This is a genomic window from Butyrivibrio sp. INlla16 (assembly GCF_900104155.1).
Lineage (GTDB): Bacteria > Bacillota > Clostridia > Lachnospirales > Lachnospiraceae > Butyrivibrio.
Window position 1 is genome coordinate 1 of the sequence record NZ_FMYB01000010.1, and the last position, 57,671, is coordinate 57,671.

Annotated in this window: 46 protein-coding genes and 1 pseudogene (1 of these 47 running past the window's edge); 5 read left to right on the forward strand and 42 right to left on the reverse strand. The window is 42.6% G+C overall.

Annotated features, from left to right (window positions below):
* From BLR42_RS06590 to BLR42_RS06650, 13 genes and pseudogenes are all read right to left on the reverse strand, one after another.
* Positions 1 to 210, reverse strand: a pseudogene (locus BLR42_RS06590) (hypothetical protein); the annotation flags it as partial.
* A 127-nt stretch (positions 211 to 337) separates the two neighbouring features.
* The gene (carB, locus tag BLR42_RS06595; RefSeq protein ID WP_091867658.1) at positions 338 to 3,592 is read right to left on the reverse strand and encodes a carbamoyl-phosphate synthase large subunit; all 3,255 of its coding nucleotides are present in this window, start codon (positions 3,590 to 3,592) and stop codon (positions 338 to 340) included.
* Positions 3,593 to 3,668: 76 nt separating this feature from the next.
* Positions 3,669 to 4,862: a trans-sulfuration enzyme family protein gene (locus BLR42_RS06600; RefSeq protein ID WP_091867660.1), complete on the reverse strand. Its 1,194-nt coding sequence runs from the start codon at positions 4,860 to 4,862 to the stop codon at positions 3,669 to 3,671.
* A gap of 20 nt (positions 4,863 to 4,882) precedes the next feature.
* On the reverse strand, positions 4,883 to 5,035 hold the full coding sequence (locus BLR42_RS06605; RefSeq protein WP_022761470.1) for a YezD family protein: 153 nt from the start codon (positions 5,033 to 5,035) through the stop codon (positions 4,883 to 4,885).
* 85 nt (positions 5,036 to 5,120) lie between these two features.
* Complete coding sequence (locus BLR42_RS06610; RefSeq protein ID WP_091867662.1) at positions 5,121 to 6,311, reverse strand: MalY/PatB family protein; 1,191 nt, start codon at positions 6,309 to 6,311, stop codon at positions 5,121 to 5,123.
* A gap of 263 nt (positions 6,312 to 6,574) precedes the next feature.
* Positions 6,575 to 7,510, reverse strand: a complete 936-nt coding sequence (gene cysK / locus BLR42_RS06615; protein WP_022761468.1) for a cysteine synthase A — start codon at positions 7,508 to 7,510, stop codon at positions 6,575 to 6,577.
* Between the two features lie 147 nt (positions 7,511 to 7,657).
* Complete coding sequence (locus BLR42_RS06620) at positions 7,658 to 8,989, reverse strand: amidohydrolase (RefSeq protein WP_091867664.1); 1,332 nt, start codon at positions 8,987 to 8,989, stop codon at positions 7,658 to 7,660.
* A gap of 38 nt (positions 8,990 to 9,027) precedes the next feature.
* Positions 9,028 to 9,882, reverse strand: coding sequence for a MetQ/NlpA family ABC transporter substrate-binding protein (locus BLR42_RS06625; RefSeq protein ID WP_022761466.1), 855 nt, complete (start codon positions 9,880 to 9,882; stop codon positions 9,028 to 9,030).
* Positions 9,883 to 9,943: 61 nt separating this feature from the next.
* Positions 9,944 to 10,615: a methionine ABC transporter permease gene (locus BLR42_RS06630; protein ID WP_091867666.1), complete on the reverse strand. Its 672-nt coding sequence runs from the start codon at positions 10,613 to 10,615 to the stop codon at positions 9,944 to 9,946.
* A complete protein-coding gene (locus tag BLR42_RS06635; protein ID WP_091867668.1) occupies positions 10,616 to 11,665 on the reverse strand; it encodes a methionine ABC transporter ATP-binding protein in 1,050 nt (349 codons plus the stop codon).
* 240 nt (positions 11,666 to 11,905) lie between these two features.
* Positions 11,906 to 12,514: a TIGR04100 family radical SAM protein gene (locus BLR42_RS06640; RefSeq protein ID WP_091867670.1), complete on the reverse strand. Its 609-nt coding sequence runs from the start codon at positions 12,512 to 12,514 to the stop codon at positions 11,906 to 11,908.
* A gap of 41 nt (positions 12,515 to 12,555) precedes the next feature.
* A complete protein-coding gene (locus BLR42_RS06645) occupies positions 12,556 to 13,077 on the reverse strand; it encodes a TIGR04002 family protein (RefSeq protein WP_022761461.1) in 522 nt (173 codons plus the stop codon).
* On the reverse strand, positions 13,074 to 13,913 hold the full coding sequence (locus BLR42_RS06650) for a PfkB family carbohydrate kinase (RefSeq protein WP_091867672.1): 840 nt from the start codon (positions 13,911 to 13,913) through the stop codon (positions 13,074 to 13,076). Before BLR42_RS06650 ends, BLR42_RS06645 begins: the two co-directional genes overlap by 4 nt.
* A gap of 208 nt (positions 13,914 to 14,121) precedes the next feature.
* On the opposite strand from BLR42_RS06650, the gene BLR42_RS06655 reads away from it, so the two are divergent.
* Complete coding sequence (locus tag BLR42_RS06655; RefSeq protein ID WP_091867674.1) at positions 14,122 to 14,520, forward strand: RrF2 family transcriptional regulator; 399 nt, start codon at positions 14,122 to 14,124, stop codon at positions 14,518 to 14,520.
* On the opposite strand, the gene BLR42_RS06660 is transcribed toward BLR42_RS06655, so the two are convergent.
* From BLR42_RS06660 to BLR42_RS06705, 10 genes are all read right to left on the reverse strand, one after another.
* The gene (locus BLR42_RS06660; RefSeq protein ID WP_242879237.1) at positions 14,487 to 14,750 is read right to left on the reverse strand and encodes an ATP-binding protein; all 264 of its coding nucleotides are present in this window, start codon (positions 14,748 to 14,750) and stop codon (positions 14,487 to 14,489) included. The two genes, BLR42_RS06655 and BLR42_RS06660, sit on opposite strands and share 34 nt — an antisense overlap.
* 184 nt (positions 14,751 to 14,934) lie before the next feature.
* The gene (locus BLR42_RS06665; RefSeq protein ID WP_139165116.1) at positions 14,935 to 16,074 is read right to left on the reverse strand and encodes a diguanylate cyclase domain-containing protein; all 1,140 of its coding nucleotides are present in this window, start codon (positions 16,072 to 16,074) and stop codon (positions 14,935 to 14,937) included.
* A gap of 231 nt (positions 16,075 to 16,305) precedes the next feature.
* Positions 16,306 to 17,475, reverse strand: coding sequence for a GGDEF domain-containing protein (locus BLR42_RS06670; protein ID WP_091867678.1), 1,170 nt, complete (start codon positions 17,473 to 17,475; stop codon positions 16,306 to 16,308).
* A 217-nt stretch (positions 17,476 to 17,692) separates the two neighbouring features.
* A complete protein-coding gene (locus BLR42_RS06675; RefSeq protein WP_091867680.1) occupies positions 17,693 to 18,049 on the reverse strand; it encodes a CotH kinase family protein in 357 nt (118 codons plus the stop codon).
* Positions 18,050 to 18,081: 32 nt separating this feature from the next.
* Positions 18,082 to 19,086 (reverse strand): asparaginase, encoded by a 1,005-nt coding sequence (locus tag BLR42_RS06680; RefSeq protein ID WP_091867683.1) that lies wholly within the window; start codon positions 19,084 to 19,086, stop codon positions 18,082 to 18,084.
* A 62-nt stretch (positions 19,087 to 19,148) separates the two neighbouring features.
* On the reverse strand, positions 19,149 to 19,892 hold the full coding sequence (locus BLR42_RS06685) for an amino acid ABC transporter ATP-binding protein (RefSeq protein WP_091867685.1): 744 nt from the start codon (positions 19,890 to 19,892) through the stop codon (positions 19,149 to 19,151).
* 1 nt (position 19,893) lies between these two features.
* A complete protein-coding gene (locus BLR42_RS06690) occupies positions 19,894 to 20,568 on the reverse strand; it encodes an amino acid ABC transporter permease (RefSeq protein WP_091867687.1) in 675 nt (224 codons plus the stop codon).
* Positions 20,549 to 21,208: an amino acid ABC transporter permease gene (locus tag BLR42_RS06695; protein WP_091867689.1), complete on the reverse strand. Its 660-nt coding sequence runs from the start codon at positions 21,206 to 21,208 to the stop codon at positions 20,549 to 20,551. Before BLR42_RS06695 ends, BLR42_RS06690 begins: the two co-directional genes overlap by 20 nt.
* A gap of 1 nt (position 21,209) precedes the next feature.
* Entirely contained in the window at positions 21,210 to 22,121 is a 912-nt protein-coding gene (locus BLR42_RS06700) for a transporter substrate-binding domain-containing protein (protein WP_091867692.1), read from the reverse strand.
* A gap of 73 nt (positions 22,122 to 22,194) precedes the next feature.
* Positions 22,195 to 23,478: an O-acetylhomoserine aminocarboxypropyltransferase/cysteine synthase family protein gene (locus tag BLR42_RS06705; RefSeq protein ID WP_091867694.1), complete on the reverse strand. Its 1,284-nt coding sequence runs from the start codon at positions 23,476 to 23,478 to the stop codon at positions 22,195 to 22,197.
* Between the two features lie 250 nt (positions 23,479 to 23,728).
* Here BLR42_RS06705 and BLR42_RS06710 point away from each other — a divergent pair, with 250 nt between their 5' ends.
* A complete protein-coding gene (locus BLR42_RS06710) occupies positions 23,729 to 24,124 on the forward strand; it encodes an RrF2 family transcriptional regulator (protein ID WP_091867696.1) in 396 nt (131 codons plus the stop codon).
* A 25-nt stretch (positions 24,125 to 24,149) separates the two neighbouring features.
* Here BLR42_RS06710 and BLR42_RS06715 read toward each other — a convergent pair whose 3' ends face one another.
* From BLR42_RS06715 to BLR42_RS06760, 10 genes are all read right to left on the reverse strand, one after another.
* A complete protein-coding gene (locus BLR42_RS06715; RefSeq protein WP_091867699.1) occupies positions 24,150 to 26,261 on the reverse strand; it encodes a fibronectin type III domain-containing protein in 2,112 nt (703 codons plus the stop codon).
* Positions 26,262 to 26,385: 124 nt separating this feature from the next.
* On the reverse strand, positions 26,386 to 28,920 hold the full coding sequence (locus BLR42_RS06720) for a transglutaminase domain-containing protein (protein WP_091867702.1): 2,535 nt from the start codon (positions 28,918 to 28,920) through the stop codon (positions 26,386 to 26,388).
* A 134-nt stretch (positions 28,921 to 29,054) separates the two neighbouring features.
* Positions 29,055 to 30,131: a tyrosine-type recombinase/integrase gene (locus tag BLR42_RS06725; protein WP_022761443.1), complete on the reverse strand. Its 1,077-nt coding sequence runs from the start codon at positions 30,129 to 30,131 to the stop codon at positions 29,055 to 29,057.
* Between the two features lie 21 nt (positions 30,132 to 30,152).
* Entirely contained in the window at positions 30,153 to 31,640 is a 1,488-nt protein-coding gene (locus tag BLR42_RS06730) for a glutamate synthase subunit beta (protein WP_091867704.1), read from the reverse strand.
* 1 nt (position 31,641) lies between these two features.
* Entirely contained in the window at positions 31,642 to 36,189 is a 4,548-nt protein-coding gene (gene gltB, locus BLR42_RS06735; protein WP_091867706.1) for a glutamate synthase large subunit, read from the reverse strand.
* Positions 36,190 to 36,406: 217 nt separating this feature from the next.
* Positions 36,407 to 38,515 carry a glutamine synthetase III family protein gene (locus tag BLR42_RS06740; RefSeq protein ID WP_091867709.1) on the reverse strand — a complete coding sequence of 703 codons (2,109 nt, stop codon included), beginning with the start codon at positions 38,513 to 38,515 and terminating at the stop codon, positions 36,407 to 36,409.
* 19 nt (positions 38,516 to 38,534) lie between these two features.
* The gene (gene asnB / locus BLR42_RS06745; RefSeq protein ID WP_091867711.1) at positions 38,535 to 40,118 is read right to left on the reverse strand and encodes an asparagine synthase B; all 1,584 of its coding nucleotides are present in this window, start codon (positions 40,116 to 40,118) and stop codon (positions 38,535 to 38,537) included.
* Between the two features lie 28 nt (positions 40,119 to 40,146).
* A complete protein-coding gene (locus BLR42_RS06750) occupies positions 40,147 to 41,916 on the reverse strand; it encodes an ammonium transporter (protein ID WP_091867713.1) in 1,770 nt (589 codons plus the stop codon).
* A 335-nt stretch (positions 41,917 to 42,251) separates the two neighbouring features.
* Entirely contained in the window at positions 42,252 to 43,787 is a 1,536-nt protein-coding gene (locus tag BLR42_RS06755) for a flotillin family protein (protein ID WP_091867715.1), read from the reverse strand.
* Between the two features lie 144 nt (positions 43,788 to 43,931).
* Positions 43,932 to 44,660 carry a class B sortase gene (locus BLR42_RS06760; RefSeq protein WP_170832658.1) on the reverse strand — a complete coding sequence of 243 codons (729 nt, stop codon included), beginning with the start codon at positions 44,658 to 44,660 and terminating at the stop codon, positions 43,932 to 43,934.
* 219 nt (positions 44,661 to 44,879) lie between these two features.
* Between BLR42_RS06760 and BLR42_RS06765 the strand changes: the two genes are divergently transcribed.
* The gene (locus tag BLR42_RS06765; RefSeq protein WP_022761435.1) at positions 44,880 to 45,554 is read left to right on the forward strand and encodes a rhomboid family intramembrane serine protease; all 675 of its coding nucleotides are present in this window, start codon (positions 44,880 to 44,882) and stop codon (positions 45,552 to 45,554) included.
* Here the strand turns inward: BLR42_RS06765 and BLR42_RS06770 are convergent.
* The 6 genes from BLR42_RS06770 to BLR42_RS06795 all read right to left on the reverse strand — a co-directional run bounded on the left by BLR42_RS06770 (position 45,551) and on the right by BLR42_RS06795 (position 52,749).
* Positions 45,551 to 46,624, reverse strand: coding sequence for a hypothetical protein (locus BLR42_RS06770; protein WP_139165117.1), 1,074 nt, complete (start codon positions 46,622 to 46,624; stop codon positions 45,551 to 45,553). The two genes, BLR42_RS06765 and BLR42_RS06770, sit on opposite strands and share 4 nt — an antisense overlap.
* Before the next feature lie 12 nt (positions 46,625 to 46,636).
* Positions 46,637 to 48,094, reverse strand: coding sequence for an MBOAT family O-acyltransferase (locus BLR42_RS06775; RefSeq protein WP_091867721.1), 1,458 nt, complete (start codon positions 48,092 to 48,094; stop codon positions 46,637 to 46,639).
* Positions 48,095 to 48,099: 5 nt separating this feature from the next.
* Positions 48,100 to 48,966 carry a hypothetical protein gene (locus tag BLR42_RS06780; protein WP_091867723.1) on the reverse strand — a complete coding sequence of 289 codons (867 nt, stop codon included), beginning with the start codon at positions 48,964 to 48,966 and terminating at the stop codon, positions 48,100 to 48,102.
* Positions 48,957 to 50,030: a hypothetical protein gene (locus BLR42_RS06785; RefSeq protein ID WP_091867725.1), complete on the reverse strand. Its 1,074-nt coding sequence runs from the start codon at positions 50,028 to 50,030 to the stop codon at positions 48,957 to 48,959. The genes BLR42_RS06780 and BLR42_RS06785 overlap by 10 nt, the downstream gene beginning before the upstream one ends.
* Positions 50,031 to 50,205: 175 nt before the next feature.
* A complete protein-coding gene (locus BLR42_RS06790; protein WP_022761430.1) occupies positions 50,206 to 51,597 on the reverse strand; it encodes a PhoH family protein in 1,392 nt (463 codons plus the stop codon).
* A 132-nt stretch (positions 51,598 to 51,729) separates the two neighbouring features.
* Positions 51,730 to 52,749, reverse strand: a complete 1,020-nt coding sequence (locus BLR42_RS06795) for a TRAP transporter substrate-binding protein (protein ID WP_170832659.1) — start codon at positions 52,747 to 52,749, stop codon at positions 51,730 to 51,732.
* Positions 52,750 to 52,883: 134 nt separating this feature from the next.
* Here BLR42_RS06795 and BLR42_RS06800 point away from each other — a divergent pair, with 134 nt between their 5' ends.
* Entirely contained in the window at positions 52,884 to 54,152 is a 1,269-nt protein-coding gene (locus BLR42_RS06800; protein ID WP_091867730.1) for a methyl-accepting chemotaxis domain-containing protein, read from the forward strand.
* 209 nt (positions 54,153 to 54,361) lie between these two features.
* Here BLR42_RS06800 and BLR42_RS06805 read toward each other — a convergent pair whose 3' ends face one another.
* On the reverse strand, positions 54,362 to 55,090 hold the full coding sequence (locus BLR42_RS06805) for an SEL1-like repeat protein (protein ID WP_139165118.1): 729 nt from the start codon (positions 55,088 to 55,090) through the stop codon (positions 54,362 to 54,364).
* 115 nt (positions 55,091 to 55,205) lie between these two features.
* Between BLR42_RS06805 and BLR42_RS06810 the strand changes: the two genes are divergently transcribed.
* Positions 55,206 to 56,246, forward strand: a complete 1,041-nt coding sequence (locus tag BLR42_RS06810) for a CPBP family intramembrane glutamic endopeptidase (protein WP_170832660.1) — start codon at positions 55,206 to 55,208, stop codon at positions 56,244 to 56,246.
* Positions 56,247 to 56,276: 30 nt separating this feature from the next.
* Here the strand turns inward: BLR42_RS06810 and BLR42_RS06815 are convergent, their stop codons facing one another.
* A complete protein-coding gene (locus BLR42_RS06815) occupies positions 56,277 to 56,528 on the reverse strand; it encodes a hypothetical protein (protein WP_022761425.1) in 252 nt (83 codons plus the stop codon).
* A gap of 14 nt (positions 56,529 to 56,542) precedes the next feature.
* Positions 56,543 to 57,671, reverse strand: the 3' portion of a protein-coding gene (locus BLR42_RS06820) for a methyl-accepting chemotaxis protein (RefSeq protein ID WP_091867736.1). 356 nt of this gene lie beyond the right edge of the window; the window shows 1,129 of its 1,485 coding nt (coding positions 357–1,485); its start codon lies beyond the right edge, outside the window; its stop codon occupies positions 56,543 to 56,545.

The window sequence follows — 57,671 nt, forward strand, 5'->3', positions numbered from 1 at the left end:
TGCCGTACATTCAATAGGGTTGCCATTTTCGTCAGCCCATACGGATCCATCTTCATTGTAGAAGATGAACTTGGCACCCTTTTCAAAGCCAACAGTGATGTGCAATGTCATCTTACTTGGTTTATTTTCGTCAGGAAGGAATTCAACAGTAGTTACTTTCCAAGGGTATTCAAGCTGAAGTGCAGCTGTAAATAAAGAAGCATTATCCATAATGAGTACTCCATTCTGTTTGATATATCTAAGCGTACTCAAAATGGTTGTAACTATCAACAAAGTTTTAGTGGTTACCCACTATATTTGGCGAAAGGCCATAAAATCTTTTACCCTGCATTTTTAATCATTTATTACTGTCCGTATTATGGTACTCCTGAAGGGACTTAATGTTTCCGCATCCGCCCTTCTTAACTTCCTTTATTCCCTGTACTGCGGCTTTGGCTGCAGCAACTGTGGTGATGTAGGGAAGACGTGCCTTTATGGCTGCACGGCGAAGATATGCGTCATCATATTTTGCACCCTTTCCGATAGGTGTGTTAATTACAAGCTGAACCTCGCCATTTTTAATTATGTCCTCTACGTTGGGTCTGCCGCCCTCGTAGTTTTTCATAATTCTTGTGGCATCTATGCCTGCTTCTACGATGGTCTCATAGGTCTTGCCTGTTGCATAAATCCTGAAGCCATCATCAGCAAAGCCTTTGGCGATTTCTGCTGCTTCGGGCTTGTCCTCCTCATTCAGTGATATGAGAACCGCACCCTCGAGAGGAAGAATCGCACCAGCTGCCTCTTCTGCCTTAAAGAAGGCTTCTCCGGGAGTTTTTGCAAGTCCAAGTACCTCACCTGTTGAACGCATTTCAGGTCCAAGTACCGGATCAACCTCCGGGAACATATTGAAGGGGAATACAGCCTCTTTTACGCCATAATATTCAGGCTCTGTATTCTTCTTTGCATCTATGAGCCCCTGCACCGGCGAAGGTCTTCCTGTGAGCTCGGCCGTAATAATATCAGTTGCCACAGGAACCATTTTTATTCCGCAAACCTTGGATACAAGCGGCACTGTGCGGGATGCGCGGGGATTGGCTTCAAGTACATAAACAGTGTCATCCTCAATAGCATACTGCATATTCATAAGACCAACGACGTTCATTTCTACAGCAATCTTTCTGGTGTACTCCTCGATTGTCTTAAGATGCTTTTCAGAAATATGCTTTGAAGGAACGATGCAGGCAGAGTCTCCTGAGTGAATACCTGCAAGCTCGATGTGCTCCATAACTGCAGGAACAAATGCTCTCTCACCATCACTTATCGCATCCGCTTCACACTCCAGTGCATTATGAAGGAATCTGTCTATAAGAATCGGTCTGTCAGGTGTGACACCGACAGCTGCTCTCATGTAACCTTCCATGCTCTCTTCGTCGCGAACAATCTCCATTCCTCTTCCGCCAAGTACGAAAGAAGGACGAACCATTACAGGATATCCTATTCTTGCAGCTATAGCTTTTGCTTCCTCTACATTTGATGCCATTCCTGACTCCGCCATAGGTATCTCGAGCTTCTCCATCATCATGCGGAACTGATCTCTGTCCTCGGCAAGGTCTATTACCTCAGGAGTTGTTCCAAGGATATTTACGCCCTCTTCCTTGAGCTTAGCTGCGAGGTTAAGAGGTGTCTGGCCTCCGAACTGTGCTATAACTCCCACCGGTTTTTCCTTTTTATAAATCTGAAGAACATCCTCAAGTGTAAGAGGCTCGAAGTAAAGTGTATCCGAAGTATCGTAGTCTGTTGATACCGTCTCGGGATTGCAGTTTACAATGATTGTCTCAAAGCCGAGCTTCTTAAGAGCAAGTGCTGCATGTACACAGCAGTAGTCAAACTCGATACCCTGTCCGATTCTGTTGGGGCCACCACCGAGGATCATAATCTTCTTATTGGTGGATGACATATCCTTGGGATTCTCCAGCTGCGCATCAGTCTTATAAGTTGAGTAGTAATAAGCAGCGCCTTCGGTTCCGTATACATGTACGCCATCCCAGCTCTCAAGGAGTCCGAACTCCTCCCTCTTATTTCTGATATCATCTTCAGAAATATCAAGAAGTCCTGCAAGGTAGCGGTCTGCAAATCCGTCTTCTTTAGCTTTGACAAGGACTTCCTTAGTAGGAACTTTTCCTGCAAATTCGGATACGATAGCGCTCTCTTCATCTACAAGTTCTTTTATCTCTGTAAGGAAGTAGTGCTTAACCTTTGTGATATCAAATATCTCATCTACAGTCACACCCTTTTTGAAGGCTTCATATATAAGGAAATATCTCTCAGAAGAAGCATCCTTAAGCAGATGCAATAGCTCTTCCTTATCCATCTCCTCATATTTCTTCACATTACCAAGCCCGTATCTTCCCTTCTCAAGGGATCTTATCGCCTTCTGGAAAGCTTCCTTGAAGTTCTTACCGATGGACATTACTTCGCCCACAGCTCTCATCTGTGTTCCGAGCTTATCCTCCACGCCGTGGAATTTCTCAAACGCCCAGCGCGCGAACTTAACAACAACGTAGTCACCGTTCGGCACATACTTATCGAGAGTTCCGAACTTGGAATCAGGAAGCTCAGAGAGTGTAAGACCCGTTGCAAGCTTTGCTGATACAAGGGCAATCGGGAAACCGGTCGCCTTACTTGCAAGTGCAGAAGATCTTGAAGTTCTGGGGTTGATCTCAATTACAACAATTCTTCCGGTCTTCGGATCGTGAGCGAACTGTACGTTCGTACCACCGATAACTCCGATGTGCTCTACAATCTTATAGGCCTGGCGCTGCAACTCCTCCTGAAGCTTTTCATCTATAGTGAGCATAGGCGCAGTACAGAAGGAATCTCCCGTGTGGACACCGACAGGATCAACGTTTTCAATAAAGCATACGGTGATCATGTTGTTGTCCTTATCTCTTACAACCTCAAGCTCAAGCTCTTCCCATCCAAGGATTGACTCCTCAACAAGAACCTGATGGATGATGGATGCAGCAAGACCTCTGGCACAGACTGTCTGAAGTTCTTCCTTATTGTAAACAAGGCCGCCGCCTGCTCCGCCCATGGTGTAAGCAGGTCTTAAAACAACAGGATATCCAAGCTCATCAGCTTCAGCGAGCGCCTCTTCGATGCTGTAGCAGGCCTTGGATCTTGCCATCTCAATGCCAAGCATATCCATGGTCTTCTTGAACTCTGTTCTGTCCTCGCCTCGCTCAATGGCATCTACCTGAACACCTATAACCTTGACGTTATATTTTTCCAGGACACCTGCCTTATAAAGTTCTGAACACAAATTAAGACCAGATTGTCCTCCCAAATTGGGCAAAAGAGCATCCGGTCTTTCTTTTTCAATTACAGCGGCAACGCGCTCTACATTAAGGGGTTCAATATAAGTCCTGTCAGCCATCTCCGGATCTGTCATAATAGTAGCCGGATTGGAATTAACCAGGACGATTTCGTAGCCAAGACTCCTAAGCGCCTTGCAGGCCTGAGTTCCCGAATAGTCAAATTCGCAAGCCTGTCCGATGACAATAGGGCCTGAGCCGATTATTAGTACCTTGTGGATATCTGTTCTCTGTGCCATGTTACTCTCCCATTCCTAAAATTTTCCTCTAAAAATTTTATTATCCATGGAAGAATAAAACAAGTAGTAAATTTAATTATTTTTGGTTCTCTTTTTCTGCGATCGCAAACACGCGGTTAAACTCACAGACTAGATCTGCAATACCTTCAATTCCTACTGAAAGCCTTAATACCCTGTCATTGATTCCATTCTTTTCAAGAAGGGCACTTGGTACATCTGCATGTGTCTGAGTAATCGGATAGGTAATTAGTGTCTCTGTTCCGCCAAGGCTCTCAGCAAAATAAATAAGCTGAACATTATTAAGAATGGCGTGTGCAAATTCAGCAGAATCCACTTCAAATGTCACCATTGCCCCAAAGCCCTTTGCCTGCTTTTTCATGATCTCATAACCCGGATGCTCGGGGAGTCCGGGATAAATTACCTTTGTCACATGCTTGTTAGTTTTAAGATATTTTGCGAGTGCCAGCGCATTTTGTTGTGCCCTGTCGAGTCTTACCGCAAGAGTTCTGATTCCGCGAAGAATGAGCCAGCTATCAAAGGGTGAAAGTCCCGCACCTGTTGTCTTGTAGATGAATCTTAACCTCTCATCAAGCTCTTCATCCTTTACAATCACAAAGCCGCCTATAGTGTCGTGATGTCCTCCAAGGAACTTCGTTCCGGAATGAAGAACAATATCAGCTCCGAGGTTAAGAGGATTCTGAAAATAAGGTGACAAAAAAGTGTTATCCACTATAAGTAATAGTCCCTTTTCTTTAGTTGTTTTAGAGAGCTCTTCTATATCAGTTACATTCATCATAGGATTTGTGGGTGTCTCAAGATAAACGGCCTTCGTGTTTTCCTTTATATAAGGTGTTATATCCTCACTGCTAAGGCTAACCGCTGTATACTCAAGACCGTTCTTTTTGCTTATCTCATTAAAAAGTCTGATGCTCCCACCATAAAGATCTTCATCTATAATGAAGTGATCCCCGGGGCTAAAAAGCTCCATTACAGTAGCAATTGCTGCCATTCCGCTGGCAAATGCAATGGCATCCTTTCCGTTTTCAAGGTAAGCAACTATAGATTCCAATTGCTTTCTTGTCGGATTCTGCATTCTGGTATAATCATAGCCCGTTGTATCCCCAAGTCCCGGGTGTGCAAAAGTAGCTGTCTGATATATTGGATAGCTGATAGCTCCCCACTTATCCAGAAGATTTCTGTCCAGTTGCTGACACTTAGTCTCTATGCTGCAATTTATATCTGTACACTTGTTGCAACCACTGCAATCCATACTAATCACTCCCTTCAAGATCAGAATCTTTCTTTTGAACTGGTTTCTATCTGTGTGATCTTGCCATCATGTACAGTTATAGTTACAGTTCCGTACTTCAGGTTTTCAACCTGATTTCTTATCCTTTTCCATACGTCTTCCAACAAATCTTTTTCCACATCCGCCTTTGCCATAATTTTCTCCTCACCTGTCTATCCAAGACATTTTTATTTAAGAAGATATTACCTTGCCATAATATCCTGCACAATTTCATAAAGCTTATAGACTGCTATCATGATTTCTTACCCCTTCATATAGCTGAGTCATTGCCTGCTCAAGTATCTTTCTGGGACAGGCAATATTTATTCTTTCAAATAGAGCTGTCTCTCTTCCGAAAATGATTCCGGGATCAAGCCACAGATGTGCTTCATCAACTATCAGTTTTTCAAGTTCCTTATGATTATCAGTAAATTCGCTGAAATCGAGCCATATGAGATACGTCCCCTCAGGTTCTATAAGATGTATTTGAGGAAGCTTTTCTTTCAAAAAGTCCTTGACATAAGAAACATTCCCCTCGAGATATTCAATTAACTCATCAAGCCATTTTTCGCCCTTGGTATATGCCGACATTGTTGCTGTTAATCCGACAGCATTGCACTGACTATAACCTGCAGCCTCATTCTCAGCTACAAATACCCTTCTTATTTCTTCATTCGGAATGATTATGTTGGCTATCTGAAGACCTGCAATGTTGAAGGTCTTACTTGGAGAGGTGCCCACAATAAGCTTTCCGGTATACTCCTCTCCGAGTGAAATATAAGGCGTATGCTTATTTCCCTTGTAAATAAAATCAGAATGAATTTCATCTGCAAAAACATATACATCATGTTTTTTACATATATCAGCAATTCTCGTAAGTTCGTCTTTTGTCCATACTCTGCCCACCGGATTATGCGGACTGCAAAGAAGAAACAGCTTAACATTCTCTGAAATTATCTTCTTTTCAAAATCATCAAAATCAATTTCGTAGTGACCATTCTTATAAACAAGCTGGTTGTTTACCAATTTTCTGCCGTTTTGTTTAACCGTCTCAGCAAAGGGATAATAGACAGGCTGCTGTATCAGGATGGCATCGCCTTTATCCGTAAGTGCTCTTATCGCTGTCGCTATGGCATATACAACACCGGGTGTTAGAACATTCCAGTTGTCCTTTATTTCAAAACCATGTCTCTTAAGATACCAGTTTCTTAGCGCAGTTTTGTAATCATCTTTGGGATCGGTATATCCAAAGATCCCGTGCTTTACTCTTTTTTCTATGTCCTCTATCACTTCATCAGGAAGCTTAAAATCCATGTCTGCAACCCATAGTGGAAGCAGATCGTCTCTCTTTTTTCTTTCGGGACCGAAATCGTATTTGAGAGAGGAAGTGTTTTTGCGGTCTACTATTTTGTCAAAGTTGTATATTGTCATATTTACCCTCATCCGGCACTTCGTGCCACCTTCCCCCTAAAAGGGGGAAGGCTTTTGAATAATAAACTTTTATGTTTAATATACATATATTGAATATAGAAAGTGCTCCGGAAGCGGATGAGCTTCGGAGCAATTCTTTTTTCCGAAAGGAGATTTAGAACCGGAATTCATAATTTGCGTACTGTGAACAAATGATTTTCACATGTACTATTCTTATCTACATATTGGCTGGATATGTATAAATTGTCTCTACTCTGTTTTTATCAATCTGCAAAAAGCGGTGTTGAAAGGTATCTGTCACCTGAATCAGGAAGAAGAACTACTATATTCTTACCCTTGTTCTCAGGTCTTGCTGCAAGAATTGTTGCTGCCTTAAGTGCTGCACCTGATGAGATACCAACAAGTATTCCCTCTGAAACCGCAAACCTTTTGCCCTCTGCAAAAGCATCTTCATTCTCGATAGCAAGAACTTCATCGTAAACCTTTGTGTTAAGGGTTTCCGGAACGAAGCCTGCACCGATTCCCTGAATCTTGTGAGGTCCTGCTTCGCCCTTAGTAAGAACAGGGCTTGTAGCGGGCTCAACTGCAACAACCTTAACATCAGGATTCTGTTCCTTAAGATATTCACCAACACCTGTGATGGTTCCGCCTGTACCTACACCTGCAACAAAGATATCAACCTTACCGTCTGTCTGCTTCCAGATCTCAGGACCTGTAGTAGCCTTATGGATAGCAGGGTTAGCGGGATTTACGAACTGCCCGAGGATAATTGCTCCATCGATTTCCTTCTCGAGCTCTTCTGCCTTTGCAATTGCTCCCTTCATTCCCTTGGCACCCTCTGTAAGAACGATCTCAGCTCCGTATGCCTTAAGAAGATTTCTTCTCTCAACACTCATGGTATCAGGAAGTGTAAGTATTGCTCTGTAGCCCTTTGCTGCTGCAACTGCTGCAAGACCGATTCCTGTATTTCCGGATGTGGGCTCGATGATTGTTGCTCCGGGTTTAAGCTTTCCGCTCTTTTCAGCATCCTCTATCATGCTAAGTGCTACTCTGTCCTTTACGGATCCTGCAGGATTGAGATACTCAAGTTTTGCAAGAAGTGTTGCATCTGTAACTCCTGCCTTTTTGCTGTAGCCGTTAAGCTGTAAGATTGGTGTTCCCCCAATAAGATCAAGTGCGCTCTGATTAATGTATGCCATGATATTTCTCCTCCGTTTTTAATTTATTTTTCATTTCGTTTTTATGTGTCGTTTGTTGATATAAGGATAATAACACGGCACTCATCTTTGTAAAATGAAGTAATAATTATCGGTAGAAATAAACTTTACTTATTGCTTCGATAACTATCAGTTATACTCCTTAATCTCAGTTTTTATAAAGGAATCCAAAAGCTCTACGTATTTCTCTTTGGTTAGCTTAGGCTCATATTCATCAACTATCTTCTTCGCGGTTTTGGCATTGTCTCTAAGAAACCTATATGCCCCCAGAGCAAACACTTTTGCTGTCTCGATATACGCCAGTTCTTCGTCCACTACTTCAAAGTCAGCGCCATGGAATTTTCCTTCTATACCACCTGTATTAAATGTATAAACCGGTTGGATATGCTGAAGATCTCCAACGTCCGTGGAGCCACCGCTGAACTCTCCTTTATCATCTGCCACTTCCACGTTATACTTATCGCCGGCTGCTATTTTTGCTGCCTCAACAAGATCTTCCTCCGGAACCACCGGCAGCGTCGGCAGGTATCCCGGCATCGTCTCAATCTCAACAGTTGCTCCAAGCGCCGATCCGCCTGCGAAAAACGCTCTGTCAGTTTTGTTTGATGCATCAATTATGGCTTCGTTGTTCCCTGCTCTTACAAGGGTCTCTATAACAACCTCATCGGGGATTACATTTACGAGATCTCCACCCTTTGTCATAATCGGATGTATCCTTACATGATCTGTATCCTTGAAGGTCTCTCTGTGATAGCCAAGTGCTGCAAGTCCTAGTGAAGCAGCATTAAGAGCATTCACTCCAAGCTCTGGAGCAGCGGCAGCATGAGAAGCTTTTCCATGAACCTTTATTACCTTACTTACAAAGCCATTATTGGTTCTGCTGCTAAAGCTGATCTTATCTCCGTTTGAGCTGTGATGAGCTATCGAAAGATCGACATCATCAAATGCACCAATCCTAATAAGTTCACATTTTCCTCCGCCATATTTGATCTTTCCTTCATCCTTCAATTTGTTCTTGAATTCTACCTCGCCGTATTCCTCCGCAGGTACCGCAAAGAATACAACCTGTCCGTCGAGCGACTGTGCTATCTCTTTGTCGGAAAGAGCAATTGCCGCTCCCAGGATTCCTGTAAGCTGAGCATGATGTCCGCAGCAATGTGCTCCCTGACTCTTCTTGTTAAAATGAGGATGATTTGTAATTCTAAGAGCATCAAGTTCTCCGATAAGAGCAAGGCTTACATTGTCCTTTTTGTCCTGATTAAGATATGCCTTCACACCTGTTACTGCATGCCCCTCAGTAACCTCCAGTCCAAGTTTTTTTGTAAAATCCGCAAACTTTTCTGCTGTCCTGAACTCCTTGTATCCAAGCTCCGCATGATCATAAATATCTCTTGCAAATTCTATAATTTCATCTCTGTGCGAATCTATTATGTCTATAATTTTTTTCTCTATAGCATCCATATTATCCGGTCTCCATTCTGTCTGAAATTTTCGCCATCTTAGTTGTAGGAAGGGATTGACCAAAGCTCATTGTACTTAGGTCCGTTGTTCTCACCAATCCATGTAAGGAACTCTTCTGACTGATATGCATCCACAATATCTTTTGCCCACTGTGCATCTGCATTATCAGCATTTACTACAACCTGGAGCCAGAAATCCTCTGAAAGATTCTCATTGAAAAGTGCTGTGGAAGGATCAATTCCTGCGTTGTAAACAATACTTCCTGTAATAACACCAAAGTCAAAATCCGAAAGGCTTGTTGCGATGTAGGTTGTCTGAAGTTCATAGAACTCAAGATTGTACTTGTTCTCCTCAACATCCTCTGCGGAAGCTGTTGCAAAATCAGTTCCTTCTTTAAGTGTTATCCAACCGAGATCCTGAAGCATTACGAATGCTCTTGCCTGGTTTCCCGCATCCTGTGGAATTGCGATTACCTGCCCCTCTCCGATCTCATCAACCGATGCGTGCTTTTCTGAGAAAACAGATGCCGGTACGGTTGGAATCTTTGACAATGCTACGAGATTTCCTCCTGACTGTTCATTGTATGCTTTTAAAAATGCCGAGTGCTGTTCTACTGATACGTCTACGTCACCTGCGGTGATAGCTGCGTCTGCCTGATTAAGATCAAGCTCTGATACTTTGAAGGTGTATCCCTTCTTCTCCAGAATAGGAATTATCGCTTCTTCAAAAAGTTCTGTATAAGGGCCTACACCCTTTGCGTAGGTAATTTCTTTTTTATCCGACTGCGCTGCGCTTGCTTTCGCATTTGTTCCGCATCCTGTAAGTGAACCTGCAAGTAATCCTGCTAAAACCGCTGTTGCTGTAATCTTCTTTACCACTGTTAATTTTTTCATGTTTTTCTCCTCCGTTTTTCATTTATATTGCAAGCACACTTTTTATGCTTAGCTTCAACTGTTAGTTTGTTCTTGCCTTGACTGAAAGGTTGCTTCCAAGGCTCTGTATAAACTGGGTTACGATTATCAAAAATACTACGAGGGTGTACATCAGCTCAAAATTGAATCTGTTGTATCCATAATTAAGTACGAGACTTCCTATTCCGCCTCCTCCGATATATCCTGCCATAGCACTGGATCCTATCAGCCCGACGATTCCTGTTGTGATACTGAGGATTAGGGAACCTCTTGCCTCAGGGAGTATGAAGTAAAAAATTAGCTGAAATGGTGTAGCTCCCATCGATTTTGCTGCTTCGTAAATTCCTTTTCCCGTATCAAGAAGTGAATTCTCTATAAGTCTTGCCAGGAATGGAACTATATAAATTGTAAGCGGTACTATTGCTGCAGTTGGTCCGATTCTTGTTCCGATTATCGCTTTTGTGAGCGGCATCACTGCGATCAGGAGTACCACGAAAGGTGTGCTTCGAATTACATTGATGATCACGTTTATGACTGTGTATATCACCTTGTTTTCATACAGCCCGCCCTTCTTTGTAAATACAAGTGCTATTCCGATGATGAAGGCTAAAATAGCTCCGATTATGAGTGATATGCTTACCATATAGAGAGTTTCTTCAATTGAAGTGAATATTTTCTCCATCGGTATTCCGAGAAAATTTTCTATTTGTGCCATTTATACCACCTCCTTCAGTTCTTCTTTGTATTCTTCAAGTTCTTTGTAACCTACACCATGTAGGGTGAAATATTGCTCGGCTTTTTTGATTTCGATGTCCGAACCGATAATCTGAACTATATGTATTCCTAATATCTGTTCCTGTATCTCACTAATATTTGCAAATAGAATATTGGTTTCGATATCAAACTTTTTATTTACCTGTGCGAGTACTGACTCTGTACTGTCTGAGCTTTGGAACTTAAGTCTCAGGAGCTTATAATTTCTTGTATCCTCATAAATACTTTGAAGAAGCTTTTCCGGAACCTCATCCTGGATCACTGTCTTTACAAAGTTCTTTGTAATATCTGCCTTGGGTTCACTGAAAATATCTATTACATTCCCCTGTTCAACAATTCTTCCCGCTTCCATAACCGCCACATGATTGCATATGCTGGAAATAACATTCATTTCATGAGTAACAATTACAATTGTGACACCCAGTTCTCTGTTTATCTTCTTTAGAAGAGCCAGGATCGAATCTGTTGTCTTGGGATCAAGTGCACTTGTGGCTTCATCGCTTAGAAGAATGCTTGGCCTTGTTGCAAGTGCTCTTGCAATTCCTATTCTCTGCTTTTGTCCTCCGGAAAGTTTTCCGGGATATTCATCCCTCTTATCTTCCAGTTCTACGAACTTAAGCATCTGATCAACTCTCTCTTCGATTTCCTTTTTCGGTGTGTGATTGAGTTTTAATGGAAGTGCGATGTTTTCCCAAACTGTTTTGGTCTCAAGAATATTGAACTGTTGAAAAATCATCCCTATAGTTTTTCTTTTTGCTCTAAGCTCCTTAGGACTTAAACTATAGATGTCATTGCCGTCTACTGTTATTTTTCCGGATGTCGGTTTTTCAAGAGCATTTATTGTTCTTAGAAGTGTACTTTTTCCTGCTCCCGAAAATCCGATGAGTCCGAATATATCGCCGGTCTCTATTTCAAGATTTATATCCTGAAGAGCATTTACTTTATTTTTCTTTTGAGTAAATACTTTTCCAACGTTTTCAAATTTGATCATAATCTCCTCCTTCCCGATACTGCTTATCTTCTGTTGTTTTTCTGTTCGTTTGTTGTTAAGGAGATTATGCAGCCAAACCATCGAAGCGTAAAGCATACTAATCTTATAGGTGAATATAAGTTTTTCTTTTACCCATACGCACAAAACAAAAAAGAGACTTCTCCGCCCAGTATTCTTCAGGCTTTTGCCCTAAGAATAACTGATGAAGAAATCTCTTTATCACTTATCTGACTATATATTTTACTGTGAATTTTTGCTGAAATGTCTAATTCGTAGCTGAACTCCGGTCTTCTCAGACAGTTCCTTACATTTCTCTATATCTTCCTCAGGAAGAACATCGACAATAGACCATTTGACATCCTTTATTTCGTCCCTGCATTTTGTTGCAAAATCTATCATCTTTTCAAAGCCGTCATTAAACTGCGGTCTTGTAACTTCCTGATACTTTGCACTGTCCGGTGCATTAAGACTTATAGATACGCTGTCGATAACCTCGGAAAGCTCAGGAATTATATTCCTTCCGTTTTCTTCGTTTCCAAGTCCGTTGGTATTAAGACGTGTTTTCAGTCCCTTCTCTTCCCTGGCTGTCTTGGCTGCCGCAAGAAGGATATCCAGCGCGCAGGTGGGTTCTCCGTATCCGCAAAATACCAGCTCATCAAAACCAGTAAAATCAAAGTTTCGTATAGCATCAAGTACTTCCTCTTTCGTTGGATTTTGCTGATGCCACAGAGTATCGGAACTTCCTATTCCATCTTTCTGAAAACGTATGCAAAAGGTGCATCTGCAATTACATTTATTTGTAATGTTTGCATACACGCTGTTTTTGTATGTATATAAAATGTCTGCCACTTTGTCTCTCCTCCCAAAGCATAAATCTTCTTTCTCTTTTTTTAAAATTCAAAAATTGTCTTCTTAACACCAACTCCGTCAAATGCAGCAGCTGCAATATAAAAGAACAAAGCACTTCCGCATGACTGAACAAAGCTGCCCGCAAATGCAGGAATAAGCGCCACCTTTGCTCCAAAAATAAGCATCTCTGCTATATAATAGCCTGTTGCAGAAATAAAAAATGAAATAATCGGCGCTACAATATTCCGTTTATTAAGTAATGATGAACTGCGACTTGTAAAAGGAATAACGATGAGCATCTTAATGATTACTGTAGCTATAGTCCACATGGGCGCTGTAAGAAGATCTGCGAGACCTCCTCCAAGTGCACCTACGGCCATTGCATAGGGCGCCGGTAACATAGCTGCCGCAAGATAAATAACCGTATCGCCAAAATGAACATAACCGCCGTTTACACCAACCGGTATATGAAAAATGTATGCCGTAAAAATTGTGGTAAGCGCGGCCATAACACCGGTAAAGGCCATGAGCCTCGTCTTTGAGTTTACATTTTCTCTTTTCATAATGTGACTCCTCCTAAACCACCTGCCAATATTTTTTCAAAGTCAGCCCCATAATTTCCGTCCTCTTCGGTGGTAGCCAATATTGCTTTTCCTATAAATTCTGTAGTATCCGAAACTGCACTCGCTATGTCTTTTCCTTTAAGAACATTTCCAAGAAGCGATGCTGCAAAAAGATCGCCCGTACCGGAATAGCTTCGTCCATTATACTTGCACTCTATAACCTCAGTTCCACCTTCATGAACAACTAAGTTACAAAGCTTATCATTGTCCGTAAAAATCCCGGTAACCACTACGCTCTGCCTGTCACCGGTTCTAACTTTATTTGCAATATTTTCAATTTTCTTAAGATGATTGCCCTTAGCAGTGTCTCTGACAACCTGATCTGCCTTGGCTCCTGCAAGAATGCAGAGCTCCGTAAGATTAGGAGTGATGATGTCTGCTATCTCAGCCATCTTTTTAATCCTGGAAAGCAATCCGTCCGAATAGTTTGAATAGCACTCTCCTCCGTCTCCCATTACCGGATCCACAAGAAGTACTGTGTCCTTTTTATTGAATGTATTCACAAATTCCAGAACATAATCCGCTTCTCTCTCGTAGGGTATATATCCTGTCAGTATGCCGTCAAACTCTGCCTCAATCTTTTTCCACTCGGTAGTACAATGTCTGACCATATCCTTAGTATCATGCATGTAAAATGACGGGAAACCGGTTTGAGCAGTAAACAGCGCTGTGGGCACAGGATTAACTTCTATTCCCATCGCAGACAGTACTGATATATCTGCAATAAGCGAGCATTTGCCAAAGCCGGATAAATCATTAATAGCTGCAACCTTCATGTTTTCTACAAGTCTCCGTTTTTTGAATTATTTATGTGCCAATATACACCATTTCTGATTATATAAATATAGTCAATTTAAATACTTTTTATATGACCAGATTCTCTGTATACGTATCTCAGAAGTATTCTGTGCTAAATGAACATTGTTTATTATTGATCTACCCTTTAAAATAATAGGTAATACGACCATATCGGAGGTTTTCATTATGTTTTCAACAAAGGGAAGATATGCTCTTAGAATTATGATAGATCTTGCACAGCAGAAATCGGATTATCCTATTCCGCTTAAAGATATTGCTGAAAGAATCGGAGTATCAAAAAAATATCTTGAAATAATTGCAAAAGAACTGGTCAGCTCAAAGCTCCTTTCCGGAGCCAGCGGCAAGCATGGCGGGTACAAACTGACCAAATCGACTGAAGAATATACTATCGGGGAAATACTTGAAACCATGGAAGGCCCCATAACACCTGTAGCCTGTCTCCTTCCCGATGCAGAAAATTGCCCGCGTAAAAGTGATTGCAAAACTCTTCCCATGTGGGAGGAATATGCGAAAATCAGTCATGCCTTTTTCTATAGTAAAAAACTGACTGACCTTATAAGATAAGGGGCAGCCGCTTGCGCGACAGCCCTATCCTTTCCGTTCTCATTTAAAAATGATTTTCTGTTTTCAAGTCTGTAGCTCTTACCATTCATAGGTATCTTGTCACACTGGTAAGAAAATCTGTCCAGAATGGCTGTGGCAAGTGCTGCATCTCCGAGAAACTCAGTCCATTCCTCAAATCCTTTGTTGGTAGTAATGATTATCGAAGTACGCTCCTGAAGTTCCGATATCAAACAGCCTCACTTCTCACCTTCGGTTTTTGAGCAACATAAAAGAGCCCCGAAGCCAGGTTTTATAAATCCACACGAAGCTGCAAAGCCTATAAATACTACATTTTTCCTTCGGCGTGCTAAGGTTGAATAGCTCCGGCCAAACATCTCAATCAAAAATCCAATGGCTATTAATAGCTGATTTTCTCTACCCTTTTCGAGTTTTCAGATATTTTTTATTCTCATACATCCTTTTGTCTGCAGCTTCAAACACTTCAGCCACACAGGTCTCTTTATCATATTTAGCCATGCCGCATGCAATAATAATTTCGCCGTTAATAAGCGCTTCTTCATTATGCTGTGCTATCATCTTAACCAGTTCCTCACTGTGTGCGTAGTCCTCATCCTGAGAGATAACCACAAATTCATCTCCTCCGACTCTGTAAACAGGACTTCGCTTAAAGGTTCGGCAGATTATCTCACAGGCATCACATATGCACTTGTCTCCGGCCTCATGACCTTCAGTATCATTGATCTTCTTCAGATCATTTACATCAAGTACCACAATGACGAACTCATGACAGACTTTTCCATTTGCAGTTCTTACGACGGCCTGGTAAAACACCTTGATCCGGCTTTCATCTATTGCCCTGTCGCAGGCACCACTGATACTGATACTAGGATCCTCGTATAGATACATCCCTATGCGAAGCGGCATATTTTTTTCCGAGTCAAATCTGGAATTATTTTCGATAAGCTTCTTTACAGCTTCATGTGCTTTTTCTTCATCGGTATATATGCAGAAATGGTCAGCACTAAATCTGCTGCAGTTTTCATGGGAAAAGAGATCAACTATTTCCTCGGAAAATGCTTTAAGAACCCTGTCACCCTCTTCCAGACCATATCTCTGGTTATATACTTTCATACCATCAAAATCTGTAAACAGAATAACTGGAAGCCTGCCGCTATTTCGGATTTTAGAACAGCCAGCATCTGCCAGCTCAAAGAAATATGTCATGGAAGGAAGCCCGGTCAGATAATCATGCCCGGTCTTAATACTGATACTACGTTCAGCCAACTGATTCTTAAGGACATTTAATATGCCGTCTTTTTCATTCTTACCATCAGCAACAAAAGCCCCTTGGTCTGTATACCAGACAAAGGCAAGCCTTGTCCCATCTTCTTTATAGACATGCTTTCCATAAGCATGAATTATTCTATATTCACCATCTCTTTTTGACCTATAAACAACATCATAAACTCCGCCCTCCGTTGCAAAGCGGTATGCGGCGTCGCCTATTGAAGCCAAGTCATCCGGATGTGCATCACGATACATGTTGTTATCCATCAGATCATACACATCTTTTTATCCAGGTCCGTAAATCCAAACAACACCGAAAAGCCCTTGGAAAGGACTATTGTAATTACCCTTTTATCATGTTATGGTTAATTCTTAGCCGAACTGCATCTATTTTAGAAATTATTAACAAATCAACATCTCACCAAAAAAGCCATGAAGCATATGATGCTGCCCCATGGCTACTGCCTTAAGTATATGTGTAGCTCCTTCTACTCATCGTTAACACCTGCCAAAAGAACCATCCCCGTGGCAGGTTTTCTTTTCTATATACATAGCTTCATCTGCTTTTTCCATGAGTTCTTTGAGAGATTCGTTTTTTTCAGCATAGGCCATGCCAACACTCACCGTAAGTTCGAAGGGGAGCTTCTCTCTTGCTACTATCTCAGCAAGATTGCTGACAATTCGCTGCTTAAGATCTACACTTTCATCCTCACCACTACGAGTCGAAAGAATGACAAACTCATCTCCACCATATCTTGCAAGTATGGTTCCCTTTGGGATACCCTTACAGGATAACCTTATAGATTCTGCTATAAGCTTTAGTGCTCTGTCTCCCTGCAGGTGTCCATATGTATCATTGATTTGCTTAAAATGATTTGCATCAATCAGGTAAAGACAAATCCTCTCGTTGTCCGAATGGGTCCTCATCAAGTTTTCAAAACCGTAGCCAAGCTGCTTTCTATTATTAAGTCCTGTAAGCGGATCTAAAGATATCAGCTGATCCGTCCAGAGAAGGTAAAGCACAAGTGTCGTTATTGACATCGCAAAACAAGCTACAGGAAGTCTGGGATAAATAAACTGTAAAATGCCGGCTATTCCCGGGGCTATAGGGAATAGTGCCAGCTTAATAAGGAACTCTTTTTTGTCCTGCCCACTGTCATTAGCAATGTTTAATATTATTCTCACAAAAGCCACCACTATATAGCAATACGACAACACATACGTAAGAACAAACAGCGGTCCTCTGTGATATACTCCATCACTGTCAACATAGAACAAAAATCTGCCCACAAGGTTTGCCGCAAGGAGTAAAACCATCAGCCAGATTATCGAAGAAGACCTTATGACATTATTCCTTTTACTGGCAAAATTGGTCTCCCTAAGATGCTCAAAATACAAAAACCAGAAAAAACACATCAATGCTGTAGCAAGGAAATATATCTCCTTGCACGCCATCAGAACGATATTATTTCCCGGCATAACGCCCTCATTGACCAGCACAAATATGGTGTCTGAAGCAAAAAACACCATTTCCGCAATTATGGACATAGCAAAATTTCTCTGTGCAACCATCTTGGAAAGACCTCTGGTCTTATGAAGAACTATCTCAATCAGCACGAGAGAAAACAGATTTATTTCAAAATAGAGAATCGCATATTCGTGAGCCATTCCTCATCACCTTTTTATGCTCAATTATCTTAAAAATGCGTAAAACAAATAAGAGGAAGCTCGTGGCTCCCTCAATCATTATAACATCATTCAAAAGATTTTGTTAGTGTAATATCGTCAACCATAGCTTTAATCTCTTTTATTGTCCTGATTCTGTTCACCCATTGCTTTTATACTGATGGATGATGCGTCCACCTGGCTTTCAGCATCCTGTTCATCAGTTATAGTGGACAATTTTCCATCGAGCTGAAGCCTCATGATATTTTTCCGGGTACTCTTCGTTAGAAACAATCCAGCTCCACATTGGTCTGGCATCTTCAGCAGTGCCGGAAAGAGGTGAATCAATTCCTGTGTTTATAAGAGAAGTGGCATCTGTTTCACCTTCTTTGCCGCCTCCAGAAAAAGCACCAAATGAGAGGTTGTAATCCCATGGCAACATAGAAAGCCCACCATCGTTCTCATACAGGTAATAATTGTGAAGCATGGTTCCGGTATAACTGTCGTAATTCAGAACAAAGTTATGAGCCACAAAATAGCTGATTATCTCATCTAGAAAATTCCTAATTATGGGCATGAAAAAGGGGCTTCGCTCAGATGATTAATCATCTAAAGCGACAGCCCCGTTATCTCTCCTGCTACATTTATTGAATAATAGTCCCGTATCTCTGACAGGTCGTCTGTCATTCCAAGTATCCACATGAGCTTTGTAAGTGCTGCTTCACCGGTCATGTCACATGCCTCAAGGGCTCCTATTCCCAGGGCTCTCTTGCCGGTTTCATAAACATCCATCTTAGTCCCTTCATATCTGCACTGTGTCCCCACAACGACAGTCATTCCACCTCTTATGATTTTATCAAGAGTTCCGATAAAATCATGCTTTAAAAACGGCATACCACCGATTCCGTATGCCTCTATGTAAAGGCCTTTATAGCCCTGATCCGCTACCGCTTCAACAAATTCGGTATGTATCCCCGGGAACATTTTTATCATACAGACTTTGTCAGAATAAGAGTTTGCGAGCTTGAAAATCCCTGTCCTTTCAGGAACGGCTGTCGTATCAATTTTCATACCCAGGGAACTGATAGTCGCAATATTCGGATAGTTAATACTCTCAAAGGCATCAAAGCTAAGTGAGCGCACCTTGGACGCCCTGCAACCGAGCATGACCTTACGATTAAAAGCAACAAACACTCCCGGTATCTGACTTGCCGCCATATGTATGGCGCATCTGCAGTTCTCCATTGCATCCGCAACAGGATTTGTAATGGATAACTGTGAGCCGGTTATCACAACCGGGATTCCGATATTTCTAAGCATAAACGAAAGCATAGATGATGTATAAGCCAGCGTATCGGTACCATGTATAACCACTATCCCGCCATACTGATTTCTGCACTCACTTATTCTCTCTGCGAGCAGTCCCCAGTCCTCAGGAAAAATATTGGCGCTGTCCAGTGAACAGAAATCCTCTATCTCGATATCCGTGTCTCCGGACACCATACGGAGTTCTTTTTGCATATCATAAATGGACAGTCCCGGAATGAGACCATTACCTTTCATCACCGCCGAAAGCGTTCCGCCTGTGTTGATTATAAGTATTTTTCTGCTCACTCAGATCACCTCTACTTTGAATAAAAATTCATGGAGACATATGCCAGTCTCTTTCCATAATATCATTCCTCATATTTAAATGTCTTTAAGAATTTTCTTGCCCTCTCTGTCTCCGGTTCCTCAAAGAACTGCTTCACATCTTTTGTCTCTTCTACAATTTCACCCCGGTCAAAGAAAACAATTCTATCAGCCACCGCTTTGGCAAAGGCCATCTCATGGGTGACGATTATCATGGTAGAACCTGATTTTGCAAGATCAAGCATGGTCTGCAATACTTCATGAACCATCTCGGGATCAAGAGCTGCTGTTACCTCATCGAACAGCAGAACATCCGGATGCATAAGGAGCGCTCTCACAATTGCAACTCTCTGCTTTTGTCCGCCGGAGAGCTGCCTCGGATAATAATCCTTTTTATCTGCAAGCCCAACCTTATCAAGAAGTTCAAGTGCTTCTCTTATCACATCATCTTTAATTCTCTTCTGTACCTTAATTGGTGCAAGAATTGCATTTTCAAGTACTGTCTTGTGCGGAAAAAGATCGTAGGACTGGAACACCATACCTATCTTCTGTCTGATATTTACTATGTCTTTTTTACCCGGCTCAACAGGAAGTCCGTCAACCGTTACGACTCCTCCCTGAATTTCTTCAAGTCCGTTAAGGCAGCGAAGAAAAGTGCTTTTCCCACAGCCGGAGGGTCCTATTATAACCACAACCTCTCCTTTTTTTACGGAAAGATTGATATCCTTTAGGACTACGTTTCCTCCGAATTCCTTATGTAAATTTTTTACTTTAACGAGCTCGCTCATCTTACGCCCACCTTTTCTCAAGTTTTACCGCTAATCTGCTTATTGGCCAGCAGACAATAAAATATAAGAAGAATACAACCGCAAACACTCCGAATGCTGCATTCGGCGATGCTTTTCTGTTTGCCTCAATAATCTGTTGGGCAACCTTTAACACTTCAACAATTCCAATCATCATTACGAGGGATGTTGTCTTAACCATTCTCGTAACCAGATTTATTGAAAGTGGCAGAAGCCTTCTAATAGTCTGCGGAAATATAATCAGAAAATGCACCTTGAATTTATCCATTCCCAAAGCATACGCGGAATCATATTGGATTTTCGGGATACTTTGAATGGATCCTCTTACCAGATCTCCCATCTCCGCGGTTCCCCAGAATACAAAAACTATTATGGCTGAAAGCTCTGCGGAGATATTCATTCCAAACACTCTGGTAGTTCCAAAATATACAATGAACAGCAAAACCATCTGCGGCATTATTCTGACTATCTCAAGATATACCCTGAAAATAAAACGTATCAATTTGCTCTTAGAGGTCATAAGCACACCTGCGATAAGGCCGAGTACAATACTTATCGCAACCGATATCAGGCTTATCTCTACCGATACCCAGAGTCCTTTTAAGAGCCTAATCATATTGGTGCCTTTAAAAAGCACATCAATCCCCAAACTCTGCATAGCGCACTCTCCTCTCTATGATTGATCCAAGGATTGATACGGGAAGCAGCATCACCAGATAATAGATAACAAGTAAAAACAGACATTCAATTGTCTTTGCATACATTCCTATCAGATCCTTTGCAGTGAACATTAAATCCATAAGGCTTATGGTCGAAAAAACTGATGTCTCCTTCAGGAGGAAAATCACATTTGCCATTATTCCGGGCATGCTGACCGAAAAAGCCTGAGGAAGAATTATGTTCATGAAAACCTGCCCCTCTGTCATACCGAGAGAAAGCGCACTCTCACTCTGAACCTTTGCTATAGACTCAAGACCGCTTCGCATCGTCTCTATCATGTAAGCCCCGCCAATAAGTCCAAGTCCCATAACGCCACAAAGCTCCGCTGATATCCTGATTCCCAGCTTCGGAAGTGCAAAATAGATAAAGAAAAGCTGAACCAGTAGCGGAGTGTTTCTGAATAGTTCTATGTAGATTGATAAAATTTTCCTTATGACGGGAATCCTGAAATAGATTGCGGCTGCTCCCGACAGCCCTATTACAAAGGCTGTCAGGATGCCAAGCAAACCTATTTTAACAGTCAGGAGAAGTGCTTCGTTATATAGAGGTATATATGATTTAAGCACATTCAAATCCATATTACTGAACCTTACCACCCTCTACTACAAGAGTGTTTTCATAATCTGCACCATAAGTATCAAGAAGTGTTTCCTCATAATCCTTATGGAAGAAGTTGTCCTCTCCTATGGTCTCGATTTCCTCGTTGAGCCATGTAAGAAGTGTATCATTACCCTTTGTTACAGCAGGTGCAATTGTATCTGCATCACCAAGTGAAGGAATGCCTACAGTGTAGCCCTCGTTCTCAAGAGAAAATGCAATGACCTCTGTGTTATCGTTAGCCCAAGCAACACCGTTGCCGTTTTCAAAGGCTGTCTTAGCCTCTGCGTATGCATCATACTTCTGAAGCTTAATGTCAGGATAGTTCTTCTCAAGATAGGTCTCAGCTGTTGTACCTGAAATTACAATGATCTGGTCATCAGCACCTACCGCATCAAGGCTCTCAACAACGCTGTCTGAAGGTGATACAACACCAAGAGCAACATTCATATAAGGAAGTGCAAAGTCAACCTCCTGTGCTCGCTCCTCAGTTACAGTGAAGTTAGCAAGGATGATATCAACCTTACCTGTCTGAAGATACTCAATTCTGTTTGCAGCTTCCGTTGAAACATAATTGATTTTTACGCCGAGGTCCTCACCGATCTTCTCTGCAAAATAAACATCGTATCCTGCATACTCTCCGTTTTCATCAACATATCCGAAAGGACTCTTATCTGAAAATACACCGATGTTGATTGTTCCGCTCTCCTTGATCTCATCAAGGGTTCTGTAAACCGTGTCTGTCTCGGCAGCATCTCCTTCTTCAATATTTGCTGCTGTGGAATTCAGGTCTGCAGTTTCTGTTTTAGCTGAGCCGCAGCCTGCAAGAGTGGCTCCAAAAAGTGCAGTGGCTGTAAGTAGTGTTCCGATTTTTGTCAGATAGTTCTTTTTCATAATAATTATTCTCCTTTTTATGTTTTTACCCTCATCCGGCGCTTCGCGCCACCTTCCCCCGGAGGGGGAAGACTTATTTTGCTGCGGCAAAGCCCTTCTCAAGGTCCGCGATAATATCATCAATGTGCTCAGTACCGATTGAAAGTCTGATGGTGCTCTGTGTGATTCCCTGATCTGCAAGCTCATCATCATTAAGCTGTGAGTGAGTTGTTGTAGCAGGATGAATAACAAGGCTCTTTACATCTGCAACGTTTGCAAGAAGTGAAAAGATTTCAAGGTTATCGATAAATTTCCATGCAGCCTCTTTTCCGCCCTTGATCTCAAATGTGAAGATTGAAGCTCCGCCATTCGGGAAGTACTTCTCATAGAGAGCATGATCCGGGTGATCTGCAAGTGAAGGATGATTAACCTTTTCTACCTGAGGGTGCTTTGAAAGGAATTCAACTACCTTCTTTGTATTCTCTGCATGTCTGTCAAGACGAAGGGAAAGTGTCTCAGTTCCCTGAAGAAGAAGGAATGCATTGAAGGGTGAAATTGTTGCTCCTGTATCTCTAAGAAGGATTGCTCTTATATAAGTAACAAATGCAGCAGGTCCTACAGCGTCATAGAAGGATACACCATGGTAGCTGGGGTTGGGAGCTGCGATCTGAGGATAGTTGCCGCTCTTCTTCCAATCAAATTTTCCTGACTCAACGATGATTCCACCAAGTGTTGTTCCGTGTCCGCCGATGAACTTTGTTGCTGAATGAACAACGATGTCAGCGCCGTGCTCGATGGGTCTGATGAGATAAGGTGTTCCGAAGGTGTTGTCGATTACCAGCGGAAGTCCGTGCTTATGAGCGATTTCTGCGATTGCATCGATGTCCGGGATATCACTGTTGGGATTTCCAAGAGTCTCGAGATAGATTGCTCTTGTGTTTTCCTTGATTGCTCCCTCAACCTCTTCAAGGTTATGGGCATCTACAAATGTAGTTGTTATGCCATACTGAGGAAGTGTGTGTGCCAGAAGATTGTAGCTTCCGCCGTAGATGGTCTTCTGTGCGACGATGTGTCCGCCGTTTGCTGCAAGTGCTTCGATAGTATATGTGATAGCTGCTGCACCGGATGCAACTGCAAGTGCTGCGCTTCCGCCTTCAAGTGCTGCTATTCTCTTTTCGAAAACATCCTGGGTTGAATTTGTGAGTCTTCCGTAGATATTACCTGCATCGGCAAGACCGAATCTGTCAGCTGCGTGCTGTGAATTTCTGAATACATAAGATGTGGTCTGATAAATCGGAACCGCTCTTGAATCTGTTGCCGGATCCGGCTGCTCCTGACCTACATGTAACTGAAGTGTTTCAAATCTGTAATTGCTCATACCGTTTCTCCTCCTGATCTTCCTTTTTTATTTTGGTTTGCTTGCCTTTTTGTTTTTTGGCTTTTTTGTTTGCTTTTGTTGAAATTGATGATACAATCTATTTACCTACTGTGTCAATATGTTTTACGATAAGGTTTTGTTTTCACCTGCTATAAGCAGACCTTAATCCACAAAACCATGAAGCTGTTATATTCTACTTTATATGTGAATAAAGTTTTGGAATCGTAAATATGCTAAAAGGAGGAGATTTATGTTTTCAACTAAAGGCCGCTATGCTCTTAGAGTCATGATAGATCTGGCACAGCAGAACAGTTCAGATTATATCCCTCTTAAAGACATAGCCGAGAGACAGGATATTTCCAAGAAGTATCTTGAGATAATTGCCAAGGAAATGGTAAAGGGTGGTCTCATTAAAGGCGCCAGTGGAAAGCACGGCGGATATAAACTACTAAGAGAACCAGATGATTATTCTATAGGAGAAATCATTGAACTTATGGAGGGAACCTTCTCTCCTGTTGTCTGTTTAGAGGACAATGCCGAGGAATGCCCCAGAAAAGAAAAGTGTAAAACCCTTTCCATGTGGTCTGACTTTTATAAGATGGAAAAGAATTTCTTTTATGAAAAAAAGCTAAGCGACCTGCTATGACAGGCCGCTTAGTTTTTTTGGCTATTTATTTAACCTTAATGCTCTTTGCTTTACTCCATTTTGAGTATATCTTTTCACCGCCGGACTTCTTAAATGATCGGATTCTTACATAGTATGTTTTCTTAGGCTCAAGCTTCTTGATTGTCTTCGAAGTAGTCTTGATTTTATTGATAGTTACTTTCTTGGAATCCTCATTAAATTTCTTATTTGTACTGTACTGGATTTCGTAGCCTTTTATGCCTTTTTCATCGTTCTTTTTCCAGGTAATCGTGATGGATTTCTTTCCGGCTTTCAGCTTTGAAAGGGATGTCTTTTTCAGCTTTTTATCAACGTTGTCTGTTTTTTCCAATACTACCGGTGGTGTTGTATTTTCACTCTGTACCTGGTCTACTGCCGGAGAGGTCGTATTCTGCTGATTCTGATCAGGTGTACTTGCGCTCTGTTCCTGACCATTATTGCCAGCTTCATTTTGGTCGGCATCCTTTTCGGCTGCTACAGGAGGACTTGTAATCTTTACTTCAATTGACGGGAATTCCTTCAAGTTTTTGTTTGTTGTATACAGGCTCCCGTTTGTATATGTACTGTATCTGTGCTCATCTATGAGATATTCAAGATAAACTGTCCCATCGGAAACTGCCTTTAAGGTTACCGCTCCGGTTCTATCGTTCTTTGTAAGGGTTGCCACAGATTCATCGGTCAACTCTTTATGGTTTTTATCTGTAAGTATCCACTTACCAAATGATTTATCAAAGCCGTAGTAAGGTCCCTTCAACCGTTGTTCATTCTCTGCAAGCCCTTCAAGCTCGATCAGATCAACCCTGTAGGTATCACCGGTTTTCATTTCCAGTTCATTAAGTGCCTTATTCTCCAGCCGCACATATTTAAGCGGATAAAGTGGAGCTATGCCCTTAAGCTCACCGCTTGTAGTCTTAAGCGTCGCGATGAAGGTAGCCGGCGTTGAGGCCATAGGAACCTCCGTCGCTGTTTCTTCATATAAATTATTCATGCTAAGGATCGTTTCAGGCATATTATTCCAATGGATTCCATCCGGGTCAACATTGTTATTTTTATTTATAACAGCCCGGTTGTAAAGGTCTTTTCGCGCATCGCCATTATCCTTGCCAAAATCCGCCCTCACATATGACTGCGCATCCAATAAATTCTGCCCATTTTTCTTATACCCGGCACGGTACTGAAGTACTCGTACCCTGTAAGTAAGAGCAACCGGGCAGTTATATGTCGTCTCCACCTGCTGGGTTCCATAAACCTGCTTAAGCATTCCACCTGTAAATGGCGGAAGCCCGGCAGAAATTGTATTGTCAGTGTGAAAGGTTTTTGAAGTATCTTGACCTTCAGTCAATGATTTATGGAAAACCTGAGAGGCGCCGACACTCACTTCTACGGATCCCTTAAACGCACCTGTAAATCCATATTCAGCGCCTACAGTTAAAGTTTCACTAATCGAATACTCCTTGCTTCCTGTCACCTCGGTCCTTATAGTTACAACTGAGTCTTTGCCTATTGTCTGTGAGGCATCAAGAGTCCTGTCTGCCGCTCTGTTTATCAGCTGTGAGTTTAATTCCCCACCTTCACTTGTTACATCACTAACCGTAGTCTCAACAAAATTACCCTTGGCAGGGTCAGCATCCGGAAGGATAGGCGTCACCTTGAAGTCGCTGAAAAGAACCGCAACAACAAAATACGCTTTACCATCAGCTTCCCATCCCATACCTCCTCGGTAAAATACCGGACCGCTGTTTAAGCTTTCACTATCCTTGAACAAGCCGCATAGACCAATGACAGATTCTGAATAGTTCAGACAGCTAAGCAGATCCTTCTCCATTTGTTGAAGCGATCCTGCCTCCTTGAAAGGAATCTCTATACAACGGTCATTGTGAATGTTCGGTTCATCTGTCAAAATATAACCATCTCCACCCATATAAGCTATAGCATCAACAAACGGATTGCGGTCCCCGTCCTTGTGACCATTCTTCTGCCTTAATATCGCCCCGGCAATCTTGGTCCATTTCTGTTTGGGACTGGGAAGCCATCCATCTCTGCGCGAAGTAAGCATATCCCGGTAAAAATCCACCTGGCTCTTTGAGAACTGATTGGTATCAACCTTATAGTAAGTCACTCCTCCAATTATATAGTCCCCCACAAAAATAGAATTATACAGTAATTACAAAAAAAGTCATCCCTTCATTTTTGAAAGGACGACTTTTTATTTTACTTCACTTTCCAAACTCTACAAAAGTGTTTTACTTTGAAAGTATAGCTATATTGTATACGAAATATCCTTCAGAGATGTCATAGCCCTCACTATACAGCTGCTGAGCTACTGCAGTAACATCATCCTGCGTCATGTTTTCGCTGCAGCGAACATGCGCAACACCATCACTGTCTAACTGCTCTCTAAGCTTATCTGCAAGGTCGGTAGTAGATTCAACATACTCACCGTTCATGTGATAGTATTCATAAGAATCAGTATTAGCTGAAGCATCGAACAAATACGATGTTTTATCTGATATCAGGAGCTGAGTTGCCATACTGTCCGTTATGTTGCAAAGACCGTTAGGTACCATCTCGTTATCATTGTTGGTTATATCAAGAATACACCAGTTTCCATCAATATTTACTCTGTTCCACTCATGTCCGCCGGCACCGTACAGATCTCCGGTTTCAATAATTACGTCAAGACCGGCAAGTCTTCCTGCAAGAGCCATAGCTTCAGAATAGCTTTCACATACACCGTAGTTATTGCACAAAATACCATAAGGTGTATGAGCATCAATAAATGATTGTGTGAGTGAATTCATATCCACTTCAGTAGACATAGAGCTCTCATCATAAGATGCATTAGAACAGAAATAATCGTTCAACGCAACTACCTTATCATAATCACTTGATAAGCCTGCTGATACGCAGTCAGCTACTTCCTTAGCCTTTTTCATCTCCTCTACCGACTTGCCCAGTCTGTCATTTGTATCGTCAACATACTCTACAATATATGTCTCATAATCATATGAATACTTAATACCATTGATTACACCGCTAGTAGGATTCTGTCTGTACATAGATAACAGTTTGTTAGTTGTGCCTTCTACATCTGCTCCTTCGGGGAACTCGCTGTAAGGAACCGGAATATATTCACTTCTGGCCATCAGGCAGTACGCCATCCATTCTTCGAGGGGTGACTCAGCAAATATAACATCATCCAGAGAAACACCGCTCTGCTCCTGCAATAATGTCAAATTGGTGTTAACCATGTCTGCCACTTCTGTCATCAGTTCATTAGCTGAACCAGGTTCTTCCTGGGTGTTAGGCTCTTCGGGTATTGCAGGTTCTACTGATGTCTCCGGATTTTCTGATACCTCCGGGTCTTCTATGGTCGGAACGTTAGAAACATCTACATTTGTCTCTACTCTGCCTGTAGGCATTGTAGCAGTAATTTTATCCTGTCTGTCAGCTACCTGCTGCGCATATTTTGTAAATTCACCATAGGGCATACCATGTACAGTAATCAAAAACGGAGATAAATCCGTATGATAAATCTTAGGAAACAGATAATATGTTGTTGAATCATCGTCCCCATGTTTGCAAACACATCCATGATAGTCGATAATCATCTGCATAGTCTTATCGTTTACTGTTGTCACATTAGTGTAAACCGGCAGATCGCTTACCTGCCTTATTGTAACCTCAAGATTTCCTTCTTTCGTATATGGTAATAAATCAGCGAGTTCATCAGAATCAACTATATTACTGATACCTGATGTCTTTCCATCTCTTACGGCTACTACAGCAAACTTGCAGTGCTTGTCATCATGCAGATCACTATTCATGTAAAGCTTTTCAGAAGTGGTAGTATCATAACCACTTTCTTCTAAATCCTTATTTACTAACTCACTCCACCTATCGGAATCAAGCTGTCCCCAAAAACTATCTGCAGACGCTTTTGTATCTGTTGTCTTATAAACCAGATAATAGCCTAAATCAGTCAGCTTAAAAACCAGATATGAGGAAGCTCCTCTTACAGGAGTCCATTCAAGATAATAATTGTTATTGTCATCTATTTTTTGCTTTACCGTTGTTGATTCAATATCATGTTGGATACTAAAGGGTGTGATAATAGGTTTAGCAAGTTCTTCACCTGTTTGAAGATCGTATTTCTGTACTAAATACAGCTTATTAAGGCTTCCCCATGTACCATCACACTCTGTTTCCCATGCAGCAAAAGTATCTGTTTCTGCGGTAATAGTGCTCTCGGGTATGTCATAGAAATTATCTACAACAGACGGTTCTACTAATATTTTACCGTTTTCAAGTGAGCATACGCTGCAGTCGTGGGTATACTTGTCAGGATTTTCGAAATCAAGTGTTGTATATACACTGAAAGCCATGTTATAATCCCACTTCATTGCTTCTTCATTACAGTCAAACTCAAATACATAATCTTTGGGAAGATTATACATAGGCTCGCCGAATTCATGTGCGCTGTCTACCGTAGCAGATGCATACTTATTTTTGATGTTAGAAAGTACGTCTATGGTACCGCTCTTTTTATTGTTTGAAAGTACGTCCAGGGTGCCTTTCTGATCATCATTTGAAGACACATCCTTGTCACCGTTCTGATCATCGGTAGGTAGTATGTCGGACTCTCCGATAGTACTCTCAGAAGATTTAAATCCCCCGACTTTTTTTGTTAATTCATTAATCCCACTTGATCCCCCACATCCGGTTACCAGACATATGCCCAGTAAAATCGATAAAACCGATAATGCTTGTTTTTTCATAGTCCCTCCTAAATAAAATCGACTTTACCTATTATACAGTTCAGCATTAAAAAATGTTGCACAATTTTTTAAAATACTTCATTAAGCAATTGTGCCAAAAAAACGGGCTGCCACATATGTGACAACCCTAATAATTATTCATCATCATTCATATCGTAAATATCAATTCCGGCAGCGCGTCTCTTGTGCTCTTCTTCCACTGCTGCGTAATGCTTTACCGTGGTGTTGACATCCTTATGCCCCAAAACATCGGCAACCATGTAGATGTCACTGGTCTTATTGTATAACGCGGTTCCGTAAGTACGCCTTAGTTTATGCGGTGTAAGTTTCTTCTCAAGTCCGGTATTCTGTCCGTACTTACCTACCATGTGCTGAATACTTCTGACTGATAGCCTGTTGTGCTTAAGCGATATGAAAAGAGCTTCCTCTTCCTCATCCTCAGCCATCAGAGATTCTCTCTCGTTATTTATATAGTCGCGAAGAGTGTTACGAACTATCTCACTGATGTAGAGCTCGTCCTCGAAGCCGCCCTTTCTCACAATCTTGATCGTATTGGTTTTGAAATCGACATCCTTGAGATCAAGTCCCGCGCACTCCGATACACGAATTCCGGTATTGAGCAAAAGTGTAATTATCGCAAGATCTCTTTTCGACGTAAGCTCGCTCATAACCTGTGAATGATGCGAACCTGACTTCACATTGGTAACCGTGTCCATCAGCATCTTTACCTGGTCGCTGTCAAGACGGTTGATTGATCTTCTTTGCTTTTCCCTGGACCTTGTCACTGCTTTGAGAGTAGGATCATTCTCCAGATAATCAAACTTAATGAGGTACTTGAAGAAATTCCTTACCGAGGCCATCTTTCTCGCAATGGCTCTCTCCCTCGCCTGCTTGATGCCTGACTTTGTGACCTTATGTCCCTGCGCAACATAGGTCTGGAATTCATTGATATCCGGTGCCTTCATATGTTCAAGCACCATAAGAGGGATATCCTTTATCTCCAGATTCCTGCATAGAGGATTGTTCTCCTTTATGTATCCGAAGAAAAAGTAGATGTCATGGGCATAGCTGTACGCAGTATTTATCTGATATTTCAAAAGACATTCATCAACAAATCCATGCGCATACTGCGGCAGCAGCGCTTTGACACTGTTGATGTTATCCCTGCGTCTACTCTGTAACTCATTGTAATATGCTGAATTCTCGCCCATGACAACTTCCCCAACAAGATTTTAATTCGTATATCCCATCAGGTACTCGTCAACTTCCTTGGCACAGGCTCTTCCTTCTGCGATAGCCCATACAACAAGAGACTGTCCTCTGTGCATATCCCCTGCAGCAAAAAGCTTTGTTCCCTGAATGTGATAGCCGTCCTCAGCAGTTAATACTGTGCCTCTCTGGCTGCGCTTAAGTGAAAACTCGTCAGCGGTATAATCTTCACAGCCTATGAAGCCTGCGGCTATTAAAAGTATATCACATTTCAAGGTTTTTTCCGAACCGGGAACCTCGGTGAGCTTGCCGTCCTTAAAGGTAACCTTAACCGTTTCGATCTGCTTTAAGTTACCCTTTTTATCTGTTGTTATTCCCTTCACCGTTGTCTCAAAGACTCTCGGATCGCTTCCGAAAACATGGATAGCTTCCTCGTGACCGTAATCGGTCTTCAAGGTCTTTGGCCACTCCGGCCAGGGATTATTAGCAGCTCGTTCAACCGGCGGCTTTGGCATCATCTCAAGAGCTGTAACGCTCTTTGCGCCGTGTCTTATAACTGTACCAATACAGTCATTACCTGTATCTCCGCCTCCTACAATAACTACATTTTTATCCTTTGCATCGATATATCCGCCCTGTGCCTGAAGTGAAGCAACTGTCTTGCCGCCACCTTTTACAAGCGCTTTGGTTGTTGATGTAAGGAAATCAACTGCATTATAAACGCCTTTTACCTTCTCGGGATCAGCTACCGCAAGGGGTCTTGCCTTTTTGGCACCGCAGCAAAAAACAACTGCGTCAAATCCCGGAAGAAGCTCAGCGGATTTAACATCTTTTCCTACATCAGTCCCTGTGTGGAACACGACTCCCTCTTTTTCCATAAGCTTTCTTCTTCGCTTAATTACGCTCTTATCAAGCTTCATGTTGGGAATACCGTACATCAAAAGTCCGCCGATCTCATCCTCTCTCTCGAAGACTTCAACCTTGTGTCCTCTGTGATTAAGCTCATCTGCTACGGCCAATCCGGAGGGACCGCTTCCGATTACTGCAACTTTTTTACCGCTTCTTATGCTCGGAATAAACGGTTTGATGTAACCCTTAGCATAAGCTGTCTCAACCAGGAACAACTCATTGTCATGAACCGTTACAGCATCGCCGTTTTGTCCGCACATGCAGGCTTTTTCACAAAGTGCGGGACATACACGGCCCGTGAATTCCGGAAAATTGCTGGTCTTATGAAGTCTTGCAAATGCATGCTCATCATGAGCTTTATATACTTCATCGTTCCACTCCGGAATGAGATTGTTCAGAGGACAGCCCACTACCATGCCGCTTAAGTTCATTGCTGACTGGCAAAACGGAACTCCGCAGTTCATGCATCTTGCAGCCTGCTGTCTTCTTTTTTCAGAATCGAGAGGAGTGTGAAACTCCTCAAAATTCTTTATTCTTTCCTCGGGCGGAACGTCCCTGTTATTTGTTCTGTTATATTCAAGAAATCCTGTATCTTTTCCCATCTTAGGTCAACTCCTTAAAAGCTTCCAGCACTGCATGCTCGTGATCGATGCCCTGCTCCTCGTACTTACCGATTGCAGTAAGCATCTTCTGATAATCATTCGGAACAATCTTCTTGAAATCTGCGATGTAGTCATCGAAATCATCAAGAATCTCACGTCCGTACTCCGAACCGGTCTCCTTTACATAATCCTCAAGGATTGAGTGAAGTTCTGCGATGTCGTACTTTTCAGTTACTTCGTAAAGTGAAGACATATCCTTATTCATTCGAAGGTATAATGTGTGTTCCTTATCAAGTACATAAGCGATTCCGCCGCTCATACCGGCTGCGAAGTTTTTACCTGTCATTCCGAGAATAACTGCTCTTCCGCCTGTCATGTACTCAAGACCGTGATCACCACAGCCCTCGGAAACTGCTATGGCACCGGAATTTCTGACACAGAATCTCTCTCCGGCAACTCCGCATACATAAGCTTTTCCTGCAGTAGCTCCGTATAAAGCAACATTACCGATGATAATGTTTTCATGTGCTTTGTAGGTTGCTTTCTCAGAAGGTCTTACAATTACCTTTCCTCCGGAAAGCCCCTTCCCGAAACCATCATTGGCATCACCGTAAAGTTTCAGAGTGACACCGTTTGGAAGGAATGCTCCAAAGGACTGTCCGCCGCCGCCGTGTGCTTCCACCTTGATGGAATCATCCGGAAGGGTGTTATTAAAGTCTGCAGTAACTCTGCTTCCAAGGAGTGTTCCAAAACTTCTGTCGGTACTAGAAATATCCACCTTGATGTTAAGCTCTGCATTTTTACTCTTCTTGTCACTGTCGGTCTGAGCACTCTGCAGATTCTTTTTAAGAGCTGCTTTTCCTTTTTCGTATTCCGGAATAAGCACTTTGGAATCAAGAGTTTTCTCAAGTCCGAAGTCATATATATCAGCAGGTTCAAAATGATTTTTGTCTCTTCCGACATAGGAAGCATCCAAAATTCTCTTAAGATCTGCAGCATCCTTGCATCTAGCCTTCGGCACACTTCTCATCTTAAGGCAGTCGGTTCTTCCTATCATATCCTCAAGGTTTTTAAAGCCAAGCTCGCTCATGATCTTACGAAGCTGTCTTGCAACAAAAAGCATGAAGTTCATTACATGCTCGGGCTTACCCTTAAATCTCTTTCTGAGTTCCTCGTTCTGAGTAGCAATTCCTACAGGACATGTATCCTTGTTGCAGACTCTCATCATCATACAGCCCATACATACAAGGGGAGCAGTTGCAAAACCGAATTCCTCTGCTCCAAGAAGTGCAGCTATGGCAACGTCTCTTCCTGTCATAAGCTTTCCGTCTGTCTCAAGAACTACTCTGCTTCTAAGGCCGTTATCCAAAAGTGACTGATGAGCTTCGCTTACACCAAGCTCCCAGGGAAGACCTGCATGGTGTACTGATGAAGAAGGAGCAGCACCTGTTCCTCCGTCATAACCTGATACCAGGATTACCTGTGCGCCGGCCTTTGCAACACCTGATGCGATAGTTCCGACGCCTGCCTCTGATACAAGCTTTACTGAAATCCTTGCCTTGTCATTTGCATTTTTCAGGTCATAGATAAGCTGTGCAAGATCCTCGATGGAATAAATATCATGGTGCGGCGGAGGTGATATCAGCGCAACACCCGGAGTTGAGAATCTTGTTGAAGCAACCCAGGGATATACCTTTTTACCCGGAAGATGTCCGCCTTCACCGGGCTTTGCTCCCTGCGCCATCTTTATCTGAATTTCCTTGGCACTCTGAAGATATCTGCTGCTTACACCGAAACGACCTGAAGCAACCTGTTTAACAGCACTGTTTCTCTCTGTTCCGAATCTGGCAACATCCTCACCGCCTTCACCGGTATTGGACTTTCCGCCAAGTCTGTTCATGGCAATTGCGAGGGTCTCATGAGCTTCCTTGGAAAGTGAACCGTAGGACATCGCTCCTGTCTGGAAGCGCTTTACGATTTCTTCCTCGCTCTCAACCTCATCAAGCGGAACCGGTTTACCGGTGGGGACAAAGGATAGAAGTGCTCTTAATGTATGTGGTCTGTTTTCATCGTCGACCATCTTGGTGTATTCCTTGAATCTGTCGTAATCACCTTCTCTTACTGCTCTCTGGAGAGTAACGATAGTCTTCGGACTATACATATGATCTTCCTTGTCCTCTCCACTTCTGAGAGTGTGGAAGCCAATAGAGTCAAGTGTTGTATCGGTTGAAAGTCCAAGCGGATCGAAGGCTTTGTTGTGACGAAGCTCAACGTCCTCTCCAATCTCCTTGATTCCGATACCACCGACGCGGCTGACTGTTCCTGTAAAGTACTTATCTACAAACTCACTTGAAAGTCCGATTGCTTCAAATATCTTAGCTGACTGATAGGACTGAAGTGTAGAAATACCCATCTTCGCAGCAATCTTTACAACGCCGCCAAGGAGTGCCTTGTTGTAGTCTTCGATTGCAGTGTGATAATCCTTATCGAGAATTCCTATATCAATAAGCTCTGCAATACATTCCTGCGCAAGATAAGGATTAATAGCTCTTGCACCAAAACCAAGAAGCGTAGCTATCTGGTGAACGTCTCTGGGCTCGCCGCTCTCTAAGATAAGTGATACTGCCGTACGTCTCTTTGTTCTTACGAGATGCTGCTCAACTGCAGACACTGCAAGAAGTGAAGGGATAGGCATGTGGTTTTCATCGACACCTCTGTCAGAAAGGATTATGATGTTGATGCCGTCCGCAACTGCTCTGTCAACTGAGATACAGAGCTGCTCAAGTGCTCTTTCCACCGGAGTGTTCTTATAATAAAGAAGTGAAATCTTTCTTACATGGAAACCGGGCTGATCAAGAGCTTCGATTTTCATAAGATCAACACCTGTGAGAATCGGGTTGTTAACCTCGAGTACGCGGCAGTTGTCGCTCTTTTCCTCAAGAAGATTACCGTCTGATCCGATGTACACAGTTGTATCCGTTACTACCTTCTCACGAAGTGAATCGATCGGAGGGTTTGTAACCTGTGCAAAAAGCTGCTTAAAGTAGCAGAACAGGGGCTGATGATGCTGTGAAAGCATAGCAAGCGGAATATCTGTACCCATGGAAACAGTGGGCTCAATTCCGTTTGTAGCCATAGGCATGATCTGGCTCTTTACATCCTCATAGGAATATCCGAATACTTTGTAGAGCTTATCACGCATCTCCTGCGTGCTTCTCGGAATCTTCTTATTGGGAATCGTCAATTTATTTAAATGCAGAAGATGTCTGTCGAGCCACTCACCGTAAGGCTTTGCGGTCGAATACTTCTGCTTGCATTCTTCATCTGAAATGATTCGTCCCTGCTTTGTATCAACAAGAAGCATGTGTCCCGGAGAAAGACGTGATTTCTTCAGGATTTTTTCTTCGGGTATGTCAAGAACACCAACCTCGGAAGCCAGTATAAGTCTGCCGTCCTTGGTGACATAATATCTGGAAGGTCTGAGTCCGTTTCTGTCAAGAGTTGCGCCAAATACCTCTCCGTCTGTGAAAAGGACAGCCGCAGGTCCGTCCCAGGGCTCCATCATTGTCGCATAGTAATGATAGAAATCCTTTCTGTCCTGTTCCATGAAATCATTGTGCTTCCAGGGCTCAGGAATAGTAAGCATCATTGCAAGCGGAAGATCCATGCCGTTCATATATAAGAACTCAAGTGTGTTATCAAGCATGGCTGAATCCGAACCTGAAGAAGCTATTACAGGATAAACTTTTCCGAGGTCATCTCCGAAAACATCTGAATGCATGGTCTCTTCACGGGCAAGCATTCTGTCGCTGTTGCCGCGGATAGTATTGATCTCACCGTTGTGTGCGATCATTCTGTACGGATGCGCTCTCTGCCAGGAAGGAGTCGTATTTGTTGAAAAGCGGCTGTGCACAAGGGCAACTGCCGTATGATAATCAGGTGATAAAAGATCCTCATAGAAATTGCGGAGCTGTCCCACAAGGAACATGCCCTTATAAACTATTGTCCTTGATGAAAATGAGCAGATGTAGGTGTCCTCGGAGGATTTCTCATACTCTCTTCTAAGCTGATAGAGTCTTCTGTCGAATTCAATTCCTCTCTCCGCATCATCGGGTCTTTCTATGAAGCACTGGCAGATATAAGGCATGCAGTTTCTTGCAACTTCACCGAGTATCTCAGGGTGAATTTCCACATCTCTCCATCCGAGAACCTTGAGATTTTCCTTCTCAGCAATTACTTCGAGCATTCGCTTTGCGAACATTCTTTTCATTGAATCCTGGGGAAAGAAAAACATTCCGATCCCGTAGTCTCCGGCATCCTTCAGTGTTATTCCGAGTTTTTGCGCCTGTTTACCAAAGAATTTGTGTGAAATCTGAACCAGAATACCAACACCGTCGCCGACCTTTCCTGTGGCATCTTTTCCGGCTCTATGCTCAAGTTTCTCAACAATACTCAGCGCATCGTCGAGAACTTTATTGTCGGCCTTACCGTCTATATTTATAACCGCGCCGATACCGCAGGCATCACGCTCATTCATCCAATTGTCCATTTCTCTTCCTACCATTTTTTGTTAATAGTCCGTGGCGCGCGCATAGCATATATGAATTTTAATCTTGTTGCTTACGCATCATCGATTAAAATTCATATATGCTATACACTCACCACTAGGTTATTGATAAAAATCTAATAGCATTTTCAAGTAGTTTTTTATTACAAGGCTCACAAGAATAAAGTTTATTCAAGGAGCCTTGTTAAGTTAGTACTTTTTATCTAAGTGAGAAAAGCATCTGTCCGTAAGTCGGGTAGCTAAGATACTTATCAGGGATAAGGGCTTCAGCTTCATCAGCATACTTACGAAGTTCATCCATATCTGAAAGAATTGTCTGCTGATAGTAAGCTGCCTGCTCAAGAAGATCTTCCTTCTCTTCAGCCTTCTTTGTATCAGCCTCAAGTGTTGCAAGTGCCTTGCACATTCCTGTGGATGCCTCATCGATTGTCTTGAGGACTCCTGTCTCAAGAACTGCGCTTCCGTCTCCGAGAAGGCTCTTCTTCTGAGCGATTTCTTTTCCGAGATCCTTCTGATAAGAAACAATACCTTCTGTCAGATCCTTTCTTACCATCTCCTGCATTGTAAGTGCTTCGATGTGAACTGACTTTGAGTAGTTCTCAAGGAGGATGTCATATCTTGAATAAATCTCTTCCTTAGTGAAGATGCCGTGCTTTGTGAAAAGTTCAACTGACTCATCACTGATCCAGTAAGGCATTGCATCGGGAAGTGACTTAAGGTTTGCAAGACCTCTCTTTGCTGCTTCCTTAACCCACTCGTCTGTGTAGCCGTTTCCGTTAAAGAGAATTCTCTTGTGAGCTGCAAGTGTTTCCTTAAGGACTTCTCTTATCTTCTCCTTAAGTTCGTCTCCGCTGTAAGCTGAAAGCTTCTCATAGAGCTTAGCTACTTCTTCAGCAACTGCTGTGTTAAGAACGATGTTAGCATTTGCTACTGAAACTGAGGAACCGGGCATACGGAACTCAAACTTGTTTCCTGTGAATGCGAAAGGTGAGGTTCTGTTTCTGTCTGTGTTATCCTTTGTGAAATGAGGAAGAACCTTTGCTCCCATTGCCATCTGAACCTTACCCTGGCTCTCATATGCTTTTCCTTCTTCAACTGCACTGAGAACCTGTGCAAGCTCATCACCTACGAAAATTGAGATAATTGCCGGAGGTGCCTCGTTGCCGCCAAGTCTGTGGTCGTTTCCTGCAGATGCAACGGAAAGTCGAAGGATCGGTGCATATTCATCAACAGCTGAAATAACAGCCATCAGGAACAGAAGGAAAGGAATGTTCTCTCCGGGATTCTTTCCGGGATCAAGAAGGTTCATTCCGGTGTCAGTGCAAACTGACCAGTTGTTGTGCTTACCTGAACCATTGATTCCTTCAAAGGGCTTCTCATGTAAGAGGCATGCATAGTTGTGCTTATCGGCAACTTTTTTCATAACCTCCATTGTAAGCTGGTTGTGATCAACAGCAATGTTAGCTGTCTCAAATACGGGAGCCATCTCATGCTGAGAAGGAGCTACCTCGTTGTGCTTTGTCTTTGCGGGAATACCAAGCTTCCAAAGCTCTTCATCAAGGTCATGCATGTATGCGGATACCTTGGGCTTGATAACTCCAAAGTAGTGATCCTCCATCTCCTGACCTTTTGTTGCCGGTGCACCGATCAGTGTACGGCCGGTGAAAAGAAGGTCCTTTCTCTTTTTGTAGAAGTCTTTATCAATTAAGAAGTACTCCTGCTCAGAGCCGATTGTGGTGTTTACGCGCTTTACATCCTCATACCCCAGGAGGTGGAGCAGTTTAACAGCTTCCTTGGACAGAGCTTCCATTGACCTAAGAAGGGGTGTCTTCTTGTCAAGAGCTTCTCCGCCGTAAGAGCAGAATGCTGTCGGAATGTAAAGAGAACCATCTTTTATGAAGGCGGGAGATGAAGGATCCCATGCTGTATAGCCACGTGCTTCAAAGGTTGCACGAAGACCACCTGAAGGAAAACTTGATGCATCAGGTTCACCCTTTACGAGTTCTTTTCCTGAAAACTCCATGAGAACTCCGCCATTATCGGTGGGTGAAATAAAGCTGTCATGCTTTTCGGCTGTAAGGCCTGTCATAGGCTGAAACCAATGTGTGAAATGTGTTGCACCGTTCTCAATAGCCCACTCCTTCATGACAGCTGCTACTGTATTAGCAACATCAAGTTCGAGATGAGAACCCATCTCTATTGTCTTATGTACTGCCTTGTAAATGTCTTTGGGAAGACGTTCCCTCATGATCTTATCGTTAAAAACAAGACATCCAAATTCTTCTGTAAGTTTACTTGCTTCTATCATTACCGTTTCCTCCTTTTATTTACTTTCCTGATGCTCCATAGTTTGATAACACACGGGCTGACGGGTCGTTTACGTCACATCCCTTCCAGCTCTTGTTGGGCATCCAGAAATCTATAACCATATCCGACTGGCTCGGATAGTATTTTTCAAATAATTCTCTGTAAAGAAGAGATTCCTTAGTGAAAGGTGTTGCATGTGTGTATTTCTTTCTCTTCTCTTCAAATTCCTCATCCGTATAATGAGCTTCTGCATATTCCATGAGGTCATCTCGAAGTGAATGTCCGACCGCATCTGAGAATGCAGCTTTCTCTCTCATGAGGATTGAATGAGGAATAAACTTGTCAGGCTCAAAGGCTTTCCTTAATAAGTACTTACCCATTCCGTAAGTATTGAGTTTCTTCTCGGGATCAATGCTCATTACATAATCCACGAAGTCCAGATCTCCGAAAGGAACTCTTGCTTCCAGTGAGTTAACACTTATGCATCTGTCAGCTCGAAGTACATCGTACATATGAAGTTCGCGTATTCTCTTTTTCGCTTCCTCCTGGAAGGCTTCGGCACTTGGTGCAAAGTCTGTGTACTTATATCCAAAAAGTTCATCCGAAATTTCTCCGGTCAGAACAACCTTAATATCGGTGTTTTCATGGATCCATTTGCAAAGAAGATACATTCCTATTGATGCTCTGATTGTTGTTATGTCGTAGGTTCCAAGAGCCTTTACAACAGGCTCGAGTGCATCCAGAACATCCTGTTTACTGATAATCACTTCGTGGTGATTGCTGTGGATGTAATCTGCAACCTCTCTTGCATACTTAAGGTCTATAGCATCTATATCCATTCCGATTGCAAAGGTCTCTATCGGTTTGTCCTGAAGACTTGCGGCCACTCCGCAAACCAGAGATGAATCCAGACCTCCTGAAAGAAGGAATCCAACAGGAGCGTCTGCATCCAGTCTCTTCTTTATTCCATTTAAAAGCTTGTCATGAATGTTTTTAGTAATTGTCTCTAGGTTGTCGGTTCTAATTTCCTTAACCTCGGTCATGTCTCTGTAAGAAATGAACTTGCCGTCCTCGTAATAATGTCCGGGCGGGAAAGGTGATATTTTTTTACAAACACCTGTGAGGTTCTTAGGTTCAGAGGCAAACAGTATGTACCCATCCTCATCATATCCGTAGTAAAGAGGTCTGATTCCTATCGGATCCCTCGCTGCGATAAACTTTCTCTTTTCATCATCGTAGATGACCATCGCAAACTCTGCGTCGAGAAGTGAAAACATTTTGGTTCCAAGCTTCTCATAAAGCGGAAGAATGATCTCACAATCGCTGTCACTCTGAAAGGTATAACCCATTGATTTCAGATATGACTTAAGGGCTTTGAATCCGTAAAGCTCTCCGTTGCAAATAACAGCATTTCCGTTCAGTTCAAAGGGCTGCATTCCTTTGCAATTCAGTCCCATGATCGCCAGGCGATTAAACCCGAGCCATCCGCCCTTTACCTTTAGTGTCCTGAATTTGTCAGGCCCTCTGGATGCTGTCCTTTGCAGCATTTCCTCAAAGAAATCCTTACTGATTTCTTCCCTTGTATATGTGAGTATTGCGCACATATCTGTTGTTCCTCCTGGTTACATATATTTATTCAGCATCTGCAAGTGCAAGTACGCCTTCCTCGCCGGTGCGAATCTTAACTACGTTATCGATGCTGTAAACGAAGATCTTACCATCACCGATTTTTCCTGTATAAAGAGTTCTCTTAGCTGCCTCAATAACATCCTCTACAGGAATCTTGCTGACAACAACTTCCAGCTTAATCTTGGGAAGAAGTGTCACATCCATCTCAACTCCGCGGTACTTCTGACCTGAGCCCTTCTGTACCCCGCATCCCATAACCTGAGTAACTGTCATTCCGGTTACACCAAGTTCGTTCATTGCCTTACGAAGCTTGTCGTATCTTGAAAGCTTTGTAACAATTACTACCTTATGAATAGCAGAATCTGATTTAACAGGACCTGTTACAACAGGAACTGATGCATTCTTCTGGAACTCTGTAGCCTTGTCATATTCATCAACACCAAGGTCTGTATTCTCATTGACACTCATGTTAAGAGTATTGGAGATATCCATAAGTGCGAATCCTGAATATGCAGATGCAAGACCGTGCTCGGTTGCATCAAGACCTGTGATTTCCTCTTCCTCACTAACTCTGAGGCCAAGGATTGCTTTAATAGCTACGAATGTGATTGTGATTGTTACTGCTGTCCATGCTGCAACTGCTGCAAATCCTACAAACTGAATACCAAGGAGTTTGAAGCCGCCGCCATAGAAGAGACCTGTCATCTCATTTCCTGCTGCATCAGCAATGCTGTAACCGGGTGCTGCGTTTGTTGCAAAAAGTCCAACTGCAAGTGTTCCCCAGATGCCGTTTAAGCAGTGAACTGCTACGGCACCAACCGGATCATCAACGTGAAGCTTATAATCAAGGAACCATACACCGAAGCAAACAAGAAGTCCTGCTACTATACCGATTACGATTGCACCAAAAGCATCTGTTACATCGCAGGGAGCTGTGATTGCTACAAGTCCTGCAAGTGAAGCATTGAGACACATTGAAACATCGGGCTTACCATACCTCAGCCATGTGAAAATCATGCATGTTACTGTTGCAAGTGCAGGTGCTATTGTTGTTGTTACAAATACGCTTCCAAGCTGTTCTACTGTAGTACATGCTGCTCCGTTGAATCCATACCAGCCAAGCCAGAGAATGAAAACACCAAGAGCTGCTGCTGTAAGATTATGTCCGGGAAAAGCGTTTACCTTAACAACTTCTCCTCTTGCATTTCTCTCGAACTTTCCAATGCGAGGTCCGAGGAATGCTGCACCGATCAGGGCTGAGATACCACCAACCATGTGGATACATGTGGATCCTGCAAAATCGTGGAATCCAATCTGTGCAAGGAAACCGCCGCCCCATGTCCAGTGAGCTTCAATAGGATAAATGATTGCTGAGATAACTGCTGAGTATACACAGTAGGAAATGAACTTTGTTCTCTCAGCCATGGATCCTGAAACGATCGTTGCTGTTGTTGCACAGAACACTAAGTTAAATACGAAATTGGACCAGTCGAAATTTGCATAACTTGTAAAAATATCAAATCCCGGTCTTCCGATGATTCCCATCATGTCCTCACCAAGGAGTAATCCAAAACCGATGAGAATAAATACTACAGTACCGATACAGAAATCCATCAGGTTTTTCATAATGATGTTTCCTGTATTCTTTGCTCTTGTAAAACCTGCCTCACACATTGCAAAGCCTGCCTGCATCCAGAATACAAGAGCTGCTCCGATCAAAAACCAAACTCCGAAAACACTCGAATCAATTGCACTTAAAATTTCTTCACTCATAACCTGCTCCTCCGATTCCTAAATTAGTCGGGATAATAAAATTGGCGGTGCGCAGGGAGACTGCTCATACAGTCTGATGCCCCATTGCACCGCCTAATAAATCATTTGTAGAACTTCCGGTCAAAACAATGCCCGGTGATTACTTATGAATACATGTATACAATTGTGAGTACACATTCTCCGGAGTGTATTCAAAAAGATAAGAAAAAGCGCCTTAGAGTGTTAACTCTAAGACGCCCTTGTCTTTTATAGTTTGTGATTTTACGCTTATGAAACAGATGTGTCAAGATACTTTTTTAACTTTTTTTCAAATTAAAAATCTTGATCTTTTTTACTTATTCAGTAACTGTATTCTCTGCTTCAACGCTCACATTCACACCGTTGCCGGTGAGGTTGATGTTCTTGTTTACCTTAGCATCATAGGTTCCGGCTCTCATGATCTCAGTGAAATCAACACCGGTAGCTTCTGACATGGTATCAAACACCTGCTTCATAACGATAGGCATGTTGCCTGAAATCTGGCTTGCACCGTTTGTTCCATCGCCTGTTCCGTATATATTGATCTTGTCGATCTGTGAAAGAGGCTTTGCAATCTCGGCAGCCATCTGAGGCATGATCTTGATCATCATCTCAGCCATAGCAGCTCCGTTGTACTTCTTGTACGCTTCTGCCTTTTTCTCCATTGCTTCAGCTTCCGCAAGACCTTTAGCCTTGATAGCTTCCGCCTCGGCACGACCCTTGGCTTCAATACCTGCAGCCTCGGCATCGTACTTAGCTTTGATACCTGCTGCTTCCTGCTCTGCTGCGAATTTCTGTGCCTCAGCCTGTGCTCTCCTTGCATCAGCCTCACGCTCCTGCTCATACTTATCAGCATCGGCTTTCTTCTGACGTTTTACAAGCTCTGCCTCAGCGGCCTTCTCAGCCTGGTACTTTTCAGCATCGGCCTTTTTCTCAATCTCAGCTGCAAGTTCCTGCTGCTTTACAGCAACTTCCTTCTGCTTAAGTTCAGCCTCGCGCTCTGCCTTTGCAATCTGGGCATTAACGGTGTTGGTCTGAATTGTCTTTTCCTGTTCCTGTCTCTGAATCTCGTATGCGGCATCGGCTTTAGCCATTGCAGCATCGGTTTCCAGTTTCAGTTCTGCCTGCTTCATAGCAAGGTCACGCTGCTTCTGTGCAATCTCAAGATCAGCTGCAATTCTTGCATCATTGGCTTCCTTGTCAGCTTTTGCTTTTTCAACTGCAACTTCCTTCTCAGCCTGAGCCTTAGCTACAGCTGCGTCCTTCTTGATCTTGGAGGTGTTATCCATACCAAGGTCATTGATGAGACCGTTTTCATCGGTTACGTTCTGAATGTTGCAGGACAAAATCTCGATACCGAGTTTACTCATGTCCTTTGAAGCCTTCTCCATAACCTGATCTGAGAAGCTGTCTCTGTCGGTATTGATTGCCTTAAGAGCAAGTGTACCGATGATCTCACGCATGTTACCCTGAAGGGAATCCTGAAGATCAAGTGTGATCTGCTCGGGATTCTTGTTGAGGAAGTTCTTGGCAGCAAGCTGAATCGCTTCGGGAGTAGTACCGATTCTTACCTTTGCGACAGCGTCAACATTAACATTGATGAAGTCATTGGTAGGAACGGACTGCTCTGTTTTGATGTCAACAGTCATCTGCCCAAGATACAATCTGTCGACCCTCTCAAAGAAGGGGATCTTGATACCTGCGCGTCCAATGAGGATACGAGGAACCTTTCTCATACCGGATATAATGTATGCTCTGTCCGGAGGTGCCTTAACATATCCGGCTGCAATAATGATAATAGAAATGATAATGATTGCGGCAATTACGATTGCCATTGTTAATGATGTAGTCATAACGCCCTTCCTTTCTCTTAAACACTTTTGTTTCAGTGATTTAATTGTAATCTACGTAAAGTCGTGAATACATATCGGTTTTGGAGCCTTTAAATATTGTATTTTTCTGTTTTGGAAAAAATAATCGCTAACGATATTACGTCGCTACTGCCTGTCAAAGGAAGCGACCTTTACAGTGTGAACAACGAACCTGTTTCCACTGCCCGACTGGCCGGAACAGGTCGACAATGTAAGAAGTGAAGGATGTTCCGAAAAATCGATATTTCCGGAGATTTCCTTCATAGAACAGTTTTTAACATAATTTACAAAATCTTCGTATTCACTCTCGTTCTTAACTTCCGTGTAGCTGTAAGAGCCCACGGTTGTAGCATAGTATGAGAATACTTTGTACTTATATATCTTATCCTCCGTATAAATATAAACATACGGATTTTCCGCAAGGATATCCTTGTCCTTGTTTTTATAAATAGTTTTAAGAGAACCGAACATCGATCCGTTTCTCATGTTATGACCAAATAAGAAGTCACTGAGGCCGCAAAAATCAGCATCAGAATCAACATCCATAAAAATGCAGCCTGCTTTATTAGGTGTTCCTTCAAAGGTCTTATGAAGATACTGGTCGATTGACTGTTCCTTTACCACAGGATAGTTAATTGTGGAAATGGCAGGGAAATAGAGCCATCCTATGAAATCGGAATTGATGCCCTTTAATGCCTCAAAATTGATATCGAGCCTAGGATATGTCTCCTCAGATTCCTCGTCGATTTTCTCGAAAAGTTCGGAATTATCATCTTTTACAATGACATATTGATCAGCAATGTTATCGTATTCCGAAGTCGCGACAGAATACTCCTTCTGATCAAAATATATCATGACTCCCTCATATATAATGACCCCAAGAAGAATGAGTATGAGCACTATTCTTAAAATGCTCCAAAATGAATTTGTTTTTTTCTCTGTGTTTGTATTTTCCATAATATCAATATTTTATACGAACAAAGGGTATTAGAAAAGAGATTTCTTTGACAGCCGACATGCTGTATAATTAGCCTTTGAGGGGAATCTTTAGAAAGCTTTAGAGGAATATGGATTATGAATAAAATCAAAGAAGCCCCGTCCGATAACAATATTTATCGTCCGGTTTTCAAAAAGACAAGAGGTCAGATTTATAGGACAGCTTATGTAACGATAGCTCTTGTAATTATAAACGTTCTTGTTTATCTTGCATCTAACAGCATCGCACCGAATTTCTATGATGATCTGATATTGGATCCCGCCGCATTTTTTTACACGGATAAAATAGAATGGTATAGACTGATTACGGCAACCTTTATGCACGCAGACGTTGATCACATCTTCGGAAATATGCTGTGCCTGGTTGCAATCGGCGCATTACTTGAAAACTATATGGGACACGGTCTTTATTTCATTATGTATTTTTTAGCCGGTATTGCAGGTAATGTTCTCACACTGGCCTACAATATTACTTTTGACGATTTCTTTGGTTCCCTTGGCGCGAGCGGATGCACCATGGGTTTATCAGGTTTTATGGTGGTATGGCTAATCGTAAACAGAGATCAGCTTGTTAAGGAAGAAAACATGCTGATAAATATTCTGCTGTTTGGTTTACTGATTGTCTATGAATGCTTCTTCCAGAAGGATGCCAATACCGTAGCACACCTTGGCGGTTGCATTATTGGTGTCATTTTTGGAATCGTAAATATAATCGTCTTCCACAACAGCAAAGAAATGGAAGGATTACTTTAATCTTGATTTTCAGCGACAAGCTGATCTATTGCTTCGGCGTGTCTTAGATAGGAATCGTAGGCGACATCACCTCTGTGATCGGGCAGGAGGTCTCTTCCGTAGTTGTTAATCAGAGTATTTCCAAGGTAATCGGAATACTTATTTGCTCCGTTGTAGTTGAGGTGAGAGCTGCCATCCGATATGTCGGAGCCTCCGGTATAATCAAGACCGATGTCACCCAGATGTTTAAATACATAATCGAAGCAGACGTGATCGTCCCCGGCTGCATTAAGCTCTCTCACATAATTTTCAAGCCAGTTGTAGCGCTGGGTTTCCTCCTGCTTAAGGCCCTCCTGCTGCTCCACATTCAGCTCGTAGGGCACCATTGTTATATAAAGCTTTATATCATTTTCTTTTGTATATTCTATTATCTTATCCAGATATCTCACCGCCTTTTCAAGCGGTGCCTTGCACTCATCGGTATCAATCACAGGATCGGGCATAGACTCGTTATGAAAATGAGGAACAAAGCCCTTATAATAGCTGTAATCTTTGCCGAAAGCAGCCTCTAAATCCTTTTCCTCAAGGTCGTTATATCTGTCATGATAACCGAAAAAGGAAGGGAAATATTTATTCCACAGTTCTTCTTTATTATCAAAACAAGCCGTCATCAGCTGCAGTTTGTTTAGCGAAAAGCGCATGCCATACAAGCTGTCACCGAGGAAATAATAGTGGTATTTGTAATCCTCCTGAAAAGCTGCCGCCGTGAAAAAGTCGAGAACAACAACCTTAGGCTTTTGATATTTACATAGCTCCTTCAGATAATGATAGGAAACATGCAAAGGCTGCTCCGCGGAAGAAAGGTCATAACCAGCTATGCCATAATCGGTAAAAAGCCTCGCCGTGTTGATTCCGCAGTGAACATGACTTGAACCAAGCATAACCACATCTATTGTGTTTTTAGGCTGGTCGTATAGTGCCCTCGACTGCGTAACACCGGCCTCGGTCTTTACGCAGAGGACGTTGTTGGCGACTGAAAGAAGGCAGAAAAATACTATTAAACTAATTGAAGTAACTATTATTCTTTTCATATTTTGTCCCATTTAAAATTGTGCGTAGACGAAGCTTCTGATTTCTTCTCCGGCTCCGTATTTTCCGAATATCAATATTACAAGTGCGAGGAAAACAAACACCGCACCTCTGGTAATGTCTCCCCATCTTGCGGACATGGTTTCGGGCGGGATGGTGTCTTTCCTGTACGAAATTATATCCATAACTGTAAGGATAAGCAGGGATAATCCTGCAATCCACCATTCTGTCTGCACGAGTCCAAGCATCGGTCCGTCCTCAAAGGAAAGCCCAGTTCTAATTCCTGCTGTACCCACAAAAGGAATCATCCCTTTGATATACGAAGCGGCAACGCTCATATCCGGAGCTCTGAAAAAGATCCAGGCAAAGGATACCAGAATAAAGCTTATAATTCGTCCGAGCATTCCTTTTACAAGAAATGCCGCTTTGCTCTTTCTCAAAAAGCTTGAAAGTACATTCATAACTCCGTGGAAAATTCCCCAGATTATGAAAGTAAGTCCTGCTCCGTGCCACATACCGCACACAAAGAAAACCACCAAGGTGTTAAAGGCTTTTCTGGCACCGCCCCTGCGATTTCCTCCAAGCGGAATATAGATGTAATCCTTTAGGAAATTACTTAGCGAAATATGCCAGCCTCGCCAGAATTCCACTATATTTTCCGTAAGATAAGGCGTCCTGAAATTCTGTGTAAGTTCTATTCCGTAAAGCGCGGAAATTCCGATCATTATATTAGTATAGCCCGCGAAGTCGCAGTATATCTGCATTGTATATAAAAGTGAAACCAGCATAAGAGTCAGAAAGCCATACTCCGATGGTTTTTCAAAGGCGGCATCAACCGGAATTCCTATCCTGTCGGCAATAACCATCTTCATGAAAAGTCCCCATAAAAGATATGACAGCGCGCGAATTGTCCTGTCAAAGTCAAAAAACTTTACGCTCTCCGTCTTCTTAATCTCTTCGAGGAATGCCCCTTCTCTCTCAATCGGGCCGCTCATCCACTTAGGAAACCACATCATGTAAAGCGCATAGATAAACGGATTTTTCTGTAGTGAAGTTTTTCCCATTGAAACGTCGGCAACATAGCTGATTGCCTGAAATGTATAAAAAGATAAACCTATCGGAAGTCCAAGCTCCGCTATTTTTTCCGGTACGGATACTCCCACTAATGATGCTGCAATATAAAGGTATTTCCACCCAAAGAGAATAAGCGCAGGAATAGCTATGCCTATAGCAGTAGTTATATGCGCAAGTTTCACCTCATCTCTTTTTTGAAAATATGAAATCAATCCCCCGAAAAGGTATGAGATCACCGTAATAAAAAGGAGCACCGTAAGCCCGAATGCTTTTCCCTGCCAGTATATAAAAAATACACTCGCAGCAAGAAGCACCCACTTACGAAATCTCCCCGGTGTGATATGAAAAAGTAAAACCGATATGATTATAAAGCCAATAGTCGTAAGCTGAAAAAGCAAGTAAATTATCCCCCAATCTTAGCTGATAATTCGTCAAGAGTCATATGTGAAAGAGCCGGCGATGATCCCCAGGAATACTGGGATTTAAAATCATACTCACCGTCAGCTATCATAAGCTCGTCAAGAAAATAATGACCGTAATCATCCCCAAGCGCACTCGAAAAGACAGCCCTGTAATCCTCCTCAGAAACACTGCTTCCGTCTCCTGCCATAAATGAAGCTCCGTTTTCCACCGCAACATTATTTGTCAGTTCCGGAGCTTTGGTCTGTTCATTAACCCTGTAAAGATACGACTCTATTCTGCCGCCGTTATTTGAAATAACATATTTTATAAAGAGATTCTTCTCAAGAAAAAGAGCTGCGTAAGTGCCCGGCATATATGAAGAATCATCGTCAGTTTCATCGACATAAATCTCAAAGGGCTCGGAGACAGCTTCACCTACATAGCTGCAGTAGAAAGCTCTCTTTCCGGAAACATCGTGCATTATAAGTTCCGGAATCCCATCCTTATCAATATCAATAAGAGAAAATCTGGCAAGGTCTCCGGATATATCCGTGTACAAAGAAGCACACTCATCCCTAAACTGAGTCGCCCTGCTTATGATACCTTCCTTGTATGCCGCACTTGCAAGGACTTCGCCCGGATCTACAACAGCTTGTTCTACAGGTTCTTCCTCAGTCGCCTCTATATTTTCTCCGGCAGATTCCTCTGTGATTGTCTCTTTCAGATCGTCATAGGAAGTCATGCCGGTATTATCACTCTTCCCCGGTCTGAACAGCAGAATAAGTACAGTGGCAAGTATTACTATTACCAGCACCGTGATGGCTATAAAAATTATGCGTCTTAGTTTTTTATTCTTCTTTATCGCCATTCCCAGCCCTCACCGGCAACCTCTGCCTTAAGCTCTTCCACGCCTGCGTCCCATGAACTGTAATATTCATCACCTCTGTGATCCGGAAGTTTTTCTTCGCCGTATCTGCTTCTTAAATCCTGCGCAAGGTATTTTGCAAACTGTGTGGCACCGTAATAATTCAGGTGCGAACTGCCATCTGCAAAATGTGTACCGCCCTCGTAGTCTATTCCCAGATCACCTATATGTTTAAAAGTATAGTCAAAATAAACATTGTCTATACCCTCATTCTTTATCTCCTCCAGGTAATTCTCCAGCCAGTTGTACCTTAGGTCCTCCTCCTGGGTTACGCCCTCCTGCTGCCCTACATTCAGGTTATAGGGAACTATCGTAATGTACAGTTCTATTCCGTTTTTATATGTATAATCGATTATTTTTCTTAGGTATTTCTGAGATTTTTCGGAAGGTGCCTTAACATCAGTGGTATTTGGACTTGGTGTATTAACGGCAGCCATTTTAAAAGAAGGTGTATATCCCTTAAAAGAGCTGTAGTCCTTGCTCCATCCTTCCTTAAGTGTGGCAAGATCTCCTTCGGAATCCGCCCCGTAATATGAAGAAAGATATTTCTTTTTCATGTTCTCATCGCCATCAACCGCGGTCTCGACCATTTCAACTTTATTGAGGGAATATCTGATGCCGCAGAGCGCATCGTTCAGATAATAGTACTTATCGGCGTAGCTGTCCAGAAAGGCGCAGGGCGCAAAGAAGTCCAGCACCACAACCTTAGGCTTTTGATATTTACAGATCTCTCTAAGATAATAGTAGGAAATCCAAATCGCCTGCTCTGCAGAGGAATAGTCATAGGCACTGATTCCGTATTCCTCCCACATCTTATAGGTATTTATTCCGTAATTTACATGGCTTGATCCCAGCATAACCACATCTATGCTGTCCCTCGGCTGGCAGTACATTGCAAGTCCCTGCCGTATGCCACCGTTTGGTCTGTCTGTCACTATGCCACCTCCAAAGTTTACTGTACTTAGAAGGCAGGTTATGGTCAAAAATGCAGCCATTAAAGATTTCATGGGAAAGTCCTCATTATCAGATTTATAATGGATTAAACGCGCTTATATTGATTTTATAGCCGGGAAGGCTTTTTTACAACAAAAAGAAGCTCCGGCATACCGGAGCTTCCCCTCATCCGTCAGCTTCGCTGACACCTTCCCCCAGTGGGGGAAGGCATTATGTATTCTCTGACACTTATAATATCACTTTATCTCGCATTCTTCCGATGGCGTCCATAGCGAGTCTGGATCTCTCGCATTCCTCTGTAGACAGTGTAATCTGCCAGCAGAGTTCGGAGCCCTTCATGTGCTCGGAAGCATAGGATAGACCGTTTGTCCTCTCATCAAGGAAAGGTCTGTCTATCTGATTGGGATCTCCCAATAGAATTATCTTGGTATCCTTACCTGCTCTGGTGATGATGCCCTTCGCCTGAGCCGGCGTCATATTCTGGGCTTCGTCAATTATGAGGTAGGTCTTAAGGATTGAACGGCCTCGGATGAAGTTAAGGGCTTCAGTCTGAACGATTCCTCTCTCAAAGATCTCATCCGTCTTATCCTGAAGTTCCTTCTCATCGTTATAGCGCTCTTCCTCGCTCGAATCGATGAGCTGTTCCAGGTTATCGATTATAGGTCTCATAAGAGGTCCTATCTTTTCCTGCTCATCGCCGGGCAAAAATCCGATGTCATCATCAAACTGGGAATTAGGTCTGCAGACAAGGATTCTTCTATACTCTCCCGTAGGTCTGTTTATCATCTTCTCAAGACCTACTGCCAGTGAGTAGAAAGTCTTGGCTGTTCCCGCCATACCCTTAACTATAACCAGCGGTGCCTTGTCCGCAGGCTGCATCAGCGCCTCCTGAAGGAAGTACTGACCTGCGTTCCTGGGCGTTACGCCGTAGGGCTGCGCTTTTTCAAATTCAAGCTTTCTGATAACTCCGTGGTCGACTCTGCCCATCTGTGTCTTATTGGTGGACTGGTCGCTCTGAAGTACTACAAATTCATTCTCATAGAGTTCCGGCTTGATCTTATCTCCGTTTTCATCGCAGATATAAACTACATCAACCGGTACTCCCTTTCTTCTAAATTCTTTAAAATTCTCTTCCGGTGCGTATACCCTTATTCTTCCGGCATACTGATCGTCACCTGATACTACCTGTTCAGTTGTAAAGTCCTGAGCCTGGATCCCGAGGAGCTGTGCCTTTATTCGCATCAGAATATCCTTTGTTACAAGGATTACCTGCTCCTTATGTGTATCCGAAAGCCCTTTGCAAACTCTGAGAATACGGTTGTCGGATTTGTACTCCACCATATCCTTGGGAAGCTCTACATCCTTATAGTTTTTCTCTACCCTAAGGATCGCTCCGTCTTGCAGTTCTACTCCCTTTGTAAGATCTCCTTCCTTTCTCAGTTCTTCAAGTAACCTGATTACTTCTCGGACATTGGCACCGCGCTCACCCTCGTCGCGTTTGTGCGTATCCAGTTCTTCAAGTACCACCAGCGGCAGGACAACATCGTTGTCATCGAAGCACCGCAGAGCATGTGGCGCCTGAATGAGGACATTAGTATCGAGTACATAGATTTTTTTCATGCACTTCCCCCCATCCTGTTTAGTTTAGACGTGTGATGCTATATCACAAAAAAATGGTATAACCCTTACGTCTATGTAAGAATTATACCATATTTTGGGTTTGTTCATACTAAAAAATACTATAATTTGTGATTACCTGCTATCCAGCCACTGTCTGGTTTTGGCGTAAACATCCTTGAAATCACCTGAATAATTCTCGCGAATTGACTCGGTCGCTTCTATAAACAACTTGGGATCCGGATATGTAACCTCCAGTCCGAGTTCTTCAAGCTTCTTAAAAATATCCTCTTCATTCTGATGAACTGCCTCGTGCTCTCCATCCGCGGATACCTTGGCTGCAGCATCAATGACAGCTCTGTCCTCTTCGCTCAGACTGTTATACACGCTTGTCCTCATAACCATGTTCCATAAATTATACGCATGATTGGTAACTGCAACATAATTCTGAATCTTATAATATTCGTTTGTGTAGAAGGTAGTTGCTGACCAGTCAGCTCCATCAAAAGTCCTTCTGTTCAGATTGTCATATAGTTCGGAGCTCACATAACTGTAGGAGGTTGCTCCGAGTACCGAAAACATATCCATCAGAGTCTTACTCTTAACGGTTCCTATTATTAGTCCCTTCATATCCTCGGGAGTATTGATCGGGCGAACGGAATTTGACAGATTTCGGAAGGATCCACAATAGTGGCTCAGCACTTTAAAGCCTCTCTTTTCAAGCTTGTCATCTACCTCCCTGTTGATGTCACACTCGGAAAATTCCCATGCGGTCTCATGATCGGTGAAAAGGTAAGGAAGTCCGGTTATTCCTTCCTCAGGAACTATATCGGTAAAATAGGGTGCAGCTATGATCGAAACATCGACCTTTCCTTTTTTCATATCATCATAGATAAGCAGCTGGTCCCCGTATTCATCCTGGTAGTGAACATCGCATTTAACGCGTCCCTGCGTGCCCGTTTCAACATCAGATGCGAACTGTCTGACATAATCACATCTGAAATCATCCCGGGGCATGGCAACACAAATTTTAATCGTGCTGACGCCGTCCGAACTTTTAGCAGGTCCTTTACAGCCTGCAAGTGCGAACGTACATAGCACACCTATGAAAACCGATATAATTACCTTTTTATATAATGTCAAAAGCCTTGTCATATATGGTTTCTCCATATTTTCTACTATCATTAATCTTAGGTAAACCATACATTAAATGCAATTAATTTATTCTAAAAATATTATGATATAATGAGTTTATAAGTTATTATTTCCGTGGGGAGGAGCATAGAACTTTGGCGCTTTTTGGCAGAAATTATGATGATGAACTTGATAATAATTATGTGCCGCTCGAAGAGTTTGCTCCTACCATCAGCAGGCAGGAAGTGGTCAAGCGGAAAAAGCTCTCAGACCTCATTTCCCCTATTCGCGACATTCCCACAGCTTTAAGAGGAAGAAGAGACCAGATAGAAAGTGACCTTTCATCCTTTTCATCGGATCAGGATGAGAGCTTTGATGAGCTGGAGGAAATGCTCTCCGATGTTGTGGATGATACCAAGGGGCATATAGACGATGTTGCCACTTTAAACGGAACCATAGAAAAGGTGCGTGAGGCTCTTTCATCCATAAAGGAGACAACCGACAATCTACCGGAGCTCCCTGACAATTCGGAGCTCAGCGATGAGATAGAGATTCCACAGATAAACCTGCCAAAGCTCTCTGCTGAATATATGCCTGATTCCGAGCTTGTTGCGCAGATACGCAGCTACTCATCATTTTCACACATATTAAAAAAATCCGTTGAGTACACACTCTCATCCCTCGATCAGTACCACAAGCAGGTACAAAGCCTTTCAAAGAAAAAAGAAATGCTCGAAGCCCTGGCATCGGAGGCTGATCTTCTGGCGCTTAATACAACTATAGATGCCACTCATATGAACGAGGAAAACAGGGCCTTTTCCACGAAGGTTGCCGCTGAGGTTGGAGATCTGTCCAGGAAGATTCATGATATCTCTGCTGCCCTTGATGCAGAGCTCGGTGCACTGGAAAACGGCTTTAGGACCGTAAGGTCTTCCGTAAACACCATAGAATCCGCTCACAGGGATGCTTCCAGATACGCAGATATGTACTCATCTGCCAGTAACGAGTATTACAGACAGAGTACTAATTACACGAACATATTGATCCAAAGTCTTTCAAGACTCAATCAGGATTTCAGGGAGACACTCGATAAACAGGATGCTATTCAGGCTGATTACCTGAAAGCGTTGGAGGTTTTCAGATCTGATATAATGACCTCCGCCCGTGAGATACTATATAAGGGAAGCCGTATAGGAAGTGTTCTGGACGGCTGCATACGCGGCTCTGCTTCTCTTAAGGAAGAAATGACAGAAACTCTTGAGAATATTGATGAGCTTAAGTCTCTTCTTTCAGATGTGAGAAAAACCGATGCTATAAGAAAATCCAAATATTCATCAGCTTTGCTGAAAGCCTTTGACCAGGATATTGTATGGCTGCACAATAAGATTGAAAGCGTCATGGAAGCAGCTGAAAACGAATCATAATTGCACAAAAGAGCCGGTGGTAAAAACCATCGGCTCTTTCTCCCTCATAAATACATAAACCGCAGAACGATTTATTTAGCAGGTCCTGCCTGCACTAAAATATCTCACCCATCAATATAATTAGATTTTATCACACTTTCGCGATAATACAACCCCAAAAAAGTGATTTTAGGGCGTTTTTTATAATTTTTTAATAAACCAGTTTCCTCTCAGAACTTGATATACCTAGGTCTACCCGAACTTACCACGTAATCCTCTGCCCAGATATAAGCAACCAGTTTCCCATGATAATAAAATTCACAGCGGTTTCCCTTTATCTCATCCATTACCAGTGTAATTGCATCGACCCGGATACAATCCTCGGAATTCTCATACCACAATCCCTGAACATTCTGTGCATAGGTAATAACGAAATCCTTGAGCTCGCAGTAGTGGAATCTGTCGTAAGTGACAAGCATCCTGGACCTCTTACATTCATCCGCGCCTGCCTTGGGTATTCTGGCTCCTATAATCTTAATCCTGCCGCTCTTCATTCGTCTGAAGGAAATCATAATCTCATAGCCGCCTTCAAGAGCCTGATAAAGCACAAAGGGATGTGTACTGCAGTAGAGTCTCTCGCTTCCATAGCCAAGCTTTCTTCGAAGGCTTGTAAGCGCCAGTCTGATTTTGGCTATAAACGCTTCATCCTCATTGTTTCTTCTGACCTGAAGCCTTAAGATAACCGCATACTCTGCCTGTAAATAGTAATAATAGGCCTGTGATATGTCCGCCGTACCTCCGATTCCCTTGCGGTACATATCACCAAGCTCATAGGCAGCCTCCGCAAATCTGCATCTGTAGTGGCCTTTTCCTTCACTTATGAACTTTTTAAGCTCCCGTCGGTACTCAGCGCGCTTGGTCCTTCTGATGCCGACTCTTGATTCGTCCCGTTCTTTCATAGATGTTATAATATCACAGAAGGGGTTTCTTTACACCCTTGATTTTATTTCGTATAATTTCGTAAACGGATATTATAAATACATACTTACTTTGTGTAACAAAAGGAGTTTATTTATGTCTGTAAAAAAGAAATTCTCACATCTTGGTTTTTCAATCCTCTTTTATGTGGTTTTCTCCAACATACTCAGCGTAGTTTTTGTAGCTGCAGCAATGTTTATATATATCTTCGTTAATTACTTCTCGTATCTGAGCGCTTCCCCGGAAATAGGTGATGGTCTGAACATGGAGCTTTATATGCAGCTTATAGAACAGTTCAGGGCGAACACCACTCTCACAACCTTAATTACCATGTGCTCGGGATATCTTATCGCTGTTCCGATTTCAATAATCATCTTAAACGCTCCGGCTACCAGGGATCTTCTTCCGCTTAAGGGTATGCAGTTTATGACTCCTGAGGAGAAGGCTCAGGGAAGGAAGCTTACCCCGGGAGAATTTTTCAGATTTATCATGTACATGTTTCCGCTTGGAATAATCGGCTCCCTTATAGGGCAGATACTTGCAGTAATAATGGGCAGCATTACCGGACAGGACATGACTGATGTTCTGTCATCCACTCTCACAAATATGTCACTTCCTATGGTCTTTCTTCTCAGCGTTGTACTTGCTCCGATTTTTGAAGAAATCATGTTCAGATACGCAGTGATCGGTTACTGCAGGCGCTATGGTGAATGGAATGCCATCATTATATCCGCTTTTATTTTCGGACTTATACACACCAATGTTTTCCAGTTCTTCTATGCTTTTGCGCTGGGAATTGTTTTTGGTTATGTATATATTTACACAAGGAAACTGATCTATACCATCATCATGCACTGTACCTTCAATTTCTTTGGAGCCTTTGTGCCGATGCTGATTGATCCCAATCTTTCACCCTCCAATACGGGTTCCATTATTTATTCCGTGATTCAGTACATCGTCGCTATAATAGGCCTTATCATGCTGATTTTTTACGTAAAAAAAGGAAGTCTCCTACAGAATTCCCCAAATACTCCGATTCAGGACAAATTCTGTAAGGACTCCGTTTTAAATGTAGGAATGATAAGCCTCATCATCGCGTGCATTATCATAACTATACTGTTAAATTTTGCGATCTGATCTGTTTCTCTTTATGAAAAAAACAAGATTTTAGAGCATTTCTACAACTTCCTGTGAGAAGTCTGCATAGCCGTTTTTATATAATTCCTGAACAAATTCTACGGCTTTCTGACCGGATTCCTCAATCGGTACACCCTGACTGTAGATATACTCAACCTTATTTCCGTTTGCCATAATAAAATTCACCTGTGTTCCAATAATCTGGCCATCGCCGACATCCATGCCGACTACTTCGACATCTGTAACTTCACGAACACGTCCTGCAGCAAATAATACTCTCATATTAACCTCCTTAATCAATCGTCATCAGAGTCATCCGCATCAAAGTTGATCTCCTTAAGACGTTGTGCCTGCTTGTAAATACCATCCAGGGATTCTCTGAAGCTTTCGAACTTCAAAACCGCCTCCTGAGCATTCTTTAGTCCGTCATTGGAAAGTGCAGCAACTTCTTCACTTGTGGCAGACAGATTAGAAATATTATCATTTATCTCATTTGTGGAATTATCAATCATCTCCATACTGGTTCCGATATCACTGATCTTATCAATCAGATCCTCGAAATTATGATTGATCGTCTCAAATGAGGAAGCGGTATCACGGATTACCTGATTCTGCAATTCCACGGACTCAACCGTATTATCTATACTCTCCATGGCCTTATTTGCATCTTCTGTAAGTTCACCGATAATTTTTGTAATCTCATTGGATGCATTATTAGTCTGCTCAGAAAGCTGTCTGATATCATCTGCAACAACCGCAAAGCCTTTTCCTGCTTCTCCTGCTCTGGCAGCCTCAATTGAAGCATTAAGTGCAAGGAGGTTTGTCTGCTTTGAAATAGCCATGATCGAACCAAGAATTTTCTGTACCTCTTCTACCTTGTTGAGAACTGCCTTAGTAGATTCAGCAGTAATCTGGCTGGCAGAACGAACGCCTCTTGCCTTGTCTCTCAAAACCTCGATGGTCTGAGCCACTTCAGCAACCGTCTCCTTGGTACTCTGCGAAGCTTCTATCATCTGCTGTCTCTGAGAATCCGCAACCTGTGTCTGCTCTCTTATCTCTGCCACCTTCTGGGCTTCATCCGTTACCGCATTTGCGGTACTCTCTGTGGAGCTTGCTATATCCTTCATTCCGGAGCTTGTATTTTCAATAATCGACTCAAGTTCAGCTATAGTACCCTGAGCACTGTCGAAATGTTTGGAAATTCGTCTTGCGATTTTTCCCATATCATGGCTGGCAGCTTCCTGAACCTTGGCATTTTCCTGGATAGTTTCAAAATGCTCCTCATTAAAGATATTCAATAGGCTCATAGTATAATATAATGCCAGAATCGTAAGTATTGTAGCAATTCCGGTAAGTGCTATTTCTGTACCGCTTCTTTCCCCCTTCGAAAGGACTCTTAGGGCGGTGATGACATACATAAGGAGA

Coding starts and splice junctions, on each gene's coding strand:
- BLR42_RS06600 (WP_091867660.1), bottom strand. CDS start 4,862: ATGGATTGCAGTGGTTGCAACAAGTGTACAGATATAAATTGCAGCATA.
- BLR42_RS06770 (WP_139165117.1), bottom strand. CDS start 46,624: ATGAAAAGAATAATAGTTACTTCAATTAGTTTAATAGTATTTTTCTGC.
- BLR42_RS06815 (WP_022761425.1), bottom strand. CDS start 56,528: ATGAGAGTATTATTTGCTGCAGGACGTGTTCGTGAAGTTACAGATGTC.
- BLR42_RS06730 (WP_091867704.1), bottom strand. CDS start 31,640: ATGGGAAAAGATACAGGATTTCTTGAATATAACAGAACAAATAACAGG.
- BLR42_RS06630 (WP_091867666.1), bottom strand. CDS start 10,615: ATGGCACAAATAGAAAATTTTCTCGGAATACCGATGGAGAAAATATTC.
- BLR42_RS06650 (WP_091867672.1), bottom strand. CDS start 13,913: ATGAAGGTTGCAGCTATTAATGATTTATCCGGCTTTGGCAAATGCTCG.
- BLR42_RS06790 (WP_022761430.1), bottom strand. CDS start 51,597: ATGAAAAAAATCTATGTACTCGATACTAATGTCCTCATTCAGGCGCCA.
- BLR42_RS06690 (WP_091867687.1), bottom strand. CDS start 20,568: ATGCAGAGTTTGGGGATTGATGTGCTTTTTAAAGGCACCAATATGATT.
- BLR42_RS06755 (WP_091867715.1), bottom strand. CDS start 43,787: ATGACTACATCATTAACAATGGCAATCGTAATTGCCGCAATCATTATC.
- BLR42_RS06760 (WP_170832658.1), bottom strand. CDS start 44,660: ATGATATATTTTGATCAGAAGGAGTATTCTGTCGCGACTTCGGAATAC.
- BLR42_RS06610 (WP_091867662.1), bottom strand. CDS start 6,311: ATGACAATATACAACTTTGACAAAATAGTAGACCGCAAAAACACTTCC.
- BLR42_RS06725 (WP_022761443.1), bottom strand. CDS start 30,131: ATGGGCGAGAATTCAGCATATTACAATGAGTTACAGAGTAGACGCAGG.
- BLR42_RS06625 (WP_022761466.1), bottom strand. CDS start 9,882: ATGAAAAAATTAACAGTGGTAAAGAAGATTACAGCAACAGCGGTTTTA.
- BLR42_RS06635 (WP_091867668.1), bottom strand. CDS start 11,665: ATGATCAAATTTGAAAACGTTGGAAAAGTATTTACTCAAAAGAAAAAT.
- BLR42_RS06620 (WP_091867664.1), bottom strand. CDS start 8,989: ATGGATGCTATAGAGAAAAAAATTATAGACATAATAGATTCGCACAGA.
- carB (WP_091867658.1), bottom strand. CDS start 3,592: ATGGCACAGAGAACAGATATCCACAAGGTACTAATAATCGGCTCAGGC.
- gltB (WP_091867706.1), bottom strand. CDS start 36,189: ATGGACAATTGGATGAATGAGCGTGATGCCTGCGGTATCGGCGCGGTT.
- BLR42_RS06605 (WP_022761470.1), bottom strand. CDS start 5,035: ATGGCAAAGGCGGATGTGGAAAAAGATTTGTTGGAAGACGTATGGAAA.
- BLR42_RS06655 (WP_091867674.1), top strand. CDS start 14,122: ATGTTTTCAACAAAGGGAAGATATGCTCTTAGAATTATGATAGATCTT.
- BLR42_RS06740 (WP_091867709.1), bottom strand. CDS start 38,515: ATGATAGAAGCAAGTAAACTTACAGAAGAATTTGGATGTCTTGTTTTT.
- BLR42_RS06720 (WP_091867702.1), bottom strand. CDS start 28,920: ATGAAAAAACAAGCATTATCGGTTTTATCGATTTTACTGGGCATATGT.
- BLR42_RS06665 (WP_139165116.1), bottom strand. CDS start 16,074: ATGGATAACAACATGTATCGTGATGCACATCCGGATGACTTGGCTTCA.
- BLR42_RS06795 (WP_170832659.1), bottom strand. CDS start 52,749: ATGACAAGGCTTTTGACATTATATAAAAAGGTAATTATATCGGTTTTC.
- BLR42_RS06695 (WP_091867689.1), bottom strand. CDS start 21,208: ATGGATTTGAATGTGCTTAAATCATATATACCTCTATATAACGAAGCA.
- BLR42_RS06645 (WP_022761461.1), bottom strand. CDS start 13,077: ATGAAAAGAGAAAATGTAAACTCAAAGACGAGGCTCATGGCCTTTACC.
- BLR42_RS06780 (WP_091867723.1), bottom strand. CDS start 48,966: ATGGCGATAAAGAAGAATAAAAAACTAAGACGCATAATTTTTATAGCC.
- BLR42_RS06805 (WP_139165118.1), bottom strand. CDS start 55,090: ATGAAAGAACGGGACGAATCAAGAGTCGGCATCAGAAGGACCAAGCGC.
- BLR42_RS06685 (WP_091867685.1), bottom strand. CDS start 19,892: ATGAGCGAGCTCGTTAAAGTAAAAAATTTACATAAGGAATTCGGAGGA.
- BLR42_RS06700 (WP_091867692.1), bottom strand. CDS start 22,121: ATGAAAAAGAACTATCTGACAAAAATCGGAACACTACTTACAGCCACT.
- BLR42_RS06750 (WP_091867713.1), bottom strand. CDS start 41,916: ATGAGTGAAGAAATTTTAAGTGCAATTGATTCGAGTGTTTTCGGAGTT.
- BLR42_RS06710 (WP_091867696.1), top strand. CDS start 23,729: ATGTTTTCAACTAAAGGCCGCTATGCTCTTAGAGTCATGATAGATCTG.
- BLR42_RS06675 (WP_091867680.1), bottom strand. CDS start 18,049: ATGCCCATAATTAGGAATTTTCTAGATGAGATAATCAGCTATTTTGTG.
- BLR42_RS06670 (WP_091867678.1), bottom strand. CDS start 17,475: ATGGCTCACGAATATGCGATTCTCTATTTTGAAATAAATCTGTTTTCT.
- BLR42_RS06785 (WP_091867725.1), bottom strand. CDS start 50,030: ATGAAATCTTTAATGGCTGCATTTTTGACCATAACCTGCCTTCTAAGT.
- BLR42_RS06705 (WP_091867694.1), bottom strand. CDS start 23,478: ATGAGCAATTACAGATTTGAAACACTTCAGTTACATGTAGGTCAGGAG.
- asnB (WP_091867711.1), bottom strand. CDS start 40,118: ATGTGCGCAATACTCACATATACAAGGGAAGAAATCAGTAAGGATTTC.
- BLR42_RS06810 (WP_170832660.1), top strand. CDS start 55,206: ATGTCTGTAAAAAAGAAATTCTCACATCTTGGTTTTTCAATCCTCTTT.
- cysK (WP_022761468.1), bottom strand. CDS start 7,510: ATGGCATACATTAATCAGAGCGCACTTGATCTTATTGGGGGAACACCA.
- BLR42_RS06765 (WP_022761435.1), top strand. CDS start 44,880: ATGAATAAAATCAAAGAAGCCCCGTCCGATAACAATATTTATCGTCCG.